The 42,580-nt window shown below is 42.2% G+C and carries 40 protein-coding genes and 1 pseudogene; 17 read left to right on the top strand and 24 right to left on the bottom strand.

Annotated elements, in window-relative coordinates:
- Positions 1–328: 328 nt before the first annotated feature.
- On the top strand, positions 329–628 hold the full coding sequence (locus tag H6G26_RS25000; protein WP_190732222.1) for a WGxxGxxG family protein: 300 nt from the start codon (positions 329–331) through the stop codon (positions 626–628).
- 491 nt (positions 629–1,119) lie between these two features.
- On the top strand, positions 1,120–1,311 hold the full coding sequence (locus tag H6G26_RS24995; protein ID WP_190732220.1) for a hypothetical protein: 192 nt from the start codon (positions 1,120–1,122) through the stop codon (positions 1,309–1,311).
- Here H6G26_RS24995 and H6G26_RS24990 read toward each other — a convergent pair.
- On the bottom strand, positions 1,308–3,932 hold the full coding sequence (locus H6G26_RS24990) for a chloride channel protein (protein WP_190732218.1): 2,625 nt from the start codon (positions 3,930–3,932) through the stop codon (positions 1,308–1,310). The genes H6G26_RS24995 and H6G26_RS24990 overlap by 4 nt on opposite strands.
- A gap of 277 nt (positions 3,933–4,209) precedes the next feature.
- Complete coding sequence (locus H6G26_RS24985; protein ID WP_190732224.1) at positions 4,210–5,523, bottom strand: TldD/PmbA family protein; 1,314 nt, start codon at positions 5,521–5,523, stop codon at positions 4,210–4,212.
- Between H6G26_RS24985 and H6G26_RS42115 the strand changes: the two genes are divergently transcribed.
- Positions 5,522–5,677, top strand: coding sequence for a hypothetical protein (locus tag H6G26_RS42115; RefSeq protein WP_206757556.1), 156 nt, complete (start codon positions 5,522–5,524; stop codon positions 5,675–5,677). The genes H6G26_RS24985 and H6G26_RS42115 overlap by 2 nt on opposite strands.
- Positions 5,678–5,821: 144 nt before the next feature.
- On the opposite strand, the gene H6G26_RS24980 is transcribed toward H6G26_RS42115, so the two are convergent.
- The 3 genes from H6G26_RS24980 to H6G26_RS24970 form a co-directional block, all read right to left on the bottom strand.
- A complete protein-coding gene (locus H6G26_RS24980; RefSeq protein ID WP_190732216.1) occupies positions 5,822–6,682 on the bottom strand; it encodes a Tab2/Atab2 family RNA-binding protein in 861 nt (286 codons plus the stop codon).
- Between the two features lie 334 nt (positions 6,683–7,016).
- A complete protein-coding gene (locus tag H6G26_RS24975) occupies positions 7,017–7,661 on the bottom strand; it encodes an HAD family hydrolase (protein ID WP_190732214.1) in 645 nt (214 codons plus the stop codon).
- A 291-nt stretch (positions 7,662–7,952) separates the two neighbouring features.
- On the bottom strand, positions 7,953–9,146 hold the full coding sequence (locus tag H6G26_RS24970) for an NAD(P)/FAD-dependent oxidoreductase (protein WP_190732212.1): 1,194 nt from the start codon (positions 9,144–9,146) through the stop codon (positions 7,953–7,955).
- A gap of 182 nt (positions 9,147–9,328) precedes the next feature.
- Here H6G26_RS24970 and H6G26_RS24965 point away from each other — a divergent pair, with 182 nt between their 5' ends.
- Positions 9,329–9,952 (top strand): 4Fe-4S single cluster domain-containing protein, encoded by a 624-nt coding sequence (locus H6G26_RS24965; RefSeq protein ID WP_190732210.1) that lies wholly within the window; start codon positions 9,329–9,331, stop codon positions 9,950–9,952.
- A gap of 173 nt (positions 9,953–10,125) precedes the next feature.
- Here H6G26_RS24965 and H6G26_RS24960 read toward each other — a convergent pair whose 3' ends face one another.
- The 4 genes from H6G26_RS24960 to H6G26_RS24945 form a co-directional block, all read right to left on the bottom strand.
- Positions 10,126–11,181: a 3-deoxy-7-phosphoheptulonate synthase gene (locus H6G26_RS24960; protein WP_190732208.1), complete on the bottom strand. Its 1,056-nt coding sequence runs from the start codon at positions 11,179–11,181 to the stop codon at positions 10,126–10,128.
- Positions 11,182–11,380: 199 nt separating this feature from the next.
- Positions 11,381–13,054 carry an alpha-amylase family glycosyl hydrolase gene (locus H6G26_RS24955; protein ID WP_347242500.1) on the bottom strand — a complete coding sequence of 558 codons (1,674 nt, stop codon included), beginning with the start codon at positions 13,052–13,054 and terminating at the stop codon, positions 11,381–11,383.
- A 305-nt stretch (positions 13,055–13,359) separates the two neighbouring features.
- Positions 13,360–13,737, bottom strand: a complete 378-nt coding sequence (locus H6G26_RS24950) for a DUF1823 family protein (RefSeq protein ID WP_190732205.1) — start codon at positions 13,735–13,737, stop codon at positions 13,360–13,362.
- Positions 13,738–13,979: 242 nt separating this feature from the next.
- Positions 13,980–14,321, bottom strand: a complete 342-nt coding sequence (locus tag H6G26_RS24945; protein ID WP_190732203.1) for a hypothetical protein — start codon at positions 14,319–14,321, stop codon at positions 13,980–13,982.
- Here H6G26_RS24945 and H6G26_RS24940 point away from each other — a divergent pair.
- Positions 14,308–14,610: an acylphosphatase gene (locus H6G26_RS24940; protein WP_190732201.1), complete on the top strand. Its 303-nt coding sequence runs from the start codon at positions 14,308–14,310 to the stop codon at positions 14,608–14,610. The genes H6G26_RS24945 and H6G26_RS24940 overlap by 14 nt on opposite strands.
- Before the next feature lie 46 nt (positions 14,611–14,656).
- Here the strand turns inward: H6G26_RS24940 and H6G26_RS24935 are convergent.
- A pseudogene (locus tag H6G26_RS24935) lies at positions 14,657–14,788 on the bottom strand (AraC family transcriptional regulator); the annotation flags it as partial.
- Here H6G26_RS24935 and H6G26_RS24930 point away from each other — a divergent pair.
- The 3 genes from H6G26_RS24930 (at position 14,728) to H6G26_RS24920 (ending at position 18,568) form a co-directional block, all read left to right on the top strand.
- Positions 14,728–15,021: a cupin domain-containing protein gene (locus H6G26_RS24930; RefSeq protein WP_190732198.1), complete on the top strand. Its 294-nt coding sequence runs from the start codon at positions 14,728–14,730 to the stop codon at positions 15,019–15,021. The pseudogene H6G26_RS24935 and the gene H6G26_RS24930 overlap by 61 nt on opposite strands.
- Before the next feature lie 1,207 nt (positions 15,022–16,228).
- On the top strand, positions 16,229–17,494 hold the full coding sequence (locus tag H6G26_RS24925) for a Na/Pi symporter (RefSeq protein WP_190732196.1): 1,266 nt from the start codon (positions 16,229–16,231) through the stop codon (positions 17,492–17,494).
- A 417-nt stretch (positions 17,495–17,911) separates the two neighbouring features.
- Positions 17,912–18,568 (top strand): pentapeptide repeat-containing protein, encoded by a 657-nt coding sequence (locus tag H6G26_RS24920; RefSeq protein ID WP_190732194.1) that lies wholly within the window; start codon positions 17,912–17,914, stop codon positions 18,566–18,568.
- A 69-nt stretch (positions 18,569–18,637) separates the two neighbouring features.
- Here the strand turns inward: H6G26_RS24920 and H6G26_RS24915 are convergent, their stop codons facing one another.
- From H6G26_RS24915 to fraC, 3 genes are all read right to left on the bottom strand, one after another.
- Complete coding sequence (locus H6G26_RS24915) at positions 18,638–19,417, bottom strand: ABC transporter permease (RefSeq protein WP_190732192.1); 780 nt, start codon at positions 19,415–19,417, stop codon at positions 18,638–18,640.
- Positions 19,418–19,481: 64 nt separating this feature from the next.
- A complete protein-coding gene (gene fraD, locus H6G26_RS24910) occupies positions 19,482–20,489 on the bottom strand; it encodes a septal junction protein FraD (protein WP_190732190.1) in 1,008 nt (335 codons plus the stop codon).
- 61 nt (positions 20,490–20,550) lie between these two features.
- Positions 20,551–21,090, bottom strand: a complete 540-nt coding sequence (gene fraC / locus H6G26_RS24905) for a filament integrity protein FraC (protein ID WP_190732188.1) — start codon at positions 21,088–21,090, stop codon at positions 20,551–20,553.
- Between the two features lie 224 nt (positions 21,091–21,314).
- On the opposite strand from fraC, the gene H6G26_RS24900 reads away from it, so the two are divergent.
- On the top strand, positions 21,315–22,451 hold the full coding sequence (locus H6G26_RS24900; RefSeq protein WP_190732186.1) for a cob(I)yrinic acid a,c-diamide adenosyltransferase: 1,137 nt from the start codon (positions 21,315–21,317) through the stop codon (positions 22,449–22,451).
- A gap of 291 nt (positions 22,452–22,742) precedes the next feature.
- Here H6G26_RS24900 and H6G26_RS24895 read toward each other — a convergent pair whose 3' ends face one another.
- Positions 22,743–23,375: a hypothetical protein gene (locus H6G26_RS24895; RefSeq protein ID WP_229562604.1), complete on the bottom strand. Its 633-nt coding sequence runs from the start codon at positions 23,373–23,375 to the stop codon at positions 22,743–22,745.
- 128 nt (positions 23,376–23,503) lie between these two features.
- Complete coding sequence (locus tag H6G26_RS24890; protein ID WP_190732184.1) at positions 23,504–24,784, bottom strand: acetyltransferase; 1,281 nt, start codon at positions 24,782–24,784, stop codon at positions 23,504–23,506.
- Here H6G26_RS24890 and H6G26_RS42110 point away from each other — a divergent pair.
- Positions 24,783–24,941 carry a hypothetical protein gene (locus tag H6G26_RS42110; protein WP_206757555.1) on the top strand — a complete coding sequence of 53 codons (159 nt, stop codon included), beginning with the start codon at positions 24,783–24,785 and terminating at the stop codon, positions 24,939–24,941. The two genes, H6G26_RS24890 and H6G26_RS42110, sit on opposite strands and share 2 nt — an antisense overlap.
- A gap of 33 nt (positions 24,942–24,974) precedes the next feature.
- Here the strand turns inward: H6G26_RS42110 and H6G26_RS24885 are convergent, their stop codons facing one another.
- Positions 24,975–25,202 carry a hypothetical protein gene (locus H6G26_RS24885; protein WP_190732182.1) on the bottom strand — a complete coding sequence of 76 codons (228 nt, stop codon included), beginning with the start codon at positions 25,200–25,202 and terminating at the stop codon, positions 24,975–24,977.
- 516 nt (positions 25,203–25,718) lie between these two features.
- Between H6G26_RS24885 and H6G26_RS24880 the strand changes: the two genes are divergently transcribed.
- The gene (locus H6G26_RS24880; RefSeq protein ID WP_190732180.1) at positions 25,719–26,576 is read left to right on the top strand and encodes an oxidoreductase; all 858 of its coding nucleotides are present in this window, start codon (positions 25,719–25,721) and stop codon (positions 26,574–26,576) included.
- Between the two features lie 163 nt (positions 26,577–26,739).
- Here the strand turns inward: H6G26_RS24880 and H6G26_RS24875 are convergent, their stop codons facing one another.
- Entirely contained in the window at positions 26,740–27,006 is a 267-nt protein-coding gene (locus H6G26_RS24875; protein WP_190732178.1) for a hypothetical protein, read from the bottom strand.
- A gap of 187 nt (positions 27,007–27,193) precedes the next feature.
- Between H6G26_RS24875 and H6G26_RS24870 the strand changes: the two genes are divergently transcribed.
- On the top strand, positions 27,194–28,144 hold the full coding sequence (locus H6G26_RS24870) for an L-lactate dehydrogenase (protein ID WP_190732176.1): 951 nt from the start codon (positions 27,194–27,196) through the stop codon (positions 28,142–28,144).
- Between the two features lie 304 nt (positions 28,145–28,448).
- Positions 28,449–29,645 carry an acyl-CoA dehydrogenase family protein gene (locus H6G26_RS24865; protein ID WP_190732174.1) on the top strand — a complete coding sequence of 399 codons (1,197 nt, stop codon included), beginning with the start codon at positions 28,449–28,451 and terminating at the stop codon, positions 29,643–29,645.
- A gap of 293 nt (positions 29,646–29,938) precedes the next feature.
- Here H6G26_RS24865 and H6G26_RS24860 read toward each other — a convergent pair whose 3' ends face one another.
- The 3 genes from H6G26_RS24860 to H6G26_RS42795 all read right to left on the bottom strand — a co-directional run bounded on the left by H6G26_RS24860 (position 29,939) and on the right by H6G26_RS42795 (position 31,724).
- Positions 29,939–30,907, bottom strand: coding sequence for a PleD family two-component system response regulator (locus H6G26_RS24860; RefSeq protein ID WP_190732172.1), 969 nt, complete (start codon positions 30,905–30,907; stop codon positions 29,939–29,941).
- The gene (locus H6G26_RS42800; protein WP_242053852.1) at positions 30,904–31,329 is read right to left on the bottom strand and encodes a hypothetical protein; all 426 of its coding nucleotides are present in this window, start codon (positions 31,327–31,329) and stop codon (positions 30,904–30,906) included. Before H6G26_RS42800 ends, H6G26_RS24860 begins: the two co-directional genes overlap by 4 nt.
- A gap of 113 nt (positions 31,330–31,442) precedes the next feature.
- Positions 31,443–31,724 (bottom strand): hypothetical protein, encoded by a 282-nt coding sequence (locus H6G26_RS42795; RefSeq protein WP_242053851.1) that lies wholly within the window; start codon positions 31,722–31,724, stop codon positions 31,443–31,445.
- A gap of 452 nt (positions 31,725–32,176) precedes the next feature.
- Here H6G26_RS42795 and H6G26_RS24845 point away from each other — a divergent pair, with 452 nt between their 5' ends.
- The 4 genes from H6G26_RS24845 to H6G26_RS24830 all read left to right on the top strand — a co-directional run bounded on the left by H6G26_RS24845 (position 32,177) and on the right by H6G26_RS24830 (position 37,859).
- The gene (locus H6G26_RS24845) at positions 32,177–35,644 is read left to right on the top strand and encodes an ATP-binding protein (RefSeq protein ID WP_190732170.1); all 3,468 of its coding nucleotides are present in this window, start codon (positions 32,177–32,179) and stop codon (positions 35,642–35,644) included.
- Between the two features lie 190 nt (positions 35,645–35,834).
- The gene (locus tag H6G26_RS24840) at positions 35,835–37,040 is read left to right on the top strand and encodes a glutathione S-transferase family protein (RefSeq protein WP_190732168.1); all 1,206 of its coding nucleotides are present in this window, start codon (positions 35,835–35,837) and stop codon (positions 37,038–37,040) included.
- Positions 37,041–37,135: 95 nt separating this feature from the next.
- Positions 37,136–37,384: a hypothetical protein gene (locus tag H6G26_RS24835; RefSeq protein ID WP_190732166.1), complete on the top strand. Its 249-nt coding sequence runs from the start codon at positions 37,136–37,138 to the stop codon at positions 37,382–37,384.
- Positions 37,385–37,661: 277 nt separating this feature from the next.
- Positions 37,662–37,859 (top strand): NblA/ycf18 family protein, encoded by a 198-nt coding sequence (locus H6G26_RS24830; protein ID WP_190732165.1) that lies wholly within the window; start codon positions 37,662–37,664, stop codon positions 37,857–37,859.
- 137 nt (positions 37,860–37,996) lie between these two features.
- Here H6G26_RS24830 and H6G26_RS24825 read toward each other — a convergent pair whose 3' ends face one another.
- The 4 genes from H6G26_RS24825 to H6G26_RS24815 form a co-directional block, all read right to left on the bottom strand.
- The gene (locus tag H6G26_RS24825) at positions 37,997–38,230 is read right to left on the bottom strand and encodes an EF-hand domain-containing protein (protein WP_190732162.1); all 234 of its coding nucleotides are present in this window, start codon (positions 38,228–38,230) and stop codon (positions 37,997–37,999) included.
- A 58-nt stretch (positions 38,231–38,288) separates the two neighbouring features.
- Positions 38,289–38,558 carry a hypothetical protein gene (locus H6G26_RS42790; protein WP_242053850.1) on the bottom strand — a complete coding sequence of 90 codons (270 nt, stop codon included), beginning with the start codon at positions 38,556–38,558 and terminating at the stop codon, positions 38,289–38,291.
- A 33-nt stretch (positions 38,559–38,591) separates the two neighbouring features.
- Positions 38,592–38,900 (bottom strand): hypothetical protein, encoded by a 309-nt coding sequence (locus tag H6G26_RS42785; RefSeq protein ID WP_242053849.1) that lies wholly within the window; start codon positions 38,898–38,900, stop codon positions 38,592–38,594.
- Between the two features lie 129 nt (positions 38,901–39,029).
- On the bottom strand, positions 39,030–42,092 hold the full coding sequence (locus tag H6G26_RS24815; RefSeq protein ID WP_190732160.1) for a DUF4394 domain-containing protein: 3,063 nt from the start codon (positions 42,090–42,092) through the stop codon (positions 39,030–39,032).
- Positions 42,093–42,580: the final 488 nt, after the last annotated feature.

Genomic DNA, 42,580 nt, shown 5'->3' with positions numbered 1-42,580 from the left:
CCTGCTACTTATTCTCTCATAAAATTTTTCTTGGAATCTACTTGATTAGTTACTATCAACAATTCCAAAAAGGGCTGATTTTAAAACGCCTTTTTATAGTACTAAAGTACCAGTGATTAGCGATCGCCTGTGCCAGTTGCGTAAGTCCTGTTCACTATTGCATAATTTGCCATACTCGGTAAGTAATCTATACCAAAATGCTTATTTACTCGATTACAAGTGCAACTTTAAGCGGATTTATATTTGCAGCTAAAGATTGATGCTAGCGCGGTTAAAACTTAATAAGCTTTAACTATTACTTGCAGCAATTCAATTGAGGAATGTGATCGTGAAACGCTTTAATGTCTCTAAAATTTTAGGAAGTACTGTTCTAGCTCTAAGTTTGGCTACCTTGCCTACAGTTCTACCTGCTTCTGCTCAGACAACAACGACCCCTGATGCTACTGTTACAGATACTACTACAGACGGCACTACTACCGACAGAAATTATAGTGATGGCGATTGGGGTTTGTTGGGCTTGCTCGGTTTATTTGGTTTATTTGGTCGCAAGAGCCGTAAAGCCGATGATAATGTAGCTTATCGTGATCCTAATGCGGTAGGCTCCTCTAGCTCCCGTTCTAACTATTAATAATTAGTTGCGTTCTAATTTAGCGTAAGTCCTAAAGATAATTATGGGTAAAGCCTGCTAATGCAGGCTTTATTTGTGTGTTTATTTAAGCTCATCCCATCCCCTTAAAGGGGATGGGATTTCATGTTGACTGTTAACCGTCAACCGTCAACCGTCAACGGCATCGGAGTGTCTTTTATCCCATCTTGAAAAAGAGTGGGTTTTCCCGACACCTTTTTATAAGGAATTGGTAAGGGAACTCCAAAAAATAAATTATCCAATTTTTGGAATCACAACGACTTTTCCTCCCCCTGCTCCCTGCTCCCTGCTCCCCTGCCCTAAAAGCGATGGGATATTTTTTTATTTGGAAGTCCCTAAGAGGATGTCTGAAAAGTATCAAATATTTGTTGATCCCCCGTAACCCTCCTTAACGTACAAGTTTGGCAAAGCTAGTTGGTGGTCATCAGTTACATTAAAGTAAATGTCTTTTGTATATATTTAATTGGTGGAAAATGGAAGATTCAGTATTTGTTATATTTCTTGGGTTTGGATTTATTTGGATTTTAATGGGAGTTGTAGGTTGGATTGCGTTTTTAAAATCTGAGGGTGAAGAAATTAAGTTTGGGAAGTGGGGGCTTATAGTTGCTATCCCAATCCTCATACCAATAATTGTTACTCTGATTATTGGTATATTTTATCACTAATTCTTAATTGCACCCCTAACTAAAATTACTGTACTTTCTACACCAGAGGCGATCGCTTCTGGAATATTACCTTGAATCGCTTGCTGCAACAATCCTTCGCGCGATGCTCCCAAAACTACAACATCGTAGCCTTCGGTTTGCACTAGCTTAATTACACCTTCAGCCACTGAATCTGCTTGGACTGGGAGAGCAACTACAGTACTGGATAATTTGCGCCGCCGCATCAAATGGCGGATGGCTTGTTCTGAAATTGACATATCTGGCTTGAGTTCGGATGGCTTAAACACCTGTGTCAGGCGAATTTGCGGATCATTCCCCAATGTAATTAAAGCTGGTAGCAATTTAATCGCCAACGGGGAATTGGGCCCACCAGCCATTGGGACTAGCCATCGGTTGAAGAGGGGACTGGGGGCTGGGGATTGGGGAGTTTTGCCTAATTTTACTAATACTACTTCGCAGGTGGCTTGGCGAATTACGGTGTCTACAACGTTGCCAAAAATCCGACCGGGGGTAGATGTGTTACCTTTCCATCCCATTAAAATTAGGTCGATGTGTTGTTCGTTGATTGTCTCCAAAACTGCCTGCGCTACATCGTGGGTAACTCGTATCTGCGTGTGTAAGGGAATTTTCCACTTTTTTGCTAAGACTTCCGCCTGTCGTAACAAGCGGCGACTTTTTGCCGTCCTTACCTGTGTTTCTGATGGGGAACTGTGGCGGGGTATCAGCATCACTTGCACGCAATCTATTTCATAATGGCGATCGCGGGCAATAGCTGCTGCCATTTGTAATAAAATACCTGCTGTTTCTGGATTAGCTACTGGCACTAATAATCTACCACTGCCGGTACTGGGCGATCGGGTTTGGTAAACTATATAAGAAGGTTCTGGTCGCAGTTTAAGAGTTCGGTTATCAGCATTGAGATGATCTGCTTCCGCCCGAATAATATCTGCACGAGTAATAATTCCGATTAGTTTCCGTCCATCCACCACAGGTAAGCGGCTGATTTGATAGCGATCGAGTAAATACAGCACATTGCTCAGGGTGTGGATTGGTGTTACTGTCATCGGAGCAGGCGTCATAATTTCTTTTAAGAAAATATCGGCTAGGTTGCGATCGCGGAGCGTGTGCTTTGCACTCTCGCGTATTTTCAGCAAATCTGTTTGCGTCACAATCCCTACTAACCTGCTATCTTCCACCACAGGGAAACCACGATGATGGGAACGAGCAAAGGACTGCATTGCTTCTTCCAAGCTCATCTCTGCATCCAGAGTTTCTACCCGTTCTTGCATCACATCTTTTGCGGTTAACTTAGTTAACGCTCCTTCCATAGGAGCTTCTTTGGTGAGAGTAATGCCTTTTAATTCCAAAAGTTTCTCATAAAGCGAACCAGGTACTACCTTATCTGCAACTAAGTAAGCAGCTACAGAAACAATCATTAAAGGTAGCACCAGATTAAAATCTGTAGTCATTTCAAACACAATCACAATTGCTGTGATTGGCACTTTAGAAACGGCGCTAAAAAATCCCCCCATACCCGCTAGCGCGTAAGTAGTAGGAGAACCTGCTCCCGTGATGTATAACTCAGATACACCGATGATGTGCCCTAAACAAGAACCCAAAATCAGACTGGGAGCGAATAATCCCCCCGGCGCTCCTGAACCAAATGCTATGAGTGTGAGGATGAACTGGGCTGCAAAGGCGATCGCTGCTACAGTAGGATGGGTTCCTCCAGTAATTAAAGACTCTCTTAATGCCGTATTATCCCGGAAGGATGGTGGGAGCATTGCCACGACAACACCAGAGATCAATCCAGCCAAAGCTACCCGCAACGGTAAGCTAATATGTAATTTTTGATAAAATTTAATACTAAGTATTAAGCCGCTATTAAACAATGCACCCAATAACCCTGCCAAAATACCCAAAAGCACGAAAAAGGGAATTTCTGGAATGGAGAATTGGCTGGAAGATTGTACCAATTGCAGGTTAAGGTCTAAACTGCCACCACCTAAAAGCCGGGATATCACCCCACCAATAAAGGAGGCGATAATTGCAGTTCCCAGAGTCAGCCCTGATAAATCCTGAAGTAACTCTTCAACGATAAACAATACACCTGCGATCGGGGCATTGAAAGCAGCAGCCAAACCCGCACCCGCACCCGCTGCAATCATTTGCCGTCGATGATCTGGGGAAGTAGGAACCCAGCGACTCATCCCTGCTGCCAAACCTGCCCCTACGTGAACAGTAGGGCCTTGCCGTCCCAGAGTCATGCCCGAACCTATTGAAATGATGGCGCTGATTAACTTTACACCTGCCACGCGCCAAGATAATCTCATGGGCACATTTGCCAGAGAGGCTTTGACTTGGGGAATACCGCTACCAGAAGCCTCTGGTGCTAATCTATCCACCAACGATCCAGCCACAAACCCCAGCACAAGACCAATTGCTGGTAGCGCCAGCCATGCCGGTAAAAGGTGGGTAGTATGGACTCGCCATGTTCCCAGCCATCCCGATCCTACTTTCAATAACACCGCAGATAGGGCAGCAACCAAACCGATGATACAAGCTTCGGCGATCGCTAAACCTCTTCTGGGTTGCCACCAAGTGCGAAAGCGCTGATTCATAGCAATTTTGGATTTTAGATTTTGGACTTTCCTGCGGAACGCTATACGTACCTTGCTTCCACGTTCACGGAGCGTCTCGTAGAGAAGTGGTACGGCTTTGCTCAGTCGAACGATTTTGGATTACAAGTCTGTACCAAAAAGCTGTTCGGTGGAATCTCAGAGGATGCTTGAAAATCCGTCAAAAATAGTATAATATAATACTACATATTTTCTGTACTCAATTACGAATTAGGTAGCTTGCTTCTCGCAAGGGGCGAGTATTAAGATTACGAATTATTTAATTGCTTCTCCCCGTGGTAGATAGCCCTTCTACTATCAGAGATGGAGTATAACAAGAACCATTCCAATCAGCATCATTACCTAGTGTAACCAATTGCTTGAGAGCTGTGTAGACATTACCTGCAACCATCGTATCCTTAACGCGCCCAATTACGTGGCCATTTTGGACGCGATAGCCTAAATCAACGTTGATTGAAAAATCTCCTGAAATACTGCCGCCACCACCCAGCATTTGATCCACAATTAAGCCATCACCCAGTTCTTGAATTAAATCTGGTAGTGATGCTGAACCTGGCTGGATCAGAAAATTAAATAAACCAGGGGTGGGATAGCTACCTAAACCAGGACGAAAACCATTTCCAGTAGTGCCAGTACCTAGTTGGCGGCCGGTGGTGCGATCGCCATAAAAATGCTGTAAAGTCCCGTTTTGGATAAATACTAAAGATTTGGTGGGAGTGCCTTCATCATCAAAAGGACAACTGTAAGGGCCGGCTTCTGGGTCTTGGTAGAGGGTAAGACTGGGTGCTATTACTGGGTTACCCAGGCGTTCTCCCCAAGGGGAAGCTACTTCTAAGACTCGCTTGCCATTCAAAGCTTCTTGCACAGTGCCCCAAAGCATATCAGCTGCTTTAGAAGTGAACAAAACCGGGACGCGACCATTAGGAGATGAGACATTTTCTTTAGCCCAAATTAACCGTTGTAAAATTTGGTTAGCTAAGATTTCAGGGTGGAGTTCGCCCCGCTTGGTTTGACCATCGGAAACACTTAAAAAATCATCACCGCGCACCCATTCGGCTGATATATAGCAGTTGAGAGTAGTATCGGTGTAGTAAGAATCTAAACCTTTAGTATTGACTATTCTGGTAGTTTCAACATCACATTCCCAGTCACCATTACAAACAACATCGGGATAGGCATCGCGGATGAGCGCGATCGCTTCTTTGCCCCAGTCTACCAAAATCTCTATCGGCACACTTTCCCCTAAATCTGGGTAGGAGGGCTGAAAGTTAGAGCTTAATTCTACTGCTTCTGGTTGATTTAGTTGACTTAGTGCTAGAGCTTTTTCCACCATCACTTCGGCTAGGACAGAACCGTAAGCCACCGTGAGTCCCGGACGCCCGTTTCGCCAAAGCCGTAGTGCTGTACCTTCAGATTGGTTAGTTTCTAGCTGTTTGAGTCGGTTTGCCTCAAAAAACACTGGACGAGAAAGCGATCGCGACTGATACACCTCAGCAGCTTCTGCTCCAGATTTTATAGCTAGTTCCAGCAACTGTTCGGCTAGTGTATCTTGTGACAAATTTTCAGAACCCATGATCCTTAGTGAATTGTGGATTTTGAACCGCATATCAACGCACGTTGAAGAAAGTGCGATCGCTAAAAGCCGGCGATCAGACTTTCTGCTGATGAACGCAGATAACCATCCAAAAATCATCAGCGTTTCCTTACAGTTACCATTTGAAACGTAAATCAACACTGATGGACGCAGTTAATTATCCCAAATCATTGTCATGTCTCAACGGATCTAGTCATTAGTCATTAGTCATTGGGCATGGTTATTCTCCTTGTCCCCTAGTCCCCCTGCCCCCTTGTCCCACTTCCACTCCCCATTTTCAAAGATTAACCTCTTGCAACAGCCAAAAACCAGCAAAAGACTGTGCGTTGGGATCAGACTGTACACCGATAAAATGCACCCCGTTAGCTTTTTGCTTGGCTTCTTCAAAAGCTTTGGCTTCTGCTAAGACTTGAGGTTTTTTGATATTTGCCACAATCCAGCTTTCACTAACACCAGTTTCTAAAAGCAATCTTGCCTCTTCACTGGTGTCAAATCTTAAAAAAGCCAACTCCAAACCAGACATCCAGGCTGCTAAGGGCAATGCTCTAGGTGAGAAAATCAAAATCCCAGGAATACGGGCTTCAGGTGAAACTTTCGCCAACTCTATGGGGAAAGCTTCACCAAAGCCAATTTCCCACTCTGGCATCTCAGCAAAATCCGCAGCATCTAAGGTAACAAATGTCCACTGTTGTCCTTCTAAAGCATCTGGTAAACGTTGCGGCAAAGGTTTCTCCAAGCGGACTGAGGGATTAGTCCCCCCTTGATACCCTGCTTCTTGAGGATACACTTCCTCCATACGTTGTTCTAACCATTGGTTGAGAAGCAAAGTGCGGCGGCTAGGCTGGGCGGGAATTCCCAAGTCTTGGCAAGCTTTAGTAATCATATTGTTCATTTGGCGGCGGAAAAAGCGGATTTTAATTGGTGCTTTTCCAGCTTGATTAATAGCCTCCTGCAACGCTGTCCGTAACCAAACCGAATTTACCTGGGTACTAGGACAATATTGAGCATAGCGAAACAAAGAATCTACTTTTGTGCTTATATCTAAGGGGCTTTCACAGACTAAGACTTCCCAAATTTTTTTCTGATTATCGTCCAAAATCGGACGAGAGTAAAAATCGATTTCCCAAATACTGCCCATGTTTTGTGGTAAAAATCTGGCTGTTATGTTTTCCTGATATTTTGATCATACGAGTGTTGGGGCAGCATTGGACATTGAGAAGTGAACACTTGTACTGAGCGCACTTCTACGGTGAAGTAAGCTACGCGTAGCGTCTATACGAGAAGCCGTAAAGCCTGCGGCATAGCTACGCTTCGCGCGTAGCCTCTCGTAGAAAAGTATTGCGTAAATAAAGCAACCATTTAAAATCTCTAAAGAGCTGATTCCATAACACTTTTGACTTTTGAACGCCAGTTGCTTCAAGTCGGCAGAGCCGCCCAACGCACTGGTTCCTTTTGACTTCCGCCTTGCGGTACTAGTGACGGTTGATCCAAACACCTCTGAGTCCAGCTGCTCTAGCCGCGTGGTAATCTTCTATAATGCTATCGCCAATATGCCATGCTGCTTCTGGAGAACATTTATGTTTATCTAAAGCAATGGCAAAAATTTGAGGATCGGGTTTAGCTGCACGTACCTGGGTAGCAATGGTGACAGAGGTAAAAAAGTCTCTCAATCCTAAACTTTGCAATACTGAGTAAATCCGAGAATCAAAATTGGACAGCACCCCCAAGGTAACTCCCAACCGCCGCCAGTTGATTAAAGCTGGTAAGACATCAGGATAAACAAACCACGGTTCGGCAGTGCCAAAATGGATGTAAAGTTCGCTAAAAAAAGCTGAAAAGTCAGAAAATTCTTTGAGAACACCCGCACTTTCAAAAGTGTTAAGAGCAATTATCCGCCACCAATCAAACTCGCGCTGGGGAATATCTTGCAGTTCTGCATCTGGAAATATCGGCGGCGGCGCTGCTTTAAAGCTTTTGATGAAGGCTGTATCCAATGTTTCAGCTGAAACTTTAACGTCAAATTCTTGGGCTATCTGACTATAAACTTTACCCACACTACCTTTGACATCGAAAAGTGTACCCACAGCATCTAAAAAAATAACTTTCGGTTGTTCCATCAAAGTTTAAAAATTTGAATGTTGAATGTTAGATTTTGGCTTGTTTAGAGCTTCTGTGGGTAGAGTCTAGCATCTCCTAAGTAGGTTGGCGGAAATAAAGCAAATCATGGTAAATGCCTTAGTTTTTGTAAATGCTTTAGTTTTTTATCTATGTCTAATACTTCTCTACGAAAGGCTGCGCCCTAAGCGTAGCTATGCCGCAGGCTTTACGGCTTCTCGTAGAGACGCTACCCCTAGCTTGCTTCTCCGTAGGAGTACGTTCAGTGCAAGTGCCCAATGCCCAACCTTAAGTTACCGAGAAAGTGTTTCTATGATCGGACGCACTAGCCAATTAAAACCAACTTTGAGTTGATGATCTAAAGTTGGTAGCCGATATAAATAAGCAATTCGCCGGGCGACGGATGCTAAGGGGCCATCTAGTTTCATTCCCAAACCAGTGAGAGTAGCGTTGTCTATTCCTAGTGCCATCATTTCTCCCAACTGTTGATAGCGGAAGGGAAGGAGGGGGCGATTAGTCAGAGTTGCCCAAATATTCCAAGCAGTATAATCAGCTTGTTGAAAAGCGGCTTGTGCGGTGGCGGGGACTTGCTGTCCTTCAGCATCATGACAGTCTGCTAAATCTCCCAAGGCAAAGATTTCTGGATGCTCAAGTACTTGTAAAGTTGATGTAGTGCTAATTTGACCACGCTGGTTTTGCTTTAGCGGAAGAGATTTTACCACGGGCGCAATCCTAGTTCCCACAGTCCAAATTACTAAATCCACGGGAATCGTGTCTAACTGGTTTTTGTACTCTAGGGAAATGGAATTTTGCTCTATTGATTCGACTTTGGTTTCTAAATCAATAAACACACCACGGGCTTCCAAAGCTTTCTTTGCTGCTTCCCGATTGAACTCTGGGGAAGTTCGCAAAATTTGGTCAGCAATTTCAATGATCCGAAAGCGTCCTCTTTCACCTAGTCTCTCGGCTAACTTACAGGCTAACTCTACACCACTGTAGCCAGCCCCAATAATTGCCACCCGAATTTTATCAACATCCGATTCTTCTAAAAATCGTAGGCGTTCTTCTAAACGATAGGCATCAGAGATTGTGCGGAATGGATAGCCGTAGGCAGTTGCACCTGGGACTAAATCTAGCGGTGTCTCACCTCCTAGCGCCAGTACTAAGCGCTCGTAAGGGATTTCCGGCCCGTTCTGTACATTTACTTGTTTCTGGTCGATGTCGATTTCAGATACAACCCCTTGATAAAAACGCACCCCTGTGCCTTGTAAAAGTTCTTCAAATGGTGGGGCAATTTCCCAGGTTTGTAGTTCGCCAGTGAGTAATTCGTAAAGTAAGGGAGAGAATAGGAAGCGATCGCTTTGATCTACTAGAACAATTTCGGGTTTTTGCGTAGATTCCCAAGGGAGCTGACTTAAGCGCAAGGCTGTGTAAAGACCACCAAAGCCTCCGCCAAGGATACAAATTCTAGAATTTTGTTGAGTCATCGATTCTATCTATAAAAGGATCAATACTAGCTGGGCAACTAACTTCAGTCTAGTCAGTTAAAGCGGACTTTTCAAAATTCCATAAAGTTTGTCATCAGTTTCAGTTCACTTGTCGCGGTTATCTAATTGAGGATTCGCTATAGTTAACGGTTAACAGGCAACGGCTAAAAGGAGTTAAAGAGATGGAAATTAAGCCAACTGACCCATCGCTAGCACTCATGGAAATTCCCCCTGGCTATCTCAACATTATGGGTTACGTTGATCAGTCAGAAGTTAATGGCCCTGGTTGTCGTGCAGTCGTCTGGGTACAAGGTTGTCTTCGTGAGTGTCCTGGCTGCTTTAATACTAACTCCTGGTCATTTGAAGCTAACCAATTGATTGCTGTTGATACCCTTGCCGAAAATATTCTCAGCAATCCTCACAATACGGGTGTAACATTCTCTGGTGGAGAACCCTTTTGGCAAGCAACTGCACTAGCGTCTTTAGCTCGTAAGCTAAAAGCTGCTGGGTTAAATGTAATGTCTTTTACTGGGTTCACTCTCTGGCAACTACAGTCTCAATCTGCACCGCCAGGCTCCCAAGCATTGTTAGAACAACTTGATATTCTGATTGACGGGCCTTTTGTCCAATCTCTGGCAATAAATTCTCCCAACTCTCCAGTTTCTTCTAGCAACCAACGGGTTCGTGTGTTGAACCCGGCTTTCCAAGACCAGATTACCTGGGCTAGCGATCAGATAGAAGTCCACATTCTTAAGGATGGTGGTCGCATCGTCACTGGCTATCAAGGTGGACTGGAACTAACGTAGTGGCGCGGGAGTGGGGCGACAGAAGGGAGTTAAAACTTGAACGTTGAGCCTCAGAAGCTCAACGTTTCTTTATTAGTGACAACTTAAAGCGATCATCAAAATGTGATGGTTGACAGTTAACTGTTAACTGTTAACTGTCAACGTAAAATCCCCTTTGTAGGGATGGGATAAGCTTAATTAAGTTTTTCGTGAGCAGCCAAAATTATTTTTTCGGTTTCTTCCCAACCAATACATTTATCAGTTACAGAAATTCCATATTTTAATTCTTCTTTACCAGTAATTGGTTGACTACCTTCATATAAATGAGATTCTAGCATCATGCCAACTATTGATGTATTACCATCCACTATTTGCTGAATAATATTTTCTAAGACGGCACCTTGTAATTTGTAATCTTTATTAGTATTGCCGTGGCTACAGTCGACAACAATCCTCGGTGGTAAATCTGCCTGTTTTAATTTCTCTTCTACCAGTTTGACATTTGCTGCATCAAAATTGGGTTGACTACCACCCCTTAAAATTACGTGACCATAGCCATTACCTTTAGTTTGAAAGACGCTGACCTGTCCGTTTTGATTAATTCCGATAAAATTATGCGGATTTCTGGCTGATTGTAGGGCATTCAAAGCTACTTGAATATTGCCGTCAGTACCGTTTTTAAAACCCACAGGCATCGAAAGTCCACTTGCCATTTCGCGGTGAGTTTGTGATTCAGTCGTACGTGCCCCTATAGCAGACCACGTAATCAGTTCACTAATGTATTGAGGTATGATTGGATCTAGGGCTTCTGTACCAGCAGGTAATCCCAATTCTGTAATTTTTAATAATAGCTCTCGTGCAATTAATAACCCATTCTCTACATGGAAAGAATCATCCATATCGGGATCGTTAATTAACCCTTTCCAACCTACGGTTGTTCTTGGTTTTTCAAAGTACACTCGCATAATTAGTAGCAGCTTATCCTGCACTTGCTCGGACAATGTTTTCAACCTTTCAGAATATTCGAGTGCTGCTTTTTGGTCGTGGATTGAGCATGGGCCAACTACTATAAATTTTCTGCGATCCTGAAAATCTAGTATCTGTTCTATTTCCTGCCTATATGCTAAAACTCTTTGTTCGGCTAATTGTGTTAAAGGTAATTTTGATTTGATTTCATTGGGAGTTAATAAAATGCGATCATTCTCAATATTAGCGTTGTCGATATTACTATTAAATAATTTGTTGTGCATGGGGATGCTCTGGCAATTTTATATACGCACTTCAACTCAAAAGTGTAACACAAACCCATAAAATTTTAAAATAGCTTATTTTTAACTTGACAAACTTTTAACTGGACTGTATTCGAATAAGGTGATAACTGAAAAAGGGGAAACATTTTCCCCTTTTTTATTTGCTATTGAGCTACTGACTCAGTAGTAGTGTATATAATTACTGCCATACAAACACTTTGGCTTCGTATGGGCCCAAGTCAGTTATGATGCCATCATCACCAGCTTCGACATCATAATTGCCTGTCCATTCATGCCATGTACCAGCGCTAGGAAAGTTAGGAACATGATAGCCCGCTAGGAAGTTTTCTGAGAAATTTGCTATTACGACTACACGAGAACCTTCATCATTCCAACGAGTATAAGCTAATACTTTTGCATCAGCATTTTCGTGGATAAAATCAATATTTTCTGTGTAAAGGGCATGACTACTTCTACGCAGGTTGGTTAAGCCTTTGTATAATTCAAATAAACCACGATTGAGGTCATTCCCTAACAGCGTCCAATCGATTTTTGATGATTCAGGTTGTTTAGGTTTGTACTCGCCAAATTCCTCTCCCATCCAAATCAAAGGTACGCCAACAGCAGTCATTAGGATGGCTACTCCTAATTTAACCCGCCTAAAAGCTTCTTCGTCAAAAATCTCACGGTTTCCCAATTCAACCATGACATGGTTATGGTCATGGTTGGTGAGGTAATTTACTACGTTGGTAGCACCCAAGAAACCCTGGCGCTTGCAGTCAATGACATCTTTTAGACGCTCTAAATCAAATGTATCACCGCAGATATGTTCTAGAATACAGTGATAGAAACTGTCATGCCAGCAACCATCCATTGGCCCATCTACATTCGTAATGCTGGTAGTTTCAGGAATGTGTTCAGCAACGTTGTAAAAAGGCTTCATGCTAGCAGTTTTTTTAGCTTCCTGGACAATCCAGTGCATGAAATCGTAGTTAGCAATTTGCCGCGCTGCATCATAGCGAATACCATCAAGATGATATTCTGATATCCAGAAACGGATTGTCTCACCAATAAATTTCCGCGCTGGATAAATATCTAATTTTTCGTCATAATGCTCATAATTAAATTCAGGCCCCCAGTTATTATCAGGGTCACGAGGATCGTGATGATACCAATAATCGTGGTCAATTTGTGTTAAGGGAGCAGATGCTTCTGAGTGGTTATAAATACCGTCCAGTATTACACGAATACCTCTGCTATGACACTCATCAATCAATTTTTTCAAATCAGCGGTAGAACCATAACTTGATTCTGTTGCAAAGAAGTGACGGGGATTATAACCCCAACTATAATCACCAGGATATTCTTTAAGTGGCATCAACTCAATAGCGTTGATTCCTAGTTCGCACAAATAATCTAACTTTTCAATGACGTGTTTATATTTTCCACGTGCATAAGGATCATCCTCACCACCAGAAAAATCACCGACGTGCAATTCATAAATTACTAATTCGTGGTCAGCAGGTAAAGGTTTATCATCATGTTGCCAAACATAGGTATCGGTAATTCTTTCGCCATCTTTGATCCGGACAACACCATCATCTTTTCCACTTAGTTCATCTATATCGGTTGCATAAGGATCTGTAACATCAACCCATTGTTCTGGTTCAAAAAACCATGAATTTGACTGGACGCGAAATTTATATTTATAAACACCGTCTTCTAGTTGAACACTTGTACGAAAATAACCATCGTCACCTTTTTCCATTGATATTTCTTGCCAATCAGAAAAAGAACCAATTAATGATACTCCTTTGTTGTAAGGTGCAAATAAATTAAATTCAATTGGCTTTGCCATAGAAGTGTTTGTAATACCAAGAGTTGATAAAAATATTTTCTGATGCTCAATTCAATTTGCAAATCGCTCTACAGAAATAATTATTTAATTAGCGCTTCTATCTTGAGGATGGTTTTATAAAAAATTTTGTAAATAATTACTGTTTTTGGCGTTTTTTGACTGTTTATCACATTTATTTTTTTAACTAATATCCAGATGCCCATAATACTACTAAGCTTAAAATGCTATTGAAAATAGATTAATGGCTTTTTATTAATTTCTTAAATGGCAGATATTCAGTAAAAATAAGATATTGTTTGCTAAATATCTGCTGTCTAGGATTACTCAATTTTGCCGTAAGTTTGTTGCATATAACTTAACAACCAATTTGCCGCCGTCGCTCTGCGAGTTTGCCGAGGTCCAAATTCACCAATTTTGTAACCTTTGAAACCCAGTTTTTCTTTGAGCATTTGTTTATTTTCAGCAGGAATGGAACGGGTCAACTTGACTGTTGCAGGGCGAGATTCAATGAAATTTGGTGGTTGTGGGTACTCACCCTGCCATTCTGGCGCAACTTGGCTAGTGTCCCATTGTGCAGTTGAGGAATCATAGCGATACCCTAAATAATGCCATAGCAATTGATTGACTGTAGCATCATCAAGTTTCTCGTCAATAATTGCCCAAATTGTTTCTTTATTAAGTGGTGGCAGTTTAGACATAGACAATTCAAAATTCCAAGTTGAAAAACTGGTTACTGATTAATTAAATTAACTACAGTTAGTAGGTATTGAAAAATACTTTATCACTACTCTGTGACACTCCTAAAGATAGGGATAATTTTATTTTTATCTACATCTGCTGGAAGATTTATCCGCCACAATCATTAGACAAACTACTAAAGTGACCCTGAATCAAGAGATTTGCTAACTCAGGAGGGAAATTATGGGAATAGGGGATATGTTCAGAAATATAGTCGGTGACAAGCAGAAACGAGGTGATGAAGAGTGGGATAATCGCGATCGCCAGTACAAACGTCGCGGCGATGATGACGATGACCGTGAGTACAAAGGTCGCGGCGATGATGATGATGAGCGTGAGTACAAAGGTCGCGGCGATGATGACGATGAGCGTGAGTACAAAGGTCGCGGCGATGATGACGATGACCGTGAGTACAGACATCGCGGCGATGATGACGACGATGACGATGATTAATTTCGCCAGTTGAAGTTAAAAACAGGTTGTGTATACCTAAACTAGGTAGACTGGAATCGTAAAGATTAGACCAGTCTATGCAGAATTCCACAACACTGCCAAAGATCATCCGCGCCCATGTATTCATTTCTGGCCGAGTCCAAGGAGTGGGTTATCGCTATTCCACTGTGGATACAGCTAGTCAGTTGGGGTTAACCGGTTGGGTGCGGAATCTCCCCGATAATCGAGTAGAAGCAGTCTTTGAAGGAGCGCGAGATGTTGTAGATGACATGGTTCGCTGGTGTCATTCTGGGCCACCTGCTGCTGTGGTTAAAGATGTAGTGGTTGAGTATGAAGAACCGGAAGGGTTGCGGGGATTTGAAGTTAAGCGGGTTGAGTAAAGAGTTAGTCGTTAGTCATTTGTTCTCTGTAAATGACTAATGACAATCAACTGCTATAGTGAAGTGACCTGTATGCTTGTGGGGTTTTTCCTGTCCATCGCTTAAAGGCGCGGTGGAATGCGCTTGGTTCAGAAAAGCCTAGCAAAAATGCCACATCGCATGAAGATTCTTTGCTCAACTGATGATACTAATGGTGAGTATGTAAAATTCTATTTTGAACTGCCACCGGGATCGCAAGGTAGCCCCCTGCACTACCACGATACTAAGACAGAAATCTTTGAGGTCTTGAGTGGCTCACTGGAGATGAAAGTCGGACAGAAAGGAAATATCAAAGTATTGCGTGCAGGAGAAGTTTTACAGGTTCCGGCAAAAGGTACAGATTCCATCAACAGAGATAATTTTAACAAGTAGGAATGTTCAAAAAGAGCAAATATTTAGGAAGTTAATACTTGATCAAGTTGAAAATCAATCTTGGTTTAAACCACAACCTAAACATCGCATACAAACAAAGAAAGTGGCTAAAACTGAGATTATCTCAAATGCTAATTGAAATGACAAAGGGGCTAGAGCAAATCCCCAAATCAGAAAAATTGTCCCAGTTACCATAGTCGCAATGCGATGAATTTCTTCTTTACTCCTCAAAGCAAAGAAGAAAGTTCCTAACCCAATTAATAATAAGACTAAGCTACTCATAAAGATTTTTATTACTTAGAAGCTGAAAGTAAATTCTGCAAAGTTACAATGGTGACAAAATTGCAGATGCTAATTCTCTATAATTTAGCATATAAAGATTTTACAGAATAACCTTATTTCGGCTACATTTGCAATCAAATTTAAATTATGTGCATAGGATGAATACCTGAACAAATATCAAAATAATTTTTAGAACCTCTTTAATTATTAATAATTAAGATACAATTAGTACTGCTTTTAAAATGCATAGGCGTAGCCCATCGTAGACATAGCCTTATCTTGGTAATCTCGTTATTAACTGGTTTTAAAGTTGCGATCACGTAAGAAGATTTAAAAGTCCTCTTGTCGGCATCAAAAGTTCTAGATCCCTTTAAGCTCATCCCATGTTTAAAAAAGTGCATTTCCCCAACCCCCTCCCTACTAGCGTTGAGTAGTAAGAATCAAAGCCTCCTCCTTTGAGGAGAGAAGTCAAAAATGTACTGCACCCAAGCAAAAACCTCTCTAAAATCAGTAATTTTTTAGCACTGCAAACAGTAAAACTTTCATTTGGAATGATTAACGCTACAATTTTTATTACAACATTTGTCCTAATTGCGTTAAGTATTAATGTTTGTTTAAATTGAGTTTAAATCTTCATTAAAGGGTGACATCTACTTATTAATCTCTTTCTTAAGATGCAAGTCATCAATGTTAAAAGAATAGTAAATTTTGAATGTTTAGTGATGAAGCAATTTCTGAGATTGTTTATATATAAATAAATTACGTATTATATATCTTGCTTGCCGTTAGGGTTAAGCAAGTTTAAATTAGCTTGATACTTGTTGTACAAGACATAAAATTGCTGTTTGGCTTCTCAAGATTTGACATATTAATTCTTTATTCACTATTCATGATTCAAAAAATAACAGTTTTTAGAGCAAAGATTATGTTCTTAACGAAAAGTTTAAAAAGAGTGTTGGTCGGTTTCATCTTGAGTATTGTAGTTGCAGCTTTTATTGTTACCCCTTCTATCTTAGGAAAGAATTTGCATTGGATTGATGGGCCATTAGCACCTTTAGAAATTAGTGTTAATGCTCAGATTCCTGCTGGAGTAGAAGAAGCACAACAGAAAAACAATAAGCAATCTCAGAATTCTGGGGAAGCAACGAAAAATAGTCAACAGGGTAAAAGCACTGAGTCTAAAGGAGAAGGACAGGTATTAGATATTTTCAAAATCATCACAGGGGCGCTGGCGGGGCTAGTGCTGTTTTTGTATGGTGTAACACGAATGGCTGAAGGGCTAGAAGCGATCGCAGGCGATCGCGCCAAAAGTCTAATTAGCAAATTCACCACCAATCGCTATGCTGGAGTAGCAACTGGCGCGGTGGCGACAACAATATTAGATTCCTCCTCAGTGACAATTATTATTGTGATTGCAATGGTGAGTGCTGGTTTGCTGTCATTTGTAGAATCTCTGGGCGTGGTATTGGGTTCCAATATTGGCACAACTCTTGGCGCTCAAATAGTTGCTTTTAAAATTAGCGAGTATGCGCCAATCGCAATGTTTGTTGGTTTATTACTAATTCTTTTGGGTAAGAAAGAACGCTGGAAGCAAATTGGATTAGTTATTCTTGGCATCGGCTTGCTGTTTTTCGGACTTGATACAATTGAAACCGCAATGGAACCTTTCAAGGACTACAAGCCATTTATCAAATGGATGGAAACGTTGGGGAACAACACGCTGTTAGGTGCCGGAGTTGGGGCGCTGTTTACAGTCTTAGTTCAATCTTCCTCTGCTACCGTTGCGATTATTATTATTTTGGCTAGTCAAGGATTAATCTCATTACCCGCAGGTGTGGCGTTAATGCTGGGTGCTGAAGTTGGCACTTGTGCTGACACACTGGTAGCGACATTTGGACGCGATCGCCCGGCAGTACGCACAGGTATTTTTCATTTATTATTTAACCTTGTTTGCGCTGCTGTAGGAATTTTATTTGCCAGTCAATTGGCAGTACTTGCCCAATGGATTTCTCAGTTAGCGGGTGCAGGGGATGATATTGCCCGCCAAATTGCAAATGCCCAATTAATATTTAACGTGCTGGGAGTGACGCTAGCGATCGCATTTTTGCCCTGGATTGCCCGTGCATTGGAGCGACTCATCCCTGATAGACAAAACCAAAATCGGCAGGCAGAAAGGGTAAAAGGGTCATAGTAAACTATGAAAAACTCCACCCCCTTGTGGGTGGAGTTTTTGGGCATGGGGAAGAAGGTACCAATGCCCTATGTATGCCCCAAGCGACGGGACGACTATCCCTCTACAGACACCTGGGGATGGACTTTTCCGCCGCTTTCAATGAATTAATTTAAATATTTATTACACTATCAAACACATAGTTTAAGTTATTCTTACCGACAACTTAATTCTACTTGACTTATCAATGTTTCCTGACCTATGTCAGCATTTTTTGTTTTAAAAACCACTTAAAAAACGTATTTTCAAGTTCTTAGCGATTTATTAGGAATTTTTTTCTGGTTATTTACTGAGCTAATCTCCATTTGCGGTGTACTCTCAATATACGGTAACTATCACACTGACCTTTGAGATAAATTACACCCAGAGGTGAATACCATGAAAAATTATGCTGATCAACAGGAATTTATATTAAGTCAAATCACAGATAAATATTTTCAGCGCCGAGATTTCAGTGGATGTGACTTGCGTGGAATCGACCTGAAAGGAATTGATTTAAGTGGTGTTAACTTCATAGGAGCAGATTTGCGTAATGCAAGTTTGTGTGGCTGTGTCCTCACTCGTGCTAATTTAAGCGGTGCAAATTTGATGCAAGCTAGCCTACGTGAAGCTAATTTATATGAAGCATCTTTGTGCGAAGCTAATTTGATTAATGCTGATTTAACACGAGCAAATTTGTGCGGAACTTTCTTATGGCGGGCGAAATTCACAGGTAGTAATCTTTGGGGTGCTTCTTTATGCGATGTGGATTTGAGAGAAGCAGACTTAAGCGAAGCCAAATTAATTGAAGCATCGCTGATTGAAGCTAATTTAGTTAGAGCAAATCTCACAAGAGCAAAGCTATGTGGAGCAAAACTACTAGAAGCTAATTTAACTGAGGCTAACTTAACTGGTGCAGACCTAACATGGGCAAATTTAACCAAGGCAAACTTGAGTAAAGCAAACCTTTGGGAGACAAACCTGATTTATGCAAAGCTGCGGGATACTATCATGCCTGATGGCAAAATTGAGCAACCTCAGATAGTTATTTATTAGTCAATAGTCATTTGTCATTTGTCATTTGTTACGAGAGAAGAACTTTCTATTTGCTCCAATGCCCAATGACTAAAACTCACGTTGTGAGAAGATAAAAATAGCGATCGCTAACAACATGGCACTATAAAGTAAGCCATAGCTAGCATTTGTAATCAGTGCAGTTGCGTCAGGTAGTGCTTGCAGACCATAAACGGCATCATTTTTCAAATCTAATCGAGATAAATTTGGCAAGATGAGAAACAAACCTTGAGTTAGACGTTCCATACCAGGGTTGCGGCTCAGACGACCAAGTTCTACTAAATCTTGGGTAATATTTCCGATTAAATATACCGCAAAGGTTAAAACAGTTGCTAGCAGTGAAGCGTTAAAAACACCGAAGAGAATAGCCGCAGCAGTGATTAATGATAACTGCAACAATAAGAAAATTGCAGCAATTAAAATGCTCGTAGTTGGATGAGGAATGTTACCAAATTTCAGAAATACCAGATAAATTGCTGTCATTGTGGCGACAAGTACAGCTAATACTGCGGATAAACCCAAGTATTTGCCGATAATAATTTCGCTGCGGCTGACAGGTTTAGCAATTAGCACCAAAATAGTGCGTTTTTCAATTTCTTTATTAACCAGTCCCGTACCAACAAATATCGTCACAATTAACCCGATAACATTCATCGCCGCCATGCCAAAATCTAGAAACATTTTGCCTTCAGTCGTTGCTGCAAATTCAGGAAGGACACGGAAGGCAATGGCGAGTATTAGCGCATAAAAACCAATAATATATAGGATGCGATCGCGTACCACTTCCTGAAATACATTCTTTGCTAGGAAAAAAATTCTGTTAATAGCCATTTGTTATTAATTATTAGTCATTGGTCACTGATCATAAGCCATTAGTTCTTCTCCCCCTGCTCCCTCATCTTCTTGGAGGCGGTGCTCCAGGGATTAATTTACTAGCGCGATCGCATTCAATTTCTGCAGCTGTAATGTTATTGCCCGAATTACTAGTTGCTGCAACTGGTTCAATGCGACAAGATTTTTGCAAGTAATAACCCCGTGGGTTAGAACTTGGGCCTGTCCAAATACTTAATAAATTTAATATATATCCAGACTTAGTATTATCTATACGCGGTTCAACACGCCATAGTTCCTTCTCTTCATATTTGGCCAGGTTCTTTTGAATTACTTCTCTACCCAGAGTTTCTACTCGATATTCCTCAGGAAGCAGCCATTTCTCTACTTCTGACCAAGGTCTTTGGGCTATTTGACTTACTACTATTGGTTGAAGTCTCTCTAGAATTACAGCGCCGTTTCGTGGGATTTTTACTTGTTCTTCTGTTCTCACAACAATCGTACTACCTTTGAAAGTATCTGCCTCCAAGCTGGGATATTGCCGTAACCAATTATCCATTACAAAATAAAACTGAATCCAGCAACTTAGCAGCATACTACTAGCAACTAAAACTATGATTCTTTGCCGATCTTCTGGTTTAGGAATTCGAGCTTTTGCATCGGTATCATTCCCTTCAATAAACTCTGGTATTGCCGTAATTAACGCTGAGATTGTTGGCCAAAAAACGATTGTTCTTGGTGTAATTACGTCCTCTTGATTTCCAAATGCAAAAACGCTCACTAAAAATCCAGTGATCACTGCCCCGACTGGCATAAAAGTACCTGGAACCCTCAAAGGATCTTCAGTTGTGTACCAAGCTGTGCCTGCAATTAAAAATAACCAACCGAAAAAAGCAATTATATCTTTGATATAACCTATAGCAAAATATGAAACTATCCAAGAAAAAACACTCAAATAAACAAATGTTTGCCAAGAATAAGCTTTGGGTGGAATTAATACCTTTCTAATTCCTGCATAAAGCCTTTCAACAAATTTAAAAGCCCCAAATACATCTTTAAGTAGCGCATTCATATTTATCCTTCCCCACCTGATTAATTAATAGTCTTCCTTTAAATGATGAAGTAAGTTCTTGCTATTTTGAACGAAAAAGTAAAATAATAGTTATAGCACTATAACTCAAAGAATTTGCTATTAATGTAGTAATCACTAAATTTGTATTTTGTAATTTAGCACTGCTAAAATTACGCCATCGTCGCCGTTGAGATGTTTGAGGTTGCTCTTGTTTTTTAGCAAATTTTTCACTCAATGATAGTAGTAATACCCTTAAAATTAAAAATTTCATCAAAAAAGTAGCAAAGAAAATTATACAAGCAGTTAAAATCACTATGGTTTGTGTATTCGCTGATTTAAAATTATTAAATAACATATAATTAATTAATTCTGATTTCATCTGTATTGGCAACATTGGTTCTGATACAAAAAATATGAACCAACCAATTACGCTAGAAAACAGATTGGTAGAAATGGCATAAAAAATGCTAGTTTTTTTGTCAAATTTTAGTCTATTGTTTAAAACATACGCTTCGATAGGTATGGCAATCAGTACAAATAAAAAGTGAAACAGAATTCCACCAATAGGAAAAATCCTGGGAAGCATCCAACTTTCAGGCATAAATGGTCAAGGGTAAGGGTTAACTGTAGAGAGTATAACTGGGATAGTGAGGGTGATGGGGGAAATTATCACATTGTTCTTATCCTTTACTATGCTGGTGTGCCAAGATATTTTATTGATATTATTAATACATCATACGGTCGCGCTAGAGGAGTAGTTTCTTTACCTAAGATTACAAGACGTTAGGTAAGATTAAAGACTGCCACGTTATAGCATTTCCAGAGATGACAAGGAACGGTATTGGTATTCGCACGGCGCAAGTGCGTCAGGAACGGCTCATTGGTCAAATTCACGTCTATGATGGCATAGGTAAAGGTAAGTCCCAAGCGGCTTTAGGAGTGGTTTTGCGCTCTATTGGCTTGGGGATAAATACACCTAGCAATTCTAACCGCGTTTTACTACTGCGGTTTTTAAAAGGGCCGGAACGTGATTATGACGAAGATGGCGCGATCGCAGCTTTGCAACGCGGGTTTCCTCATTTAATTGATCAGGTTCGCACTGGAAGAGCGGAATTTTTTGGCCCAGAAGAAATTACCACCTTTGACCGAGATGAAGCGATGCGGGGTTGGGATGTAGCCAAAGGTGCGATCGCGAGTGGTTTATATTCAGTAGTCGTCTTGGATGAAATTAACCCCGTTCTAGATTTGGGTTTACTACCAGTAGATGAAGTAGTAAAGACATTAAAATCCAAACCCCAAGAGTTGGAAATTATTGCCACCGGACGCGCCGCACCGCAAAAGTTGCTGGATATTGCAGATTTGCACTCAGAAATGAAACCTCATCACCATCCAACAGCCAAAGCCCTCTTCCTGGAAGGAATTGAAATTTATACTGGTGCTGGTAAAGGTAAATCTACTAGTGCTTTGGGCAAAGCTTTACAAGCAATTGGTAGAGGAATCAATCATCCAGGATCTACCCGTGTATTGATTATGCAATGGCTCAAAGGTGGTAGCGGCTACACAGAAGATGCAGCGATCGCCGCCTTGCAGCAGTCATATCCAGAAGTGGTGGATCATCAGCGCTGTGGTGGAGATGCCATCGTCTGGCGAAATTCCCGACAAGAATTAGATTATGTAGAAGCCGAACGGGGTTGGGAAATTGCGAAAGTTGCGATCGCCTCTGGGTTGTATAAAACTATTATTCTTGATGAACTAAACCCCACCGTTGACTTAGAATTACTCCCTGTTGAACCTATTGTCCAAGCTTTGCTCCGCAAACCCCGCGACACCGAAATTATTATTACTGGTCGCTGCCAAAATCCACCCGCATACTTCGACTTGGCTAGCGTTCACTCAGAGGTTTACTGCCATAAACACTATGCTAATCAAGGTGTAGAACTCAAACGAGGGGTAGATTTTTAGCTAGACTCGTCAATATTTAGATGCGTTTGCCCTGCTACGGATAGAGATAGCTGCTGCTGTTTTTGATTCCTTCTGATAGCCGCAGCAAGTGACCCCGTTCTTAATTGGAGTATGTGCTGAGTCAGCTCGGATTGAGTCAGCAAATGCAATATGGCTGGAGTACAACAAGGACAAAACAATTGTTCAAGGGGAAGCATAACTATTACTGTCTCAGATTTGTATATTGAGTTAGGCATTCATGTTGCACTAACAACACCAGTATGTGTGACGAACTAATTCAGGGGACTCTTGTCAATCTTCCCGTTTTTCATGACTGCCGATGCTATCTTTGGTGCCACAATCGCTATTACAGGTGTTATTAGTACCATTCAATTCAGAGGTAGTAGTTGCACCAACTGCCATTACTTGAGACCATTCACTAACGCGGTTGTTATCTAAGACAGCTCGCACTCGATAACCAAGCTGAATTTTATGCATTAACAAGATTAAATCACGGTTGAGTAATCCTTGTGATTTTTGGTTTTCATTAGATGCAGCTTGTATACGAAAGCAGCGATCGCTTTGTCGTTTGAACTTGGGAGACTTGCCTTCCATAAGCACCGTTTGCAGTTCGTATGCTTCAGCTTCAGGATATGCTTCCCAGCAAAGTTGCCAGTAAGTCGACCAGCGAATTAACTGAGCTGGTAATTCCTCGACTTCATCCGACAATGTAGACACAAGTCCGGTGACTGAAGGTTGTACCACTTGAGGCTGACTGGAGGTGATATCAGCAGTTACAGGGTTTATAAATCCTGGTTGCCCAACCTTCTGTGCAGCTATAGATGAACCATCATCAACAATTACTATCAGCCCAAATATCAAAGTTAACAGCAGCATCAATCGTAGGCATTGTAATTGCACTAACGACAAGATTTTCAGATTCATAAATTATGCAAAAGTTAATTGCTTAGGCACAAGCCAAGAAAAAAGATACCAGCCGTCATAAAAGAGATCCACGCTACACAACGAGCAGCTAAGAACACGGCTGGTATAGGAGTGAAAGTAGTCTCTCCTTACCACTCCACAGGTAGAATCATGCTGCCGTTGTCGGCATAGATTGTTCGAGAACGCACCTCTGTTCTGGGAGCTAATGTAGAATTGAAGACTGCGCTTCTTTGCCCAATTGCTGATCTGTTGCCAATGCTGGCGCGGAATATAACAGAGTTCGGCCCTAGCCCTACGGCATCACCTATGCTAGTTTCAGGGCCATTAGCAACACCATTGACAACCTGCCTACCGCCATGAACTAGAGCGCGAGGCCCATAACCAACTCCATTACCAAGAGTCAAACTAGTGGTTTCTAATGCGTGAAAGACAACATCATTTGCCATCCCAGCAATTGACCCAACATTAAAAGGTTGACCTTCATCAGCACGCAGCGAAATTCTATTACCTATTTTCTCAGTAAGGCTCCCTAAAGGATCTTGCAGAACGAGGTTGCCGATGATGCGGTTACGGAAGTTTGGATCACGAGTAACAATCCCACCTATCTGCGGCAGACCTCCAGGGTTAAAAGCTGTGACTGGAGCGAAATTTATCCCTTGTACGTTTGTCAAATCTGCTCTAGCTAATTCTGTGTAACCTTTGGCAAATGCTTCATTGACTTCAATAATGCCTTCCATTAATGCAACGTCGGCTTGGGTCAGGTTTGCCACTTTCCCCAAACTGCCGCTAGTAGCTTCAAAGTTATTTGTGACGTTTTTACCTGGCAGGACTACTTTCCCGGAAGGCAAGGTAACACCAGGGCCAACCCGTGAGAGAAAGTTGATTACCGTGTTTCTTTGTACAGTTGCACCGTCTATTTCACAGTTGAAAGCGAGAAATGTCTCTGGAATATCGTTGTTGAACTGAGCATTGCTAATCGGGTCGGTAAAAGGCCCTGTTGAGCCTTGAGTACCGATTTTGGCTGCACCTTTGACAATGGCCATGTGTGCCATAATGACTCGTGGCCCAATCTCCACTCCGGTTCCCGAAGCTGTAATTTTCACTTGGTCTTGGACATTAGAATCTTCTGCAATCCTAATGGGAGCAGTAGTAGCGTCTAACTCGGAAAATGGTGCAACATAGACTTTTTCGCCCAAGCTAATATTTGTTGGATTGGTGATTGTTGCAGTTGGGTCAATGAAACTAGCTGACTCTGAAGGTGCTGTGCTTGGACATACAGGTAGGTTATTCGCCGTTGGATTACAAGCCCCACCAGCAGCAACTGCGGGTTGTTTATGTATCTGTGTACCTATGACAAACGTTAGGATAATTGCAACTAAGGCGCTAAAAATTGGGCGAGGTTTGAACATGGAAAGAAAACTCCTCACGGTTTTTGGAATATTTGGCTATGGGATAATCTGCGCTCTTCAAGTAAGAGATATAGTCAGGCACTCGCCTACAGCGGGCGAAACGCGATCGCAACCGCAGGAATTACTCAAAAATTACATTGCACTCGTCTTTATTTAGGCTCTTTCTCTGTTTGAGTATGAGAAATGCGGGTTAACCACCCCAATAACCTGCAAATTTTAAGACTACTTGCAAGATAGATGATAATAAGGTGTTCAAAAGTGGAACTGTAACTATCGTTGTTGCCCCAGCAGCCGCCTCATTGTAGACACTTTGCCAAGCTTCTGGCCCGCTAGTAGATTGTCCATTAACTTGTGTACTAACAGCTAACGTTAAGCCAAGCGCAGCTAAACCAACTAGTATTGTGCGACGTTTCAACATTATTTCTTGATACCTAATAGTTCGCCAAATTTATTGGGTGAGGTAAAGCGAAAAGGTACAGGACATACTTAAACTTTTCGCTTTACCTAACCTAATAACTTTCAAATTTAATCAAGTACAAATTGCTACATCCAGCAATTAACAAATTATTGTAATCTTATTTGCTGTTTAACACTAGAGTTTTAGCTATTGAAAAAATCTATGGAAATAATAAAAATAGTATTAAATTTATGATGGACAACTGCGCTAAAAAATAATAATTTAATAAAAAAATCATCTATCTTAAGGAATAAAATTAGATTGATAGTAAAAGATAATCAGTATAGGGAGAAAATAGAGAATAGATTTTTTTAACTCATGTAACATCTGCAATTCAACACTTATGTTCCCCCTAATGATGCCTATGCTGTCTTGAGAACAGCGATTGCTACATCTTTGCACTTGACCTTCAGTCAGTTTGATTTGACAATGTTTGTATTTGTACTTACTCAAAAGCCATTAACTCTTTAGAGCCTTATGAGCAAAGTTTATTTGATCACTGGAACATCAACCGGATTCGGTCGCGCTCTAGCAGAAGCGGTTTTAGAACGCGGCGACAAAGTTGTGTTGACGGCACGAAAACCCGAACAAGTTGCTCAATTGGCACAAGCAAACCAAGAGAATGCAATTGCCGTTCGGCTGGATGTAACCAACGCCCAAGAGCGACAGGAAGCTGTTCAAGTCGCAATCGAACGCTTTGGACGTATTGATGTTCTAGTAAACAATGCAGGAGTTGGTTCTCTTGGTGCTTTAGAAGGTTTTTCATCGGAGCAGATTAGAAAACAGTTTGAAGTTAACTGCTTTGGTGTAATCGAAATGACACGCTCAGTCTTACCCGTCATGCGCCGCCAGAAATCTGGACATATTATCAATATTACTTCTATTGGCGGTTTGGCTTCGATCGGCGGATTTGCTCTCTACTGCGCGACGAAATTTGCAGTCGAGGGTTTTGCTGAAGGCTTGCGTGATGAAGTCAAACCACTCGGTATTAATGTAACAATTGTCGAGCCAGGCGCGTTTCGCACCAACTTTGCTGGAGATGCCAATATGCAGCCGGAAACAGAAATTGATGATTACAAAGCGGTGATCGATCCGATTCGAGAATATCTCTACGGTGGCAATGGAAAACAACCAGGCGACCCAAAAAAAGCAGCACTGGCAATGATTAAAGCTATTGAATCAGAAAATCCACCACTGCGTTTAATGCTCGGCTCAGACGCTTACAGCTTATGGGAGCAAAAGCGGACGGTCGAGCGCAAAGAATTTGAGGATTGGAAAGAAATCGCAATTAATACTGCCTATGAAGATGCGGTAGTTGCCCCAATTGGTGGGTAAAATTCCAATTCGTCCTCAATAGTCAATTCTGTTGCTTAAATACAAGATTTTGAAGACCAAGCGGCAGGATAGGAATGTAGAGTGGCTAAATAGATGGCTGGTGCTTGGAGCCAGCGAAAATATCAAACTCAAGAAGAGGTAACAGCTTTAATAAAAGCTCTGCCTACTGATGCTGCAATAGATCCATTGCCCCAAAATATTGTAATGCAATTGAGCCAGCAGGCATTAAAAACAAAGAAATAATTTGAGCGATCGCTTTGACTTCTACTTTTATATAGTCAGTGTGCAACATATTAATTGAAGCTACGCCGAAGTTTGAAGTCGAACTCCGCTGAATTTGCCCTAGCAGTCGTAGTCCATCGCTTTCCCAATTGATTTGTTTTTCTCTTTTATTGCCGAAAATTGTACTGATGTGGGCTATCGGAGGCATGAGTGAGGTGTTATCAGTAAGAGGTTAAGCTTAGTTTTTGGGAATTGCGATCGCTAGGGGGATTAATTTATGGCACTGTTGGATGGAATGATTGCACAATTCAATTGCCAAATTGCGTGATTTTGGACAATATCAGTTATATTCTTAACCCAAAGCGAAAAACAGTTACAAAAAAGGTAGATACGACATGAGTAGCAAAACATCCAAGATCGGGGTCATTGGTGCAGGGAATGTGGGTGCAGACGTAGCAAATGCTTTAGTGCTACTCCGTAAATGTGTAAGAGTCGTGCTTTTTGACCGAACCTTATCAAAAGCTGAGGGGCAAGCATGGGATATTGAAGATAGCATTCCCTTGCTTGAAGAGATGGAGATTACACCATCAAATAAGTATGAGGATTTAGCTGATTCTGATGTAATTGTCGTAACTGTTGGGGTACAGCCGAAACGTGGACAGAGCCGATTAGATACGTTGAGTGACAATGCAGAGATCATACGTTCAACGATGAAAGAATTGGATCGAGTTGCACCGAATTCAATTGTGCTTATTGTTAGCAATCCAGTGGATGTACTAACACGGATTGCGATCGCCAGTTCCACAAGAGCAGAAAACCTAATTTTCGGTTCAGGAACCGTTCTTGATACTGCTAGACTGAGATATCAACTTGGTAAGCGACTGAATGTTGCAAAACTTGATGTTCATGTTTATGTGATTGGAGAGCATGGAGACAGTGAATTTGTCGTTTGGTCTAGTGCATTTATTGGGGGAATTAGGTTAGCTGAATTTCCTATACCACAAGGAGAAACGCTGGAACAAATTCACCAAGAGTATGCAGAGTTAACCCGTAAGCGAGGCTATAACATTTCTGAACGTAAAGGAAATACTAGCTATGGCATATCAATAGCAGTTTGTCAGTTAATTGATACCATCCTGCGAGATGAAAAACAGATATTTCCAGTATCAGTGAGAGCAGATTCTAGCTATGGAGTTGGGACTGAAGTTGTTTTTGGGCTTCCATGTATCATTAGCTCAATAGGTATTGAGCGCCAACTGGTGTTACCAAGAAATGCTCATGAACAACGCTTATTAGAAGAGTCAGCCACCAAACTTAATCTTGCCTATAATTCTTTGGATAATTAAAATCAACTCAATATAGCCTGTTTTAAATGCGGGATAAGCTTATCTAATTTAGTAGATATATTCTAATAGGCTATAGTAATTGATTTTTTTATAGGTATTTTTGATTTATTTTTCTTTTGTACTTACTTGTTGAAAGAGACGTACATATCCTAAAGCTAGTATATACAAAGGCTTTTCTATTTGTACACAAAGTTTAAATAGGAAAATTTGGTTACAAAATCGATATTTTGATACTAATTATAAGGCTATAGTACATCAAAGAAAGTTGTATATTTGCACTATAGAAATAAAGAGAAAATAAAAAATGATTGACTTCAGCCTCACTCAAGAACAGGAGATGTTGCAGTCTCTTGCGCGTGACTTTGCTCAAAACGAGATTGGGCCTATTGTTCAGATAATTGAAGAGTCTAACAATCCAGAGATGGAACCTTGGGATTTTTGCAAACACGTTTTCTATAAGGGAGGTGAATTAGGATTTACATCCTTAATGGTTCCAAAGGAGCTAGGAGGTTTAGGTGGAAACTGCATAGACTTGGCTGTAGTGTTAGAAGAAATAGGCGCTGTTGATGTCAGCATTGCTTGTAGCTACTTTAATCTCACCGCAGCTATGTCACTGTTTGTTAGCAGAGCTGCAACCCAAGAACAGCAAAGACGAATACTATCTTTTGTCAAATCTGGAACACCACATCTATTCAGCGCCGCAGAGAGTGAGCCTAATGTCGCCACCTCAGATATATTCTGCCCGCTCCCAGATCCCAATATTGGGATGAAGACCTTTGCAGCACGCGAGGGCAATGGATACATTCTCAATGGAACAAAATCTTCGTTAGTTACAAATGCTGGGATTGCGGATGCCTACTTTATTATTGCCCGTACAGCGATGGATAAACCATTGCACGAAAGTTTGTCTATCTTCTACGTTCCAACAGATACACCAGGGATTAAGTTTGGCAAAAAGACACAGATGATTGGTTGGAAAGCTTCTCATCATGCTGAGATTTATCTGGATAACGTGCCAATCCCTGCGGAAAATCTGATTGGACAAGAAGGAGAAGCAGGAAAACTACTGATGTTGCTTCCAGAAGTAGCTATTGGGCTGGCAGCTTCTTATGTTGGTTTGGCTCGTGCTGCTTATGAGTATGCTTTAAATTATGCCAAGCAAAGAGTCAGTTGGGGTCGTCCAATTATCGAACATCAGGCAGTGGCTTTAAAATTAGCGGACATGATGATTAACACCCAAGCTGCACGACTGGTAGTATGGGATGCAGCAGTTACAGCAGAAACTTCTCCCCAACTTGCCGCCACAATCAAAGCGCCAGCCGCCAAGACCTTTGCAGTGGATGTTGCAATCAAAAACGCACAAACAGCAGTTGAAATTCTTGGGGGTTATGGAGTAACAAAAGAGTGTTTGGCTGGCAAGTTTCTTGCCGATGCAACTATCGGGTATTCCTGTGACTTTACGCGAGAAATCTTGCGTCTGGGGATAGTGAACTTTTTGTGAGACATTAAGGAGTAGCTAATTACTTCCAATAGCGGGCGTGCCAGGACAATATCTTATACCAAGTTGCCCCTTGGCTTTAAGAAAAGGCTTTTTCGTTATATTTGTCACATCAATTTTTCTTGGTGCAAGATATGAATATAACAGTGTGTTCCTAGATAATTTTTATAAAGTTTTCATGTAAATAAACCTTACAATCCAATACGGTTCAGTTAAGACTAAAAGCTGTTGTCAGGAGAGGATATGAAAAGCAGGAGTATTATTTATTATTGAAATTAATAAATATTGCTGGCGCACTAGCGGGAATTTTTGCTTTTTGGTAATAAAATATTTTGCACAAAGCGATCGCGTCCTGCTGCCTTTGCCTGATACAATGCCCGATCGGCGGCGGAAATCATTTCTTCCATGTCAGAATCTGACTGAGGAATTTCTGTCGTAAACCCGGCACTCAAGGTTACATAAGGGCTAACTTCGGAATTTATATGAGGAATTGCTAGTGTGCGGACAGCATGGCAAATATTGTCGGCAACATGAGTCGCCCCCTCGGTGTCTGTGTTTGGTAAAATCACAGCAAATTCTTCCCCACCATAACGGGCAACTAAATCTCCAGGACGCTTAATGATATCTTTGATGGCTTTAGCAATTTCTTGAAGACAGCGATCGCCTACCCGATGACCATAGGTATCGTTATATAATTTGAAGAAATCAACATCGCAGAGAATCAGAGAAAGGGGGGATTGATCCCGTTTCATACGCTGCCACTCTTGGTTAAAATACTCTTCAAAACATCGGCGGTTAGCTACTTGAGTTAATCCATCGATAGTAGCTAATCGCTGTAATTCCAGATTAACGGCTTCTAGTTTTTGCTGTAACTGAGATTGCTGAATCAAGCGTTTAACCCGTTGTCGCAAAACTGCCCAATGGACTGGTTTGGTAATATAATCCATTGCCCCCACTTCAAATGCACGGTCAACTGACTCTTGATCCTCAAGCCCTGTAATCATTAAAATTGGAGTGTGCTTACTACGATTAAGAAGCTCCAAGTGAGTGCAACACTCAAACCCATCCATATCTGGCATTAGGGCATCAAGGAGTACTATATCAGGATCTAATTGCTTAAAAACTTTTATTGCTTCTATACCATTTTCAGCTTCCGCTATTTGATAGCCTTCTCGTTCTAAAAAATGCCGCAATATCATGCGGATAAAAGGTTCATCATCAACAATTAGAACTAAAGATTGGCTTTCTTGAGCATTGGCTTTCATAGTACTTCCTTCACAAGTTCTTTTTGTAAGGTGGTTTTAACTTGTTCATATTCTTGATAGAGTTGTGAGAGTAATTCTAAGCTGTTTTCTAATTTACTGGTGCGTCCCTGTGCTTCTAACATCTTGCAAAGCTGCGCCAGGGCGATCGCTTGCAAAACTTTTATCGCACCCGGATTAATCACCGACTGCATCGACTCTTCATCAATGTCAGCATCGCTCTCAAGGCATTCTACCCACTCCAGAGACATTCCAGTATAACCAGTATAAGCAGATTTAAAAACACGTAGGGTTATAGTTTGTGGTACGCCATACCGTTGCACTAGCACCTTTACCTGTTTAATATTTTTTTCTTCTAGTGCATCTGCAACACTTTCACTTAATGCACTCGTGCAGTTATCCAAATCAGCTTGTCGCGATCGCATGAAGTAATCATGGAACGACCACAGGATATAACCTTTTCTTGAGCTAAAGTTTTTGAATAGTTTCTGCTTGCTAGCGCTTAACTAATTGTTGATAAAGGCTCCAGAAGTTTGTATCATTGGTAAATTAATAAAGAAATGCTACTTAAGTTTGTGCGGTTCAAATCTTGCACAATTAAGGGAATATCTTTACTCTCTAACCTAATGGTAAAACCAAAAATTACTAAGGTAATGAATGGCAATAAAAATGCTAGTGCCAACGTCAGGCGATCGCGGCGGAATTGGGCTATTTCTTTTACACATTGTTTTTGCAACAAATCATCTGCTACTTGCCGCAAACCTGCTGCACAACGCAAGTTTTCATCAATACTCACTATTGTCTGATAACTATCGCCCATGCCTGCCTAACGGGAAATTCCCAGCATGGTAACTCGACCACTCATTGCTAACATTGCCAGGATTGTCTGGTTGTATTGCCGCATCGTTGTAACGTTTATCTACGGTAACAAGCGTCTTCCAGAATGATAAGATGTCCGGCATGGGCTGAAAAGTAGTTTTTGAGTTCCAAATTTATTTTTCGTGCAGATGCCTTAAAGCGATCGCTTTTTCATCATGACTGTACGTCAATAGCTGTTTTGCACTTTTGACTCCTAATAAGCAATGTGGTAAATATGCATATCTTGCGATTACGAAGAATTTTAACCTTATGTCTACCGGAAGAATATAGAACATCGCGCTAATATTAAGTAATATTCGATAGGAATAGACTTGTTCTAATTTTTGAAGTTTTGAGTAGGGGAGAACATAGGCGGCTGTCCCTAGTCGAGGAGAGAAACACCTAAACAAGCAGATGAAAGCAAGAATTTCTGACTCTATTGCTGACCATTTTCGAGGTGGGGAAATGGCAACCCGGATCAATCGCTTGGACTGGTCGCAAACGCCGTTAGGGGCGATCAATACATGGTCGCAGAGTCTCAAGTCAGTGGTCAAGACGCTGCTTGCTTCGAGCTATCCGATGATTCTAACTTGGGGCACAGATTTCATCCAAATTTACAACGATGCCTATTCGCAATTGATTGGCGAGAAACATCCTGCTGCCCTTGGGATTGATATTCGGATTACACTCGCCGAGGCATGGGACACCTTGGGGCCAATGATCGAAACGGTAATGTCAACGGGAGTAGCAAATCTGACACCCGCGCTGCTCCTGCTACTGGAACGCTCAGGCTACCGGGAAGAATCCTACTTTAGTGTTTCCCATGCTCCGGCAGAAGACGATTCTGGGCAGATTGTCGGAATGCTTGCCGTGTGTAGTGAAGTGACGCAGCAAGTATTGGGGAATCGGCGATTGCGGCTGCTACGCGATTTATCATCTAAAGCAGGCGCAACCCAAAGCGTTGAAGCAACCTGCCTTGATGCGCTTGCAGTGATCGCATCTTCCCCAATGGATGTGCCGTTTGCACTGCTATATCTGCGTGATTCTGATACTAAAAGGTTGATCTTGCAAGGAACTGTGGGGATTCAAGCAGGGGAAGTCGTTAGTCCGAGAACGATCGAGCTAAAAACCAATGGCACAGATGTTTGGTCCTTGGCGAAGGCGGCAAATGGAGAAACGATTTTAATTGAAGCCGTCGATGAATATATCACAATTTTAGGCGGTGCGTTTAGTGAACCAGTGAAATCTGCGATCGTGTTACCGATCGCCTCATTTGGGCAAACAGCGACATTGGGTGTACTGGTAGCCGGAATTAGCCCTAGCCGTGAGCTAGATGAGGGATATCGCTCATTCTACGAATTATTCGCAGGTCAGATATCGGTTTTAGTCCGCAATGCTCAGGCATACGAAGAAGAACGCCGACGCGCTGAAGCATTGGCAGAGCTAGATCGAGCGAAAACAGTGTTTTTTAACAATGTCTCCCATGAGTTCCGCACACCTTTGACGTTAATACTGGGTCCGTTAGAGGATGTCCTAAGTAGCAAAAATGGGTCATTAACAACTGAGGAACGCGAGCAACTGCAATTAGTTCACCGAAACAGTCTGCGTTTGCTCAAGTTAGTCAACACACTATTGGACTTTTCGCGCATCGAAGCAAATCGGATTGAAGCAGTTTATGAACCTGTTGACCTTGCTGTACTTACAACTGAACTGGCCAGTGTCTTCCGCTCAACTATCGAACGCGCCGATTTACGTCTAATAGTAGATTGCCCACCTTTACCAGAAGCGGTGTATGTAGACCGCGAAATGTGGGAAAAAATTGTTTTGAATTTGCTCAGTAATGCTTTCAAATTCACGTTTATTGGACAAATCAGTGTAACCTTGCGTTGGTACACCGAATATGTGGAACTGGAAGTCCAGGATACAGGTACAGGAATTCCAGCAGCAGAATTGCCCCATTTGTTTGAGCGTTTTTACCGTGTACAAGGGTCACGGGGCCGCACTTATGAAGGCTCTGGGATTGGATTATCGCTAGTGCAGGATCTGATTCGACTTCATGGTGGCTCGGTTCGTGTGATCAGCAAATTAAATCAGGGAAGTTCTTTCATTGTTTTACTTCCTACTGGTACTGCTCATCTGCCTACTGAACGCATTGCATCTGGGCATGATTTGCCGAACACTGCTTCAGTAACGGCTGCTTTTGTTGAGGAAGCATGGCGTTGGCTACCTGAAAAGGGTAAGGGGAGCAGGGAGAAAGAAGAAGTAATTACTAGTAACTCTCTTGCTAAAGCAGCCTCCCCCAATTCCCCCGCCCGTATTCTTCTGGCTGATGACAACGCAGATATGCGCGATTATTTAAAGCATCTACTCCAGCCATATTACGAAGTGGAAGCAGTAACAGATGGAGTAGCTGCCTTAGCAGCAGCCCGCAGACAAATACCGGATCTAGTACTGAGTGATATTATGATGCCGGGAATTGACGGTTTGCAATTGTTGCGCGAATTGCGCTCTGAATCATCTACTCGTGAAGTACCTATTATCCTGCTATCTGCCCGCGCTGGTGAAGAATCTCGCGTTGAAGGTTTAGAGATGGGTGCAGACGATTACCTGATTAAACCTTTTTCGGCGCGAGAACTGCTGGCACGGGTACGAACAAACTTAGAGTTGTCCCGACTCCGTAAAGATGCTTTAGCTCAACAAGCCCAACGAATTCGGGAGCAGGCAGCGCGAATTGAGGCCGAGGCAGCCAATCGGATGAAAGATGAATTTCTGCAAGTACTTTCCCATGAGATTCGCACACCACTCAATGGAATGCTTGGCTGGGTTAAAATGCTTCGGCAAGGTAAATTAAATTCATCTGAAACTACTCGGGCGCTAGAAACTATTGAGCGCAACGCCAATGCTCAAGCAAAATTAGTAGACGATTTGCTCGACGTTTCATGTATTATCCGAGGGCAACTGCGCCTAGAAAAGCTTCCAGTTTCTCTAATCTCAGTGATTACTGAAGCTATCGAAACTGTAAAACCACAAGCTTCAGCTAAAGATATTACGATTAGCTGTATGCTTGATCAGTGCGCTAGTTCTGTTTCTGGAGATGCTAGTCGTTTACAACAAGTAGTGTGGAATCTGCTGAGTAATGCAATTAAATTTACACCTTCAGGGGGACAGGTAGAGGTTTGCCTACAAGCTGTGGGTACAGAGGCGCTTCTTCAGATCAAAGATACGGGTAATGGTATTAAAGCTGACTTCTTACCCTATATTTTTGAGCGCTTCCGTCAGGCAGACGCAAGTACAACCCGAACCTACGGGGGGCTAGGCTTAGGGCTAGCAATTGTCCGGCATTTAGTAGAAATGCACGGAGGAACAGTACAGGCCGATAGTCCAGGGCTTGGACTGGGAGCGACCTTTGGTGTGCGGTTACCTCTGATGAGCATCTCTTATATTTCTGAGGGTGCAGAATCGATCTCTGTAAACGATGATAATCAAATTTCACTCAACGGTTTACGAGTATTAGTTGTTGATGATGAAGCTGATGGACGTGAGCTTGTTGCTTTTATTTTGGAGCAACATGGTGCTTTGGTGAGTCAGGCAACATCAGTAGCTCAAGCCTTGTCAGCGTTAGAGTCGGGAATGCCACACATACTGATTTCGGATCTTGGTATGCCAGAGGAGGATGGCTACAGCTTTATTCGTAAAATCAGGGCTTTATCAGTAGAAAAAGGGGGGAAAATCCCAGCGATCGCCTTGAGTGCTTATGCTAAGGAAGAAGACCGAAGGCGAGCGTTACTAACAGGCTTTCAAATGTATTTGTCCAAGCCATTTGATCCAGATGAGTTAGTACTCATGATAGCAAGTTTGTCAGGTCGTTTTCAGCAGACTTAACCCTTGAATTCATTTATATTATTCTACCAATCTGATTCGGGAATGCCTTTGCAGACTTACCTTTCAGGCTGCTATTTGTCCAATATGTTTTCCAAATGGGCGAACCTATTGGTTAAATTAAGCCTTGGTGTGATTGAAAATATTGTAGAGTCAACAGAAGTCCTAAGTATTGCCCTACGTAACTCACCCTATGACTACCGCACCCTTAAGCTGGCAAGAACTAGAAACCCTCACGGACTATCAAATAGATACCGTTAATGGTCTCACCAACGCTAGAGCCAGGTTGCGCTTGTTTGGTCAGCCGGAATCCGATGTGCGGGTAACGCTGTACCGCGATAACCATGCCTGGTGTCCTTACTGCCAAAAAGTTTGGTTATGGCTAGAGGAAAAACAGATCCCCTATCGAATCGAAAAAGTAACAATGTTCTGCTATGGGGAGAAAGAAAGTTGGTACAAACGTAAGGTACCATCAGGGATGCTCCCTGCGATCGAGCTAGATGGACGGATTATTACGGAAAGCGATGACATTTTGATCGCTTTGTCAAAGGTTTTTGCTCCATTGAGCCAAGGGATGGAAGACCGCGCGGTGCTTCCACTACGTCAATTAGAACGACTTTTATTTAGAGCCTGGTGCGCTTGGCTTTGCTCTAGAGCCAGTTCCTCTCAACAAGAACAACGCAACCGGGAACAATTTATTGGAGTGGTGGCTAAGGTCGAGGAGGCGCTTGGTTGCACCCCAAGCCCTTATTTTTTAGATAGCTTCGGCATCGTCGATGTCATTTTTACGCCATATCTCGAACGGATGAATGCCAGCCTTTACTACTACAAGGGCTACTCTCTGCGTTCGGAAAACCCTCGCTTGAGCGCATGGTTTGCGGCAATGGAAACCCGACCTACCTACTGCGGGACCCAGAGTGACTTTCACACCCACGTACATGATTTGCCGCCCCAGATGGGGGGCTGTTGGGAAAACGGCGAAACCCAGATGCTTCTCAATAAAGCGCGGGTGGATAATGGTCCCTGGTTCGGGCTACCAGATGTTACTTATCCAGAACCGGAAAACTCCCGTATAGAAGCTCTTCAACGAATTATCGACCACCGCATCAATATTATCCGAGTCAACCCCAAAGATTATAAATTATTTGATCAAGCCCTACGTTGTGCTTTAACACACATGATGACTGGTGAAGACTGTATACCTCCATCGGGATCTGATGTCGCTCTACGATATTTGCGCGATCGCATTAATGTACCGCGAGATATGTCCATCTACGCAGCCAAGCGATTGAGGGAATCCCTGGAGAAAACCGCAGCCCTTGCGGGTGATGGGCAGCCAGCCCCCATTCCCACTAAGCATCGACGAGATCAAGACCCGTCTAACTTTGTCATCAAGTAGAACCAAATCGTCTGAAGCAATGGTATTAGATTGATTTTGTCAAAGTATTCTTTCAGCAATGCAAAAGCTGGCAGCAACTAGAGGGTAGATATCAGATGTTTGTTGAATCAACCATTGTCAAATCACAGGAACGTCATGCTCTTGTGATTGGGGGAAGTATAGCTGGGCTGCTTAGCGATCGCGATCTGTTCCCAATAAATCACGCCATCCATTCACTCCACTGCTGGCATCTGTCACCAGTTGAGCAAATTTGTCATCTTCAAATTCTCAAACTCCAGCATCACGCCGCGGCGCTCACCACTCTTGCCCAAAGGAATAATTGTATTGCCCATCTCTTCTTTTAAGCGATGGCGCTGTTTCGCCCGCCGTAGGCGATTGCAAGCCGGAAGCAGAGGCTAAAAATGCTTTTAAAAACCTCTTAGTAAAAAACTTTAGAACTTAGGTTTTTACTTGGGTTGCCACAATGGAGTGATATTAAGGTTTTAGCAGATACGGCATTCTAACCTACTTAGTACGGTTTACACCCCTTTGGTTTTTGTAAAGTTATCGTAATATATATTTATATAAAGCAATATTTGCTTACATAAGCAAACCCAAATAAAAGAGTAAGTAATAAAAGCAATGAATCAACCCATTAAATTATCTTTAGAACAAGAATTTAGCCTTAGAACATTTGCTGACCAAGTGAAGCAGATGTCCCGTGAACAAGCTCAAGAGTTTTTGCTGATGCTTTATAAGCAGATGATAGCTAGGGAAGCTACTTACCAAGAATTGCTCAAACATCACTGGGAACTTGATTCAGACCCAATTTTGGGCTAAAACAAACCTTGTGAGGTTACTTTAAACGACTTAGAAGATAACGAACACACAATTGTCTTTTTGATACAAATCCCTCAAAGCGTCCACGCTTTGAGGGATTTTGGGTATTAGGTAGTTGGTATTGGGTTTTTTGACTGCTAAGTTAGATTATTTGCTTTCTCAACTGCTTCTTTTAACTCTTCAAAGGTAATACTACCGTCTTTGTCTGAATCATAATTTACTAGTAACTCCTGGGGGCTACTGGTATTTGTTTCTGATGAGATGATTGCACTTAAGCCAGGACTTAAAAAAAGCTCATTAATGGATACTTTGCCGTCTTGATCGCGATCTAATTTATTAAAAAGAGATTGAAGCTCTTGCTCGGTTGCCATAAGTTTCTATCTGAAGAACCATTTTCAACTTAATCTCTCAAAATTAAATAAACTTGTATCAAAAGACGTAGAAACGGCTATCGCTGGGGCTTAGATCAAGTGGAAGCTGTGATACAGGGTATACAGTTGGGACATGAAAATGAATCGGCACCTCCTTTAGTTTGAGATAATCCTGATGCTGCCTACTGGTGTAAGTCCTTCTGTCAATATCTTTGGCATTCGCCATCTTGCGATAATGTTCTTCATGTATGGCAATACCCGCCGCCTTCATCCACCGAGAAGTCCTTTCATCACCACCATTCCCCACAGGCACAATCGTATTCCCCATCTCCTCCAACAGCGATAACTTCGTTAAGCTTCGCTAACGCAGGTCAGCCCGTAAATTATTAATCGACCAATTCATTTGCCCCTCAATCTGATAGCTAGTATCTAACGCCCAGTCCTTCTCAGCCCCACGTTTCCCCGTTTCTCGGTTAATGCGAATCAGAAAAGCGGTCATCTCATTCGTTTGAAGAATTCTTTCCTTGATGCGTCGGGCATTGGTTTTTGCATAACCAAAGGGAGGACGTGGAGCCAGCCACCCAAACATACATGGGGACATCAGGACGATACCGCCAGAATTGCTGGGCGCATTCTGTAGCTTCAGTTGAGCATGCGTGGAACTCTGCAACTATTGTGCTGCTGTTTTTCCCCTCGTACCAATAGGCTCGACGACCCCTTGAGCGATATTCGTTATTTTGCCTTGGGTGATGCTCATGAAATGATACCTCCAAGGTTTAAGGGACTTGTTTTAACCGGCTTAAATAGTGACACGCACAATGAGATCGTTGAAGTCTTTATCTCCGCCACCCCGTAAATCCTCAAAGCCGAATGTATTGTTACCAAGGAGGCGAATATGATCGGTTTGATCAGAATTTGCTCCAAGGTAGGCGAAATATACCTGATCCAACTTTTGACCATTAACAACCTCGTTCACTGAAGCATTTGCAATTAAGAAAGGAGCAAAAATAGAGCCACCTACAAACTGTCCTGGCAGGGTTGCTGTTTGTTGGTTTTTTACACTTAAGTCAATTCCTGTGATGTGATTATTTACAGCTGCTTGAGCGTAACCTGTTCCGCCCGGCAGAATGTCTACCGTACCATCGCCATTAGTATCAATTCCACCATTCTGATCTACCACGCGATAGAACCCAACAAAATTGTCGAAAGCTGCTTCACGGTTGACGGTAAATAAAGTACTAACTTGTCCTGTCAAAGAGCGCAAATCTAGCAACTCACTCTGCCCTTGCAAAGCTGATCCTGCTGAGGCACTCTGGCTAACCGTCTTAACATCCAGCACTATATCATTAAAGTCATTGTTACCACTGTTGGAACTATCTTCAAAGCCAAAGGTGAAATTACTGGCAGTAGCACTAGAAATACGTACCGAAGTCTGGCTACTCAAAAAGACGCTGTTAGCAGAAATCTTTCCGGCTCGCAATTCATCAAGGCTACCGTTTTGAATCAATAAAGTGGAGAAGCGTGCATTTGACCCAAAATCTAAAATACTTGATAGTTCACCACCAAAGCCTTTCGGATTGTTACTAAGTGTGGAGAAGATGGTACGAGAACGAGCGATCGCAGCTTCAAGATAGCCTGTGGCATTAGGGGCAACGCCATTGATTGTACCCAAATCGTCATCAACCGTGAAAGCAACGATCTCGTTGGCAAAGGTATTCTTTCGGCTGGATAAGGAGAACTGCACAAAGCTTTGAAAGTTGTTTGCGATGGAGATAATGGCGCTTCCGTTGGCAGCAAAGTTAGTCGCGATCGTGCCACCATTATTAATGAGAATGCCACCACCATCAATGGTAATGTTGCCACCATTATCATTGTCAGCAATGTTAAAGATAGCAGTGTCCTGTGCTGCTAAAACAGCTCCATTTGTGGGATTTTTTAAGGATAGTGTAACTGCCTCGTTACCTTCAGCCAGGCTGTCATCAGTAATATTTAAGGTGGCAGTGGCAGTAGTCTGGCCATCAGCAAAAGTCACAGTTACAGGTGTGCCATTATAGTCAGAACCAGGGGTTGCTGTTCCACCTGTAGCAGCCAAATCTACAGTGAAAGCACCACTCGAACCACCTGTGCGAATTAAATCGAGCGCGATCGCCGTGCCATTCTCAGCAACAGTATAGGTAGGGTTGCCAAACGCCACTGTGCCAGTAGGAGATTCTGCAACTGTCAAACCAGCTAAACTTGTACCAATGGGAGCGAGTAGAGTAGCAGCCCCTGTGCCTAGTTCAATCGCATACAGATTAGTTACACCCCCAACGCTCAATGCTGCTACCCCCCGTCCTGGAGCTGCTGCATTTGATGCAGTAACTCGTACATTTGACGGAATATCAAAACCGCTAGCTTCAGTAAAGTCTAATGGAGCACCGTTGATAGTAACTGACAATTGAACTGTTTGGGTGCCATTGTTAGGCGGGTTCTGAATAAACAGGCTGTTGCTAGTTGGGTCTAGCGTGTATTGAGTTGTGGCAGTGGTTCCATTGAAACTGTTGGTGTAGGCAGTGGCAGAAATTCCTGTAGAACCGATGGGAAGTGCATTAATTACACCATCTGGGTTAATACCTGCTGCGGTATTTCCATCAACAGCAAGACCTGTAATTGGATTGAGGCGGAAGTTTAACCCAGTAGCTGTGACGACACGGATACGATCAACAGTTGGATTAAAGTCAAAGCCAAAACCAGTGTTAGCAGAGGGTAGATCAACAGGATTACCCATAGCATCAACTAACGTAATTTGCCCTGCTGACCCACCGACGATCGCTGCTGTTCCAGTTTGAGGGTCAATCAGGTACAGAGTGCCTGTGTTATTTGTATCGTTAATTCCCAGTCCATATAACTGCCCGGTAGCTGGACGTAGGTCAATGCCTACTAGGATATCACCTGCCGTTACACCAGTAATCGTGGCGGTTGTTACTGTTCCAGAACTGGCACTATTGAACCGAAGGAGTTGAGTCCCATCGGCAGTCAATCCAATCAGAGGTACGCCAGCAGAAGCCACTTCGTTTTGAAGTGCAAACCCTTGAACTGGATCTGTGCCTGCACCCACCGTTCCGATCAGTGTGGCAACACCTGTAGAAAGTTCAATTGCATAAAGTCCGGTTGTACTAGCGACCGTAAGAACCGCAAATGCCTGTCCTGTGGCTGGAGTATTTGATGCTGAAACATTAACACCAGGTGGAATATCAAACCCATTGACACTAGTAAAGTCTAGAGGAGTGCTATTGAGGGTGACTACCAGTGGCGATGTCTGGGTGCCATTATTGGGTGGATTCTGAATGAATAGTGTATTACTGACTGAATCCAGTGTGTATTGTGTGGTCGTTGTAGCGTTGGGAGCGCTGTTTGTATAGGCAGTGGCATTGACTGTAGTGGTACCACCATTGATTGAACCATCAGGATTCACACCCGTTATGGATGAGTTACCATCAATTGCCGCCCCAGTATTGGGATTAACGCGAAAGTTTAGTCCATTGGAGGTAACAATGCGGAGGCGATCAACTGTTGGATTAAAATCTATTCCAAAGTCGGAACCTGTAATTGCAACAGGGTTGCTGGCACTATCAACAAATTGCCCTAATGTCCCAATAGCAACAGCTAACCCAGTTTGGATACTAATGGCATAAAGCTGGGCATTGCCGATACCATCGCTAGCGATTCCGTAGAGTTTGCCGTTTTGGGGACGGAAGTCAATACCTACTAAATTCTGCCCTATCGCCAGTCCAGTAATGGGGATATTAGCGTTAACATTATCGGGGTTAGAAGTATCAAACGAGATCAGAGTGTTATTACTGAGAACGTATGCTGTTGTCATGTTTTAATTTTTCTACTTAATAATTTTTTGAATAAACTTTGACTCAGCCATCTGGGTTGAGGATTTGATAAAAATCCATCTCGATTGCCGTTGGCATTGCTTGAATAGAAGTCCAAGTTTTTTAGACTTAGGTATGTGTTACCCAGAGCTAAACAGCCTGATGAACTATTTTTATAAATGCTTACTTACTTAAGAGTAAGGATTACAAGTGCCGATGTACACAGTAAAACTACGATAACAAACGAAAATACAAAATATCGTATCAGCAAAATTACCGAAAAACTAGCAGAGTGCTTATTTTTGGTCACTGGGGTGCTTAGGCAATACTTCTAGGTTAAGGACAAAAGTAGGGTAAAGTGATAATTCTTCTTCAAGAAGTGCGATCGCTATAGAACCCATTTGACATCTAAGAAGGTACTGCAAGCCTCTTAATCATTAGCCTGATGAAGCAGAGATTGAGTTTGGCAGTGGCATTAACCAGGGTTCGT

The organism is Nostoc sp. FACHB-888 (genome assembly GCF_014696655.1).
Lineage (GTDB): Bacteria > Cyanobacteriota > Cyanobacteriia > Cyanobacteriales > Nostocaceae > Nostoc.
This window is presented reverse-complemented; position numbering and strand designations above follow the sequence as displayed.

Bases quoted from the DNA above. Each gene is read 5' to 3' on its own strand.
- fraD (WP_190732190.1), bottom strand. From the start codon at position 20,489: ATGAATGCGCTACTTAAAGATGTATTTGGGGCTTTTAAATTTGTTGAA.
- H6G26_RS24890 (WP_190732184.1), bottom strand. From the start codon at position 24,784: ATGTTCAAACCTCGCCCAATTTTTAGCGCCTTAGTTGCAATTATCCTA.
- H6G26_RS24985 (WP_190732224.1), bottom strand. From the start codon at position 5,523: ATGGGTTCTGAAAATTTGTCACAAGATACACTAGCCGAACAGTTGCTG.
- H6G26_RS24815 (WP_190732160.1), bottom strand. From the start codon at position 42,092: ATGACAACAGCATACGTTCTCAGTAATAACACTCTGATCTCGTTTGAT.
- H6G26_RS24915 (WP_190732192.1), bottom strand. From the start codon at position 19,417: ATGGCTATTAACAGAATTTTTTTCCTAGCAAAGAATGTATTTCAGGAA.
- H6G26_RS24900 (WP_190732186.1), top strand. From the start codon at position 21,315: ATGACAAGGAACGGTATTGGTATTCGCACGGCGCAAGTGCGTCAGGAA.
- H6G26_RS24870 (WP_190732176.1), top strand. From the start codon at position 27,194: ATGAGTAGCAAAACATCCAAGATCGGGGTCATTGGTGCAGGGAATGTG.
- H6G26_RS24980 (WP_190732216.1), bottom strand. From the start codon at position 6,682: ATGGGCAGTATTTGGGAAATCGATTTTTACTCTCGTCCGATTTTGGAC.
- H6G26_RS24845 (WP_190732170.1), top strand. From the start codon at position 32,177: ATGAAAGCAAGAATTTCTGACTCTATTGCTGACCATTTTCGAGGTGGG.
- H6G26_RS24960 (WP_190732208.1), bottom strand. From the start codon at position 11,181: ATGCACAACAAATTATTTAATAGTAATATCGACAACGCTAATATTGAG.
- H6G26_RS24920 (WP_190732194.1), top strand. From the start codon at position 17,912: ATGAAAAATTATGCTGATCAACAGGAATTTATATTAAGTCAAATCACA.
- H6G26_RS24895 (WP_229562604.1), bottom strand. From the start codon at position 23,375: ATGAATCTGAAAATCTTGTCGTTAGTGCAATTACAATGCCTACGATTG.
- H6G26_RS24995 (WP_190732220.1), top strand. From the start codon at position 1,120: ATGGAAGATTCAGTATTTGTTATATTTCTTGGGTTTGGATTTATTTGG.
- H6G26_RS24825 (WP_190732162.1), bottom strand. From the start codon at position 38,230: ATGGCAACCGAGCAAGAGCTTCAATCTCTTTTTAATAAATTAGATCGC.
- H6G26_RS42110 (WP_206757555.1), top strand. From the start codon at position 24,783: ATGGAAAGAAAACTCCTCACGGTTTTTGGAATATTTGGCTATGGGATA.
- H6G26_RS24930 (WP_190732198.1), top strand. From the start codon at position 14,728: ATGCGCTTGGTTCAGAAAAGCCTAGCAAAAATGCCACATCGCATGAAG.
- H6G26_RS24975 (WP_190732214.1), bottom strand. From the start codon at position 7,661: ATGGAACAACCGAAAGTTATTTTTTTAGATGCTGTGGGTACACTTTTC.
- H6G26_RS24835 (WP_190732166.1), top strand. From the start codon at position 37,136: ATGTTTGTTGAATCAACCATTGTCAAATCACAGGAACGTCATGCTCTT.
- H6G26_RS24940 (WP_190732201.1), top strand. From the start codon at position 14,308: ATGCAGAATTCCACAACACTGCCAAAGATCATCCGCGCCCATGTATTC.
- H6G26_RS24875 (WP_190732178.1), bottom strand. From the start codon at position 27,006: ATGCCTCCGATAGCCCACATCAGTACAATTTTCGGCAATAAAAGAGAA.
- H6G26_RS24840 (WP_190732168.1), top strand. From the start codon at position 35,835: ATGACTACCGCACCCTTAAGCTGGCAAGAACTAGAAACCCTCACGGAC.
- fraC (WP_190732188.1), bottom strand. From the start codon at position 21,090: ATGCCTGAAAGTTGGATGCTTCCCAGGATTTTTCCTATTGGTGGAATT.
- H6G26_RS24880 (WP_190732180.1), top strand. From the start codon at position 25,719: ATGAGCAAAGTTTATTTGATCACTGGAACATCAACCGGATTCGGTCGC.
- H6G26_RS42795 (WP_242053851.1), bottom strand. From the start codon at position 31,724: ATGGGCGATAGTTATCAGACAATAGTGAGTATTGATGAAAACTTGCGT.
- H6G26_RS24860 (WP_190732172.1), bottom strand. From the start codon at position 30,907: ATGAAAGCCAATGCTCAAGAAAGCCAATCTTTAGTTCTAATTGTTGAT.
- H6G26_RS24885 (WP_190732182.1), bottom strand. From the start codon at position 25,202: ATGTTGAAACGTCGCACAATACTAGTTGGTTTAGCTGCGCTTGGCTTA.
- H6G26_RS24970 (WP_190732212.1), bottom strand. From the start codon at position 9,146: ATGACTCAACAAAATTCTAGAATTTGTATCCTTGGCGGAGGCTTTGGT.
- H6G26_RS24965 (WP_190732210.1), top strand. From the start codon at position 9,329: ATGGAAATTAAGCCAACTGACCCATCGCTAGCACTCATGGAAATTCCC.
- H6G26_RS24865 (WP_190732174.1), top strand. From the start codon at position 28,449: ATGATTGACTTCAGCCTCACTCAAGAACAGGAGATGTTGCAGTCTCTT.
- H6G26_RS42800 (WP_242053852.1), bottom strand. From the start codon at position 31,329: ATGCGATCGCGACAAGCTGATTTGGATAACTGCACGAGTGCATTAAGT.
- H6G26_RS24950 (WP_190732205.1), bottom strand. From the start codon at position 13,737: ATGTCTAAACTGCCACCACTTAATAAAGAAACAATTTGGGCAATTATT.
- H6G26_RS42115 (WP_206757556.1), top strand. From the start codon at position 5,522: ATGATCCTTAGTGAATTGTGGATTTTGAACCGCATATCAACGCACGTT.
- H6G26_RS24925 (WP_190732196.1), top strand. From the start codon at position 16,229: ATGTTCTTAACGAAAAGTTTAAAAAGAGTGTTGGTCGGTTTCATCTTG.
- H6G26_RS42790 (WP_242053850.1), bottom strand. From the start codon at position 38,558: ATGGGGAATACGATTGTGCCTGTGGGGAATGGTGGTGATGAAAGGACT.
- H6G26_RS24990 (WP_190732218.1), bottom strand. From the start codon at position 3,932: ATGAATCAGCGCTTTCGCACTTGGTGGCAACCCAGAAGAGGTTTAGCG.
- H6G26_RS24830 (WP_190732165.1), top strand. From the start codon at position 37,662: ATGAATCAACCCATTAAATTATCTTTAGAACAAGAATTTAGCCTTAGA.